Genomic DNA, 57671 nt, shown 5'->3' with positions numbered 1-57671 from the left:
AGAAAAAGAGGAAAAACAATTATATAAAGAAAACAATCCAGCGTTCAAAGCGATTAACTATACAACTATTGAAGCATTGGAATTTGCTGTTGAGCAAAAAGAATCCTATTGGTCTGACCGCGCTAAAATCACTATCAATGGACATTACAAAAGATTTAGAAAATGGTTAAAGGAAAATGATTTAGAAAAGATTGACATTAAAGCCTTGAAACGTCGCGAAATTGCGGTTTTTCTAAATTCTTTGAAGAAATATAATAAGCAAAGAGAATTAACGGACGAACCTGTAAGCGCTAAAACAAGAAACAGTTACAGAACTTCTTTGTCGCTTTTATTTAACCAATTGGTAAGTGATGACATTTTGGAATACAATCCTGTGAAAGCTATTCAGAAACTTAAAGAACGACCTAAAACGCACAAAGCTTACACCGATCAGCAAGTTAAACAGATGCGTGAGTATATGGATAAGAATGATCCGTATTTGAGAAAGTTTACGCAATTCATCGCCTACGCTTTTTTAAGAAATGTAGAAGTGTGTAGACTTAGAGTAAAAGATATTGATCTTAAAAATAGAAGATTGTATGTTCAAACCAAAACAGAAGCACAAGAAGTAGTTCCAATTATCGGTAATCTAGCCAGCGTCATTGAGCAAATGGAACTTCATAAATATGAGCCTAATGATTTTGTCTTTACCAATAAGGAACAATGTGGAGAATGGAGTACCACTGAAAAAGCAAAAACATATTATTTTTATCGTAGATATGCTGATATGAAAGAAGCTTTGAATCTCGATGAAGATCAAACCTTATACTCTTTCAAACATACAGCGGCATCTAATCTTTATAAATCTTTAGCTTCAGAAGGAAAAGCAGATGAACAAGTGCTTACTGAACTGATGAGTTTTACAAGACACAAAACTAAATCGCAGCTTCGTAAATATTTAAGAGGTATTGGCGCTTCGTTGGCAAAAGATTATTCAAGTAAATACACAATAGATTTTTAAGAGATAGTAACAAAAGAGTGCTTAATCAAATAATATGATGGTTATCATTGTTTTTAAAAGCATAGCACTCTTTTTTTATTTTCATATCAACTCATCTTAGCAATAAGCTTAATAAAACAACTTATTGCTAAGCCGATGAGTAATTTTTTAAATTATTAAATCCAACTATCCGCTAAGTGATCAGTAAATAAAACACATGTTTTACATACTCAAAATTCTTTCTATTACTTAGTCCAAATTGTACATAATCATTTTTACAAAACTGTTCAATTTTCCAAGATGATTTCCCCCGAACTCGCGTTTTGCTATTTTTTACCGTATTATTTCACTTCTGAAAACATAAGAAAAAGATTATTTTCTTGTTGATTTTTATGCCGTTTTGTAATTTTTTTGAAAAAAAATTTGAGTCAATCATTTTTTGTATTTGGATTTTATTCGTTTTGAACTGCAATTTTTTAGGAGAAACACTAAGATACTTTCTTCAAATGATATTGAATTTTTAAGTTAAAAAAGGTAATCTTTTGTTTTTGTGATAGTTAAATAGTTTACTTAAAGTAAAAAGTTAACTCTTAAATTAATCGCGATGAAAATTGCACCAAAAAAGGGTAAAAACGACACCAAACTTTACACAAACTATTACCAAAATCTTGATAAACTTTTATAAAAACTTTGCAAAAAAGTTACCAAAATTTACACAAAAAATATCATAACTTTCATAAAATAAATTAGTTACATTCTTTTTGATTTGATTTTTCTATAGTTTTTAAACGAAAAATTAGTTAGATTTACTTCAAGTCAAATGAAAAGAAATAGTAACCCTGTTGACAGTAAAAAATAGAAATACAACTGTCTCATATTTTAAGAAAATAATTTATAAACCCTTTAAAATAAAAATTCGTTAAAACACATAATTGCATTATCCAAGCAATCTACTAGATTGTCAAAAAACATTAAAATTCTTTGATACTATAAGAAGTTACCAGTTCTAATTGCTACTGCATCAAATTGCGCTACACTTGAGTAGCAGATTCAAATTTATAACACACTGACAAAGTTGCTCACGGAAGCGACCAAGACTTCTTTTGCTCAAATTTTAATAGAATGCCCATCGTTCACTAGAGGCTTATTGGTTGTGTTTTTAAGCATTGTTTTGATGAATTCTCAGTAGAAGAAGACATAACATAAAAGTAATTGAAAGCAGAAACTGTATATAACGTAATTCAAGCATTAAGCACAGATGAAAAATTGCGGCTTTACGGTATGCTTGATTTACAAAAAGTTCCTGCTAAAAAAACCAAAAGAAGAAAGAAAAAGTTAATCACAGTAGCTTCTGCTATGGATGATTTACTAGCTAATACATTTAATAAATAATGAGTATCATTCACTTTTCAAGCGCTTTTAAAGCACTTGATTGCTTTGCCAAACAACATAATGACGTAACCGATCGTCTTTCAGATCGGTTGCGTCAGCCTGTGATAGCAACAGCTAGAGAGATTATTCGTATTTATGGTGCTTTCCTTTTAAAAGAAAGTAGAAAAGCTTCTTTTGATAGTTCCAATATTCCTCCGTTAGAGACAAATAGTGTTCAGTTAGCCAAAATTGCACACGTGAGTCCTAGAACTATTAGAAGGCACATTAAACGCCTTTTAGATGCCAAGATAATTACTGAGAAAGTTTTTAAAGGCAGAAAGGCTAATTACAAGCTTCGATTCAATCCCAATATCCTGTTGATAAGTGGTGTAAAAGCTGTAAAAAACAGCAAAAAATCAAACGAACAGCAAAAAATTAAAGCGACTGATAATCAGTTTTTTAAAAATAATATACGGACAAGTTGCCCAGAATCAGACACTAGTAACAATAGTTACATAAATAATATACTAATAGCAGTTGATAACAAAATGAACATTGATCGCAGCTTGAATTCGAGGTCATCCAAAGTTGAATTTTTAACTGGCAACGAATTGGCAAGATACACAGAGAAGGAAGATGGCATAAAAATAAATGAGCTACGCTCAAAAGGCACACCAGGCGCGCGAAATTTTCAGTGCAATCAAGATGCAGAGAAGGAAGTGGTAATCCCTGAAGTAAAAACACAAGCAAAAGACATAGATTCAAGGCTTGGAGCTTCAGGGATGCCCTTTCTTAATCCGTATGTCGATGCCTTATGGGAACTTGCTCAAAAGAAATTATACACAGAAGTTTGCTTGACCGAGCATGTGGTAAAAAGAGCTAAGGAATTATTGTATTTGTGGTATGAGCCTGTGCAAAAAGAACGTTTAGACAAAGCTCACAATGTGTATGTAAAACGTATTGAGTTGGTACAAAAATATCTTTCCAAAGATTCCAAAAATCGGTTTGTGCAATTACCACATAGATATTTTGATCCAGAAAACAAACATGGTTTTACGGGAACTAAAGTTTGGTATGAAAATCATATCCGTAGCAAACAGAAAACACGATTAAAACTAATTACCAATGCGCAGATTCGTCGTTTTGTTCATAACGAACAAAAAGAAACTTTTAGACAAAAACCACGATTGTTATTATTTAAAGAGTGTGAAAAAAGAATTAAACGACTTGGAAATCCTGAATTGTTAGATCAATTTTACAAAGCAGTTTTAACAGAAAAAAATAAATTTTATTTTTCTAGTAATTGATTTCAAAGAACGAAAAAATTCAATTATTGGATTTAATTTTTTTCAAAATATGTCTTCAACTTTAATTTTTTTCAAATTTTTTCAAAAAAAAAGCATTTTTTAATTCAATTATTCAAAAGTAAAACCACTTTGATTTTTTTCGCTAAAACTAAAAGCGGTTTGATTTTCTATTTTTTAAATCATTTATTTTCAGATATTTGCGGTTCTAAAAAATCAATTTCAAAAATTAGATTTTAGATTAATTTATTTTTTTCATTAAAAAATTTAAAAAAACAATCGCAAATGAAATTTTTTGATGTTTTTAATTCATTCTGATAATTTTTAAAAATAGTCTGATTTTATTTTAAAAATAAGTTCATTTTTTTTGATCTTCTTTGAAAAATTCAAATGATAAAAAGGCAATGATTTTTAAATTCACTTAAAGTAATACTTTAAAGCTACAAAAGTATTGATAAACTCAAGAGAAGTTCAATTTATTGTAGGTGCTAGAAATTCTAGGATGATCAAAAAAAGCTTCAACTGTAATAATTGAAGCTTTTGAAGAATAATTCTAGTTTTACGATAATTTAGGTTTTCTAGGTAATTATTCTGCGTTAATTGTAGTAGTAATAGAATGCAACAGAAAAGAAAATAATTCCAACTATGACAGCAGTACAAAATCCTGCTATAAACCAACCGAAATATTTTAATCTTTGATTATTCATTAACTTATAATTTATAAATTTGTTTAGAGTAGCAAGGCGAGAAGTTTAGGCTAACCTTACATCGCCTTGCCCTAAACAGCAGAATAGACTAAAATTCTGCATATAAACACGTCTTGAACAAAGCACTTTAAAAAGGGAACGTGCTTTCTAGTAGTAGCTTAATAGTGAAAAAATGATACTGTTCTTGACGTGTTTGTTTTGTTAATTTACTTGTATTTGAATTTGCTTTATTTCCTCGTCTTTTCTTCCGCCTATGTGCCATTTGATATAGTTATAATCTCCTTGTGTAATCCGCCCAGCTTTTTTTTCTCTCTCTATTAGGACTTCTATTTCTTTCCAATATTTTTTTGGAGCATGACCAAAAATTAGAAAAGGTGCTGAATAACTGTCACATTGTAATTTTTCAATATCGGGAAAACCATATTTTTCAACTATTTGCAATAGTGATTTGGTAGTTTTAAAATCAATCTCTTTTTGTAAATTCATTAAAGAATCTTGTTCGCGTTTTGATAATGATGGTTTCTTATCAGCTATTTTTCTTGCTATTTTACCAAAAGCAAGCTGTTCTTTTTCGGGAAGATTGGCGTACTCGGAACGACTTAAATTATTAGCAGTCATTAAAGAATCTAATACTGAAAAAAACGGGTCTTCCATTTCTTGCAATCCTCTATAATATTGATCTTGAAAATATAGGTTAGATAATTCAGTACATAGTTCAGTATCTGTCATTTTTTTTACTGAATTACAGGCAATAAATAAGATAAAAAGTAGTAGTAGTTTTTTCATGGTTAAGATTTTAAAGGGAATTTGTCAAAATCCCCTCTTTGCATTTTACATAATCATTGGTTCACCCATTTTTCCAACCTTTCCATTATCAAAAAATATGGTATCTCCATTATCTAATCGACCATTATCGTTATCATCGAAATAGGTGTCTTTTCCCGAATCTGTAGAAGTTCGCCATGAAGTAGAACAACCGAAACCAATAATATTATGGGCTTCTGATAGTTTGATTTTCTTTGAGTTTAATTTTTTCATTGGTAATAAAATTTGATTTTCCTTACTCTGTTTAAGGCTTTTCAGTAACCGCCTGTAAATTGTAAAATGAGATTGCTTCTTTTTTTAAAGGATTTTTGCTCCAATCTGACCATTCGCTAGTATATGGGTTATATCCGCATTTCAAAGGTTTAGATAAATGATCGTTGGGATTTTCCAAATATGCTCTGCAATCCGTACATATATGCCTAAATTCACAATCTTTACATATTGAAATCTTGTCTTTTGAAATATTCCAAACTTTTGTAAAGTCATTCTTTGTTACAACACTTTTTAGCTTTGTAGACGCAACAGAACCAAATCCATATTGCATGGATGGACAATTTTTTATATTTCCATTTCTATCAATGGATAGTTTTTTATTCAGACAGGAATTAAAGTTTACACTTTCAGTAAAAGCCAACATATTTGCTGAAAAAAAGCTTTGATTTATTTTACCGCAACACAATTCATTTTGATAGTCTTGCTTGGTAAACATGACGTGTAATTTATGATCTCCTTTAGGTGCTATGTTTTTATTAAAAGGACTTTTAAATACACGCACAAAATGTAATCGTACGTACTTTTCTTGTGTGGATGCTATCCACAATTCAATGCCATTGAAATATGGGAGTAGTATTTCTACCGATTGTATGGATGATTCGGATTCTTTAAGGAATTTAAGAACATTGCTAATAACTTCAATTTTAGCACTTTTGAAATTCCTAATTTCTAAGTATCTGCATTGCAAGTCATTAAGTTGTTGCAATACGTTTAAAATATTGTAATTAGAATTTTCATCAATATCTAGGATGCAATTATTTATGATGGTGCTATCTGCCCATTCCATTGATAATTTTGGGAAAATATCAACTTGTTTTGAGAAAAAAATGAACTCATTGTAATAGAGGAACTGAAAGTATTCATCAATGATTTCATCAAACTCATTTCCATACTGTTTTTTTATTTCATCAATTGTTTTACCTTCGTTTTCAGCCAATAGATCATGCAAATCGTTTGGTATCACTCTGACATCATTTCTTTGCAAATCACAAATAGTACTTCTATTTGCTCCTTTTACAAGAACACAATTTACAAATAGTTTAAATGGAATGTTAGACTTCATCTAATTGGAAGATTTTTGAAATTGGTTTATGAATTTTTTCTGTTAGAATTTTGTCAGATACAATGCTTTTGATTGATATAAAATTCTCTTTGTTCAGTTTTTTGATTTCTGTTTTTTTAGTGATCGTTGCTTTATGAAAAGTTAAAGGCAACTGTTCTATTCTTAATAGCTTCATACTTCCATAAATTCCTTTGCAATTTCTCTTTCTATATGATAATTACAGTTTTTTGATAGCCAATCAAATTGCCCCATTGGGTTGACTTCCAAAAAGATGTATCGTTCATCAGTAGAATAAATAAAGTCGATTGAACCTGTATTTAATTTGATTTTATCTGTAAAACTTAATAGTTGCTTTTCAATATCTAAAGGCAAGTTGATTGGAACACATCTATTAGGTATTTGAGTATTGTAATTTCTGTAATCAACCTGTGTTTGCTCATCATGCTGAGAAAATATACCCATTGAGAAAAATCTACGCTCAAAATAAAATACTCTAATTTCAAATTCCTTTTCTATGTATTCTTGTGCATAAATCGGTGCAAATTGTTCATCTAACCCTTGAATTAATTCGTCTGTAACCTTGAATGTTCCTATAGAATTAATACTCACGTCACTTGTTTTAATATTAATAGGATATCTCAAATCTTTTGATATGATTTGACTGTGTGAATTGTAAAAACCAATCAAATCTTTTTTACTTGTTGTTATGATAGAATTTGGAATATTCAATCCACATTCTTTTGCCATCATTAGATGCTCCAGCTTGTAATTTTCTACTTCACTTGTGTAAGAACCAATGTATTTTTTAGTACTTCTCAAATAGGTTTCGATTGACTTCACTAAACTATCTTCTTCTTTTTTCAAATAGTCTGTAACTTTTCCTAAGTTATTTAAAGAATTGGGTACGTGTCTTAATCTACCGCGTCTGTGCCAAACTGCTGTAATAGTGCTTATATCTATATCATTAATTGTAAGCTTTGATGATTTATTGCTTAGTGAAAAGTGATTTAATGGATTAAAATCTTCGGTATTTAATCTCACATAGTTAATTCCATAATAGTTTAGCCAACGTACCACATTATTAGTGGAAACATCATATTTACTGCTTATTAATAGAATCATTTTTTTTTCGTCCTACGTAATTAAGTTTTAAATCTTCTGGAATGCTAAATTTCATGTGTGAAATAATCTTATCGTAAGTAGCTTCGTCAATGTTTCCTTTCTTTTTTTCTTTATCTATCAAGATTTTAATTTCTGCCCAATATTTCTTTGGAGCGTGTAAAAAGAATGGAAGTATAGATACATATTCAAGATTAGAATTGTTTTGGTCAATATATCCGTGCTTTTTAACAATTTCAATAAGCCTTTTAGTATTGACTTCATCTTTCGCAAATTGAAACTTCCATAAATTTTTTCTTTCTTCTTCACTTAGTAAGTGTTGTTGGTCAAACAAAATACTACCTCTGTATAATTGATCCTTTTCAGACATCAATTCGATTTCTTCAATTAAAGAAGAATCCAGTATTTGTTTCTTTTTTTCTTGACTAAAAAGTAGAAACGGTATAAGTAATAATAGAAATATGCTATTTTTCATAGTTTTGATAATTAAGACCTATTCATACATTCAAAAGTACAAATAGGTCATTTTGATACTTTACAATAGTTATCCTTCTTTTATCACAGGTGTTGTATGATAAAAGCGCATGGACTCGCCAGAACTCCATTTTCCATCGCCATTATCATCTACAAATAAATCACTTTCGTAAGCCATATTTTGAATAACTCCTCCGCCTGTTGCATGAATTCCATCCCAGCCACCATATATAGATGGAACTTCTACTTTCAATGTCTTTAACTTTTGAATACTTTTTGCTTTCATAATTTCTTTTAATTAACAGTTTTGGTTATTAAACTTTTGTCACAACAAATTCGTCGCCTTCGCTCCATTTATCGTCATCATCTCTATCAATATGAACGTCGGTATACTGTGGATTTTCGGGATCACCCATCGTTGTTTTGTGAAGTTTTGTTCCTCCATGTATTCGAGAAAGCTGTAGTTTCTCAATACCTTTAAATTTGTTTAATTTCATAAGTGTACAAATATTAGCTTCGCTTACTCTGTTCTTTAAGGGTTTTCAGCGTCGCCCATTAAAATTCAGCAATACAACTTATGGAAATAAGGGAATCATTCTATAACTTATAACTACAAATAAACTAAAAAATTGCGCTTTAAGTAAGGGGAATCTTCCTCTAAATTAAGAGTAATACTATGTTTTGTATTAACTCATTCATAGATTCGTCAAGAATGTAAGTAAAACAGTTCTAACATATATCTATGCGCTTAATTTTAATATCTTTGGTTAAAGAGCATAACAAATATAATAAAATTATTTAAAATATATAATTTTTATACAAAATAAATAATATATGAATATTAGTCGAATACGTATAGCCATGAAAGAACTGGATATTAGTGGATATAAAATCCAACAAATAAGCAATGGTTTACTTTCTCAAGTTTCGGCTGATAAGATCAAAAATGGTATTATTGATAACCCACGAGAGAAGTCTCGAAAAGTACTTACTGATATTTTATGTACAGAGTTTAATGTATCAAGGGAATGGTTGACTGATGGAACAGGAGAAATGGTTTTAGAATCTGATGATGCGAAAGATATTTATCTTGAAAAATTAGGTGTACGATTTGAACTTATAGAATTAGTAGATCACTTTGTAAAGCATAAGGAAGCCTATTATAATAAATCAGAATATTTAAAGTTGTTTGTTGAAAACCTCGCAGAACAAAAAATAAGACAGCGTTTAATAGAATTTGGATTGATCAAACCACAATCAGATGAGGAAGAAAACTCTGATTTAAAAGGCTAAATCAATTCCTTTAGGCAGATGGCTTAAATAATGATCATTTTCCTTTTTTTGCCGTTCAACCTCTTTACGCAATTCTTCTACTTTCTTTTCAATTTCTTCAATCGCCCTTTCAGAAGAATCTTTTCTTATGTACCCAAGTTGATGTAGTTGTTTTACTTTTTTAATATTACGATTCTTCATGGTAGGGTATTTTAAATTCCTCTATCTCTTTTGTGTATCCATCAACATATTGTTCTTTCTTTTGTTTGTCAGTTATAAAGTTGGGAGTTATGTTGATAATAAAGTACCATAACCGTTTAAAATTTTCTTTATGAATAAATATAACCGATTTCTTTTCTAATAGCCATTTCAAAAAATATCTAGCTGCGATTGTTAGTATGATAGCAATCCCAAGCATCGTAAAAATATATGCGAAATAAGGTAAATCAGATTTTGGATAAAAAATCCATACTAAATAATAAAAAGCAATTGCCATAAAAGCGAATGAACAGAATTGATATGCTCTTTTTAATGACTTATATTCTATCAATTGTAGAGATATGAAGAATAAGATTGACAAAATAAATAGTACAACAAAAACGCTAGTTTGATACAGAAAAACGTTCATATTCTTAAAATAGAAAACTTTGGCGTCTTGTTTAGCTGAGTTAAGTTCTTTGTATTTCAAATTCGATTCATCATAGAGATTAAAATAAGTTTCTAGTAAAGCCTTATTTAGTTCTTCAAAATCTTGATTAGAAATTTGTCCCTTTGAATAATTTTCATAATTGTCCCTTAGTTCTGTAAACTTATTATCACGTTCTTTTTTTACTTTCTTATGTGCCGATCTTGCATTGGCAACTTCATAATCCGTAGTCGGAAAAAATACATGAGAGAAAACTGCAATAACAGAAATTATTGCAGCTACATATAAAATAAATTTAGTCGTTTGAATCTTCGTCTTCTTCGACTCCTGGCGCTGTAACGTCGCCTTTGTCTGTTGCTTGAAATTCGCCATATTCCTGTTCTTCTACACTATTGGGTGTACAGCTATTAAAAAATGATAATCCGAATACTAATGCACTAATACATACTAATTTTTTCATGGTTGTTTGATTTAATAATTAACATTAAATCAAATGTATATGAAAACGGCAGTAGTCAGAAATTTACATCTTGCAAATACTGTAAAGTTATTGCTAAAGTAGTAATATTATACATTCAAATATAATATTGAGTAGCGAATTTTCATTCAAATTATGGAATTATGGTTTTGCCTTACTAGTAAAAAGGTATTTGCTTTTTTAGATATATTGTAAGAATAATATCATATATTATCTTTTTTAATTTTAAACGTTACTGTCTTGAAAAGAATTGTTTTTGATACCAATACATGGTTTTATTTCTTCAAATGCGATGTTTAGGTCAATGTTCTGGAATATCATTTTTAGATTCTACCACTATAAAAGTGTGCCATTACAAGAGAGAGAAACAAAATAAAGTGTTTGCCCATACAGCCAAAAAAGGGAAAGCTACCATGGGATGGTTCTTCGGCTTCAAGTTGCATATTATCATTAATGAGCGAGGTGAAATTATTGATTTTCTTATTACTCAAGGAAATGTTGACGACAGACAACCGCTAAAGGACAAGAGTTTTCACAAACGAGTATTTGGAAAAGTATTTGCTGACAGAGGGTACATTGGCAAAGATTTATTTGAGCAACTTTTTGTAGACGGAATCCATTTAGTCACCAAAATTAGAAAGAATATGAAAAATACGCTGATGCATATTTATGATAAACTAATGCTTAGAAAAAGAGCTGTAATAGAGTCTGTCAATGATATTTTGAAAAATGTATGTCAAATTGAGCATACTAGACATCGTAGCTTTGATAATTTTATCTGTAATTTAATAGCTGGACTCATCGCATATTCTTTTTACCCAACAAAACCAAATATCAATATTGACCAACTACAAAGAATAGCATAATACTTAAACCGAACTCACGTTAAATAACTCAAAAAGCAACTTCTATCCAAAGATGAAAAATACACAAAAAAGAAAATCGCCTAAAAATTACTTTTTAGACGACCTCTACTTTTTTTTAAAATTTGTTACTATTTAATCTAATAGCCCAAGAAGATTACCATCCCCAGTACCATCATTATAGAATGGATCTAGATATAAATTAAATAGAGATGCGGCATCAAGTCTCGTTAATTCACCATCTGTAGTATTAAGACCAAAGCAAGCATTCATTATTGAATTAGCTTCAGACTCATCTAATAATTCTTCAATAATAGGAGTAGAAAAGATATCAATAACAGCAGACTCAGAAGATTCTTCTTCTTGTATTCCTAACTCTACACAACTACGTCTAGTATCCCAATCTGAGTGACGTAAACCAATAGCGTGACCTAACTCATGTGTAAAAAGATGCTCTATAGCATTTGGCAAACCTAGTGTAGTGTTAGCCTCTGTACTGATTCTCAATGCCGCACCTGGAGCTCCATCTTCAGATGGGAATAAAGCTTCACCGAAATAGCCATCACCAGCATTTGGGTCAACAAAAACCAGAGTTTCAAATTCATCAGTATCATAGTTTGCTATGTTGGAATCAAACACAATATTTAGCTCAATGGTAGTATTTTGTATTGCATTCCAGTTCTCTACGGCATCTATTAATCCTTGTTGAGCTGTTTCTGAAAGACCAAAACCTCCTCCTCCAGTAAAAGCAAAAATATCTATTGTTGGATAAATATCTGTATCAACAATAAATTCAGTCCTGTATCTTTTTACTATAACTCCTTCAGAAGGTACTCGGTTTAAGAAATCTCGCCTTTCTATAATAATATCATCTATAATTACATTTTCATGTAATGTTCCATCTGGATATTCAACTTCTCTGTACTGAAAATCACTTGGGTCTAGTTGTAGCTCTAAAACTTTATTCAATACATCTTCTGGTAAATGTTTAAAGTTTTGTATTTCTTCAATCGAGGTTTCATTTTCACTACATGACACTACTGTTAAAAACATAGCTAATAAACTAACTGCAATTAATTTTACATTATTTTTCATTATTTCATATTTATTATGGTTAATATTCGTTTTTAAAAAAATGACTATCAAAAAAAGTAATTTTTACAAATAAAAAATTGTAAAAAAATCACCTTATTGAAAAAACTAAATAAACTGCTGCTTGGCAATTAGTATACTTACAAATAAACCAAAAAATAAAACCCAAGAGTCTATTTAACTTTTTGGTTTTGTTGTTTAATTTATCTAAAACGGTTATTTAAATTAACTTTGAATTTGAGTGGCTTTATCTTTTGCAGCTTTCACAATTGCTGAATCAATCTCAAATTGTATTGCTAATTGTGCTACTATAGAATATAATTCATTTGCCATACCTACTACTGAGTCTACGCTCATACTTGCCTCGCTAGGAGCTGTTTCATCAACCATTCCACCATTAATGTTTTCCATTTGCCTTTTAGATAGTACTTTCATAAGTTTTAAAGTTTTTATTAGTAAAGAAATTTAAGTGCTGAACTTTGGAACTAGTTATTGTTTATGATTAAAACTTTCATGCATAAAATTCATAGTTTGAATCTTTCGTTACTAATAGATCTAATAGTGCATCAAAGAATCCAATGACTATTTTTTTCTTACTTAATATAATGATATACAAAAGTGTTGAGTAATAGGGTAAGTCTTCAAATATGCTAAACATACAACTATCCATGGTTAACAAGTAATAGTTAAAATATGGGTAAATGTATAAATCAGCATCAAACTCTAAGATTACTGACTTTTTACTGACCTATCTATGACTTTATTCTGAATGGCAATTCTACAATATACCTATAGTAATTCGCAACTTTGACGATGATTAAATAATATAAAAAATATAACATTATGAAGAGATTACTATTATTGATTTTTATTGGTATTTGCTTTTGTCTAGGTGTTGCAGAGGCTCAAGAAAATAAGAGATTAAAAACCACGGATATATCAGAATTTCTTAAAACTAAGGGGAATCAAAAAGCAATAGGAAAGCTTAGTGATTTAAAAATCAATGAGAAAGACAGGATCATTAACAAATTACAATCTCTTGGTTTGGGTGACCAGGAAAATATGAATAGATATGTTCATAAAAATAACCAATTATTAGTTGAGGTTTATGTAAAGGATATTATTGAAACTAAGGATATACTTTCTGAATTGAAGTCTATTGGTTTTGTCTTGGAAACAAAAAATGCCAAAGTAATATTGGGTTGGTTACCAGTAGACAAAATTGAGGAACTTGGCAAAATGCCAAAAATAGCTGGAGTAATACCTATTTCACCTATAGCTACAAACAGTAGCATGCTTAAAAGCTCCACCAAGAAAAATGATCAACTTACTGAAGTGTTGATAGAAAGTGATTTTAATGATTTCACAGGTTATGGGCTAGCAAATAATCAAGCAGCTGCCGCAGTGAGATCTAATATTATTAGAGAAAATTTTAAAGTAAGTGGAAAAAATGTAAAGGTAGGTATTATATCAAATTCATTTAATCTAACTGGCAATATGGAACAAAGTATATTAGATGGAGACTTACCAGGTCCAGGCAACCCTAATGGTTTTGAGCAACCTATAACCATATTAAGAGAAGATGTCCCTGGACCGATTTTATTTAACACTGACGAAGGAAGAGGTATGGCAGAGCTGATTCATGACCTTGCACCAGACGCCGAGTTATACTTCCATACTGGATTGGGGGACTCGCAGTTGGCTTTTGCTAATGCCATTAGAGAACTAGCGAATGCTGGTTGTGATATAATTGTTGATGACCTATATGTAATTGGTGGCAGTGGTTCCGTATATCAGGAAGATGTTATAAGTGAAGCGGTAGATGAAGTGACATCGAATGGCTCAATATATTTTTCATCTGCTGGGAATTATGCAGATGGATCTAGCGAAAATGTATATAAATTTCATGAATCATCATATAACCCAGTTGCTGTAGATATTCAACAGGGTACCTTTATCTTTCATCAATTTAATGATGGTTCGGTTGTCTTGCCAATAGATGTGTCAACAGGAACAACAACACTTGATATAATTGCTGAATGGAGTTCTCCATCGGGCTCTAGATGTGAAAATTGTCCGAGTAGTAATTACGATATAAATTTTATATTTTTCGATGAAAATTTCAACATACTTAATTTTATTCAACCTGATGTTGAAGGAGATTCAAAAACTAATGGACGAATAAATTTTAATTTTCCAAATAACTCTACAGTATTTGTTGGTTTATTATCTACATTTGAATCATTTGATTTTCCAGAAAGGGTATTACTTACATATAATATAGTTGAATCAACAGCAACAATAGATTCTTTAATAGTTGAAGATCTTTTTAGAAATACACCTACAATTAGAAACCAATCAAACGCAGCTTCAACCATTACTGTTGGTGCTACCGCTTGGTTTAATACTTTTGATGGCGCTAATTATTGGAATAACAATATTGCTGGTACTATTTTAGGAGATGGAACAATTGTAGACCCTATAGCTGTACCAAATATTCCAATTCTAAGTTATACAGGTGCGCCAAGTGCAATTTTTGATTTTGCTACAGGTGATGAAAATATTACTAACACATCTATCGGTGGTATTGGACTTTATTTCGATAAAGAAGGGAATCCTTTTGCAACGGATAATTTAGGAAATATTATACCTAAGATAAACAACAAACCAGATATTATAGCCCCCGCTGGTGTTACTAATACTGTTCTAGGTAGATCCACGCAACTGCCTAATAAATTCTTCTTTGGCACATCAGCATCAGCACCAAATGCTGCTGGTATAGCAGCTCTTTTGTTTCAAGCATCTAATTACACTTTTAATGCCGAGCAAATGAGGAATGCAATGATTGCAACAACTCAAGATATGGATAACCCTTATTTAAATGGATATCAATCTGATATAAATGATCCGTTATTTAGTATAGGTTTTGATTTTGCATCAGGTAACGGATTTCTACAAGCAGATTCAGCTATTGAAGGCATCATTGAACAGGTAGGAGTTGAAAACTTAATAGTTGTCGAGGTTTGCTCTGAAAATCCATTATCTGAAAGGAGGTATATGATTAATAACCCAAACGGTTTTGGAATAGAAGTCACTATAGGAACTACTACTTCTGTTAAGCTACAGGACGGAAGTACGTTTGTTGATCAGTTAGTAACGGTTGTTCCTCCTGGAGAATCATATTTTTTGGTTAGTTTGCCACAACAGTATAATAATAGTTTTATTAGCCTTATTACTTCTGCTAATATAAGGTATAATCAACCAGCAAGTCCACTAGGAATTACCCGACTTTTATTAACTGGTTTTGGTCAAGTAGAATCCTGTAATGAAAATATTTATGGTAGGTCATTTTATCCTACAGGTAGTAAAAGTTCAATTTCGGGTCTTACGATATTCCCAAATCCATCTAAATCAGGTGTTTTTAATGTCTTGATCGAAGATGCTAAAGACAATACTAATTTTGAGGTATATGACATGACTGGTAAGTGTATCATGAAATCTAAAAGAATTGATTTTAAAGGAGGTTATAACACACTAAAAATAGATTTATCTAAGTATAATGAAGGAGTATATATACTAAAAATTAGATCTGGCAACGAGAATTTTGTCAAAAAGTTAATTCTATAAGTAATAGAAATTTCCTTAAATGCCGTCTTGATATGTGAATTTTCGAGACGGCATTTTACATCTTAATAAGAAAAGTTTGTAAATTTTGACTCTTATTTAAACCGAGTTTTTTTCGTAGTTTCCATCTGGCAGTTTTAGCACTGTTAACATTTATATTCAAAATATCACAAATTTCTTTTGTAGCAAAACCGAGTTTAATTAATGCGGCAAGTTTCATTTCAGAAGGGCTTAGTTTTTTGTTCATAGTACTTAACCTTATAAAGAACTCGTTATGGGTTTGTTCAAATATTATTTTAAACTCTTCCCAGTTTTTATTAGACCTAAGATTTCTACTAATTAAGTTTGTAATATTCTTGATTTCTTTATTATTAAGCGTTTCATATTCTCCTAATTTTATTAGCTTCTTCCGTATGTTTAATAATTGCTCATTTTTTTCAATGAGTTTCAAGTTATTGGTAGTAAGTTTTTTGTTTTTCTCTGCAATAATGACTTTTAGATTTTCAATTTTAACTTTAGATAAAAATCTCTCTTTTTTTAATCGGTAATATCTTCTGGTAATTAATGTAATAACTAGTGCTAGAAAGATAACTGCAATGACCAAAATTACAGTGGTAACTTTACTTTTTTTCTCAAAATTTAACTGACTTTTCTTAGTGTTATATAGATTCCGAATGTTTTGAATATTTACCAAATTTTGAGTACTTGGTAGTTTTCTTTCTATGGAAATTCCTAGGTTTTGATTTTCCAGCGCTTTTTCAGGAAGTTCTAATTTGTTATAAATTGTCGCCTTCTTAAAATATATATCCCGAAGCGAACTTTTTAAATCTATATCCAAAGCAAATTGTTCTGCAGTATCTAAAGAAGTTATGGCGTTTTGATATTTACCCATTAAAAGATAGATATTTCCGATATTAATTTGACATTCTATAATCTCAATTTTCTTGTCTAGTGCAATAAAAAGAGCTTTGTTTTTTTTTAAAAGTTGTAAGGATTTATCTAATTGTCTTTGGGCTAAAAAGACAAGTGCAATATTAGACTCATTGATTGCGATTTGATAATCATCTAATAAAGATTCATTAATTTCTAGAGCCTTATAGAGGCTTTTCAAACTTAAGGACAGAGAGTCGATTTTTAGATAGCACTCTCCAAGATTATTATATACAGCAGCAATTGATTGAGCATCTTCCATCTGCTTATATAACCTTAAAGCTATTTTATAGGGAGCTATGGAACTTTCATACGCATCTATCGAGGAATACAAAAGACCTATGCTATTATGTAACCTAGCAATGCCACTTATATCTTGTTCTTGTTCATAAAACTCAAGAGCTTCTATAAAGTATTTCATTGCAGTTTCCTGTTGATCAATGTACATGTAAAAAACACCAAGTACGTGCTTGTTATAAGCTATTGAAGATTCATTTTGAAGCGATTCGGCTATTATCAAAGCATTTTGTGCTAATTCCATTGCCTTTATAGGGTTACTAGGTCTAATTTCAATTGCTTTTTTTATTAAAGAATCTTGTACTTCATTTAATTGATTATGGTTACGCTGACCTTTAGCATTAATAGAGAAACTTAATAGAAGAATTATGATCACTCTTCTTAATAAAGAAAAATGATAGTATTGTGGCATTAAAATATTTTCACCTATCACTGAGTTATAATTTATGATTAATAATATAGTAAATTTAAAAAAGAGTATAGAAGATAAAATTGTAAAAAAGTTAACGTAACTAATAAACCAAACTATAGCATCTTTATCTCATCTAAATATCTGGTTAAAGATTTTTTTAGAGTTTTCTCCAGTAAGTTTTGTATAATCTCTTATAAAATGTGATTGATCAAAATAACCAGAAGAATGGGTAATGTTAGTTAGATTTTGATTTTTTATAGAATTTCTAAAACGATATATTTTCTTATGCTAGCATAGTGTTTTATCAAGTTGTATTTTAAAATATTCAATAACAGTCTTTGCTGTTGTATTTTTTTGCGAACTGCTATAAATTGAAATCTTCATTCTCAATTGCTTGAAGAGCTTTATGTAAAAAGGTATGTGTAAAGTCAATTAATCTTATATTTCTCAAATACAATGACTTAATGAAATACGAAGGTATCTTAATTGAACGAATGTTGAAAAATATAATTATTAATTTAAGAAATATTCTCTCCCAATTGGCCCATTAATTCTATAAGAGGCACTAATTGTTTTCCTTTTGCACTTAAACTGTATTCCACATTGACAGGAATTCTATCTGTCAAAACTCTTCTCTGTATAATTTTATCATCTTCTAGTTCTCGCAATTGTTCTGTCAAAACCTTATTGCTAATACTAGGGATAAATTGATTAATTTGTCCAAAACGTTTTGGGGAGTTCCTAATGATGTAAAGGATAATAAACTTCCATTTTCCGCCAACTACCGACATTATTTTTGTTACAGGGCAATTTTCAGGGTTTTTGTATGTGTATCTCATTTTGTGGTTACTTGTAGGTTACTAGAAATAAAATAATGATTTCTCTATCAATAGAAAAAAAATTACTTTGCATAACAAAGTTATAATTAAAAACTAAGTTACTTTATGAAACTATATAAATATTTTCTAATTACAATCTTATCAGGAACAATATTCTCTTGTCATTTAAAAAAGAAAAAAGAAAACGATATTAAAAATTATAAGTTATCGGTAGAAGTATTTAAAGGTAAAGAAGCTTCTGTAAACAGTTACCTTTTTAGTAATGGCAAATCATTAATGGTAATGGATGTGTTAAGAAGTACAAAGGATGCTAAAAAGTTAGCTCAATTTATTAAGACAAAAAAATTACCGCTTACCAATATCTTAATTACTCACGGTCATCCCGACCATTACATAGGAATGGATATTTTAAAAAAAGAGTTTCCTGATGCCGAAATAATAGTTCCAACTATAGAAATCAAAAAAGATATAATTGGTTTTAGCAAATGGATGGAAAGTGTTGGTTGGTTAGACGGTGAGCCGAATTTAAAACCACAGTCTAATGAAAATCCATCAGGTTTTGATTACGAAAATCAGATAAACATATTGAATTCAAATACCTTTACATTAAAAGGAGGAGGAACTTTAGAATTAAAGAGTAGCTATAAACCTACCGAAGCCGAACACTTGACAACTGTTTACTCTAAAGACTTAAATGCTCTTTTTACTTCAGACTTTTGCTATAATGGAGTACATTTATGGCTTGGACAAGGTGTCGATTCAGTCCATATTGCAAATTGGAAATCTGAACTTAAAAATTTTAAAGAAAAATATAATAATACTGAAACTATCATATATCCTGGTCATGGGAGTAGCTCAGATGCGAAATTATTTGATGTTGTTTTGAAGTATATTTCTGACTTCGAATCAACAATAAATAAATCAGAATCAAAAGATGAAGCAATTCATATAATGAAAGAATTGTATCCTTCTTGGGAACAATCAGATTTTTTACTTTTGTTTAGTGTAGATTATCATATGAGTTTAAAAGAGGTTAAATGAAAATAGTAACTCTCCCATATACATATATTAACAAAGTCTAAAAAGAGACTACTAGCCAATCGAAGAAATTATTTCCAAAGTGAATTTAAAACCAAGAAAAGTCTATCTGAAGTTAGGAAGATTATATGTAATCACATATATATAAAATGTATTAAATATGATAATAATTTGGACTTTCAATTTTGTTCATTTCGATAAAAACTGAATATATTTATTTAAAAAACTTATTTCTTAAGCACAATTTCTTTCTCAATCCCAAGTCGTTTCATTTTAGCGAAGAGTGTTTTGTCTTTCATATTTAATATTAAGGCAGCACCTTTTTTTCCACTTACTCGCCAATTGGTATAATTTAAAATCTTAATAATATAGTCACGTTGCATTGTTTCAAATGATTTGAAATCCTCCGCCGTACTTAAGTTTTCTGTTTTTGGCATCCAACTTCCTGGGTTAAGCGTTGTGCCGTTTTCAATAATTACTGCGCGTTCTATTAAATTTTCCAACTCCCTTATATTACCGGGGAAATTATAATTCATTAATACTTCTATCGTTTTTTTAGACAAACGTCTAAAAGCTTTACCAGCTTTTGCTGAATATTTTTCTAAAAAGAATTGCGCCAAAAGCGGAATATCTTCTTTTCGTGCACGAAGTGGGATGTTATGTATTGGAAATACATTCAATCTATAATAAAGGTCTTCTCTAAATGTACCTTCTTTAATCATTTCTTCGAGATTTCTATTAGTGGCAGCGATGACTCTAACATCTACTTTGATCGTTTTTGTGCCTCCTAATTCATCAAATTCACCTTCTTGCAATACACGCAACAATTTTGATTGTAAATCAATGGGCATTTCTCCTATTTCGTCCAAAAATATTGTGCCGCCATCTGCCAATGAGAATTTTCCAACTTTATTATCTATAGCACCTGTAAAGGCTCCTTTTTTATGTCCAAACAATTCACTTTCAATCAATTCTTTTGGCAAGGTTGCACAATTAATTTTGATAAGCGGTCTCTCTTTTCGTAAACTGTGGGTATGTAATGCTCTTGCTAATAGTTCTTTTCCTGTTCCTGATTCGCCATTGATGAGTACTGTTGTATCTGTTGGAGCTACTTGGTTTACCTGTTGTAAAATTTTGGCATACGCTTCACTTTTATAAATAATATTATCCGCATTTACTTTAATGCTGATTTCTTCTTGTAAATATTCGTTTTCACTTTCAAGACGTTCTTTTAAAGATTTTATTTCTTCTAATGCTTCATATAAGTTTAAGTCGCGGATTTTTCGTTCTGTAACATCACGTATTACAGCACAGTTGTAATCTTTTCCATTAAATTGAAGATGGTTGGCTGTAATATCTGCTGGGAATTTTGTTCCATCTTTACGAGTTATCAGCCATTCAAAACGGATGGAGCCTTTAGAAACAATTTCATCAAAATGATCACGCCACCAATCAGGTTTTACGCTAGCGTCTAAGTCAAAAATAGTAAATTGATCTAACTGCTTTTTTGAAAAACCTAATTGTTTAATGACAGAATTACTATAATGTAGTAAATCGCCATCTCTGTTATATAGATATATCAAATCTTCTGCATTATCAATGACGGCTTTGAATAATTGAAGCACATTCTCTTTCATCTGTTGTTCCGTAACATCTTGATAAACGCCTATGATTTTATAAATCTTGTCGCCTTTCAAAATTGGTTTAAGAACAGCTCTGATATATTGAGGCGGATCTGACTTTGTCTCTAAAATTTCATCAAAAGCTGCTGCATTTCGTATGACGCCACGCAATAAACTTTTTACCTTTTCAGCATCCTTAAAATGATGAATGATAGTAGCTGGCAGCAAATCATCTTTATCTTCTGTTTTAAATATTTTAAGTGTTTCTGTTGTTACAATAAGTGAAGCATCTTGTAAATTTAGTTTCCATCCACCAACATTGGCAATTGTTTCGGTATTTTCCATTAAGTTTTTGTAGAAACTAGATTGCGATATATCATTTACAACTGCGCAAATCAAATTTTTTCCATTATTTGAGAAAAATTGAGCAAAAATTTCTACTTCATAGAACTTCCCACTTTTATTTTTGTGAGTAGCCTTAAAATTATAAACCTTTTCTTTTTTTACAATTTCCCAATGATTTTTCCAACTTTCTGGAGTAGCGGTTGAATTGATATCAAGTATAGAAAGCTTTGTTATTTGAGCCTTTCCATAGCCTAATCGATTACAAAACTGTGTATTTGCATATACAATATTCCCTTCTTCATTCATCCACATTATTTCATAAGGCAGTACTTCAACCAACCAGTTTTTTACGAATGCTTCTTGTTTGTCCAGATTCATATCTCTTGAAATTATATTACAAAAATAGTTAAAATATTCTCATATAATAGAAATTTCTAATTAATGAGAAATTAAATTTCTGGCACACAAGTGGTAATTTCTTGATTTTCAGAAATTTAAATGAGTGGCACAAGATTAGCCTACTATATGCCAAACGAAACTACAATGAAACGTAAAGAATTTTTAAAAAAAGCAATCGCAGGAAGTTCACTTTCCATCTTAGGATTGAGTGCTTTCGCCAAAAATAAAAACCATGAAGAAGATGCTTCATCAAATACAGAAAACGTTGGTTACAATCATTTACCTAATAAAGAACATAAAACAATGAATACAGTACTTCATAAAGCAGACACAAGAGGAGATGCTAACCACGGATGGTTACAATCAAAACACAGCTTTAGTTTTGCAAATTATCACAACCCAGAAAGAATGCACTTTGGTGTTTTACGTGTATTAAACGATGATATTGTGGCTCCAGGGATGGGCTTTGGAACGCATGCACATCAAAATATGGAAATCATTTCTATTCCCATGGAAGGAGATTTGGAACATAAAGACAGCATGGGGAATACCACTGTTATTAAATCTGGGGACATTCAAGTATTAAGTGCTGGGACTGGAATTACACATTCTGAATACAATAAGAACAAAGACAAAAAGGTGAAATTTCTTCAAATATGGGTTTTTCCAAAAAAGAAAAATGTAACACCGCGTTACGATCAAATTACTTTGAATGTGAAAGATCGTAAAAATCAATTTCAGCAAGTATTATCTCCAAATCCTGAAGATCCAGGCGTATGGATTCATCAAGATGCTTGGTTCAATATGACCAATTTAGGTAAAGGGAAATCATTGAGCTATTCGCTTCAAAATCCTGAAAGAAATGGTGTGTATGCATTTGTTCTAAATGGTGATGCAACCATCAATAATCAACCATTAAACAAAAGAGATGGTTTTGGTATATGGAATACAGCAACCGTAGATATTATAGCTGATACAGATGCTGAAATCCTACTAATGGAAATTCCAATGAATTCATAAACAGTTAAATATAAACAAAATTAAGTATAACAGTCAAAGACAAAAAAATAAAAAAATGAAAACAATCAAAGTAACAATCGTAGCATTATTAGTAAGTACTTTAGCATTTGCTCAATGGGATATGTACAATCCAAACCCAAACAATGATCCAGCAAACGCTTCTAAAGAGTTATTAAATCCAACCAATCATACCTTATTAATGATTGATCATGAAAGTCAAATGGCTTTTGCAGTAGAATCACAACCTATAGAAGAATTAAGAAACAATACAGGTTTATTAGCCGCTTCAGCAACTTTATATAACGTTCCAACAATTATTACTACAGTAGCTGAGCGATCTTTTAGCGGTCCTGTTTTTCCAGAAATTAGAGAATATTTTCCTAATGAAAAAGAATACATAGATCGTACTACAATGAATTCTTGGGAAGATAAACGCGTAGTTGCCGCTGTAAAGAAAACTGGTAAAAAGAAACTTGTAATTGCAGGACTTTGGACAGAAGTATGTACGCTTTCAGCAGCATTATCAGCATTAGAAGATGGATACGATGTATATGTAGTAACAGATGCATCTGGAGGAACGTCACAAGAAGCACATGATATGGCAATTGCTAGAATGATTCAAGCTGGTGTAAAACCAATCACTTCACTACAATATTTATTAGAAATTCACAGAGATTGGGCACGCAGCGATAAATACATGGAAGTTGTGAAAATTTCAAAACGTTACGGTGGCGCTTATGGTCTTGGTATCGACTATATCAAAACAATGAACGAATGGGCAAAAGAAAACGATAATAAGCACTAAACATACTACGCATGCAATAACTAACAAAAGTGCTCATAGAAAAATGGGCACTTTTTAAAAACTTTCCAAATGAAAAAGTTAATATATATTATTTTCTTAACTCTCGCTTTGATAGCATGTGAAGATGTCAAAAAGAAAAATACAGCATCTGCTGATCTCATTATAACCAATGCAAAAGTAGCAGTAATGGATGGAAAAAGAACAATTACCGAAGCCATTGCTGTTAAGGATGGAAAAATATTGAAAACAGGAACTAATGAAGAAATTCTTGTCTTTGCATCAGATAATACAAAAACAATTAATGCCGAAGGAAAAACAATCATTCCTGGGCTAAATGACTCACATTTACACTTAACAAGAGGCGGAAGATTTTTCAATGCAGAATTACGTTGGGATGGTGTAAAAAGCTTAAAACGTGCATTGCAAATGCTAAAAGAACAAGCAGCACGGACGCCTAAAGGACAATGGGTAAGAGTCATTGGTGGATGGAGTCCTTTTCAATTTGAAGAAAAACGTTTTCCAACACCTGAAGAAATTAACGAAGCAACAGGAAATGTACCAACGTATGTACTTTTTCTATACAGCAGAGCATGGCTCAACAAAGCAGGTTTAGCAGCTTTAAATATTAACGAAACTACAAAAGCTCCAGATGGAAGTAGTTTTGAAAAAGGCGCAGATGGTAAGCTTACAGGAGTTTTACTCGCAGAGCCAAACCCTACCATACTATATGCGCGCATTGGTGCATTGCCACCGTTAACAGAAGCTGAAATGGTGAACAGCACGAAGCAATTCTACAGAGAGTTAAACAGTTTCGGAATTACAAGCGGAATTGACGCTGGCGGCGGCGGACACAAATTTCCAAAGGATTACGCTGGAACAAAAGTTTTAGCCGATAAAGGAGAAATGCCCATACGATTATCGTACTATTTATTTCCACAAAACAAAGGAAATGAATACGAAGAATTTCAAAACTGGATTGCTAACAATAAGGTTGGTCACAATGGAGAAATTCACTTAGATCATGGATATGAACTTGAAGGTGGTGGAGAGTTCCTTGCGTGGAGCGCAGGAGATTTCGAAAACTTTTTAGCACCACAACCACTACTTGAAAACAGGCCAACGTGGAGAGAAGATCTTAAAAAAGTCATCCGATTACATGTTGATAGTGGTTGGCCATTTAGAATTCATGCTACATACGGCGAAACCATCGCGAATATGTTAGACGTCATTGAAGAAGTAAACAATGAAACCAATGGAAAACTAGCTTCCAAGCGTTGGCTATTTGATCATGCAGAAACCGTAAAAGAAAAAGAATTGCAACGCATCAAAGCACTTAATGGCGGAATTGCAATACAAGCGAGAATGGCGTATGCAGGAGAATTTTTCGTAGAACGTTACGGTGCAGACAAAGCAAAACAGGCACCGCCAGTTCGTAAAATGATAGATGCCGGATTGCCAGTTGGTGCAGGAACCGACGGAACACGTGTGGCAAGTTACAATCCTTGGCCAGCCTTATATTGGTTAATTACAGGAAAAACTGTTGGTGACTTTCAATTGGCTGAAACAACAAACCAACTCTCAAGAGAAGAAGCCTTGCATTTATACACAAAAGGTAGCGCATGGATTTCTAACGAAGAAACCGTAAAAGGCACCTTAGAAAATGGCATGTTTGCTGACTTCGCCATACTATCAGACGATTATTTCACCGTACCAGTAGCTAAAATAAACGATATAAAATCTGTCTTAACTGTTGTAGATGGGAATGTAGTTTATGGCGCTCAAGAATATAAAGCTTTGAATCCTTCTTTACCAGAAGTGATTCCAGATTGGTCACCTGTAAAATACTATGGTGGTTATCAAAACCAATAAATCAAACTAAAAACAAACTAAAAACAAATCAAAAATTAATTTTAAATATTACACAAAAATGGAAACACAAGTAAAAACAGCATGGAACATTGATGCAGCACATTCAGAAATCAGTTTTAAAGTAAAACACATGATGATTTCAACAGTTACAGGACATTTTGAAAATTTCAATGCAATTGTAGAAACAGACAATTCACAATTTATTAATGCAGATTTCAGCTTTACGGCACAGATTGACTCTATTAATACCAAAAACAAAGATCGAGATGGGCATTTAAAGTCTGAAGATTTTTTCAATGCAACAACATATCCAGAAATGACATTCAAGTCTATATCGTATGATGGAAATAGCATGATTGGCGATTTAACAATTAAAGACGTAACTAAAGAAATCGAACTAGCTGTAGATTTCAATGGTATTGCTGTTGATCCTTACGGACAAACAAAAGCAGGCTTTGAAATAACTGGGAAAATCAATAGAAAAGATTTTGGTCTTACATGGAGTGCAGTCACAGAAGCAGGAAGTATTGTGGTTAGTGACACCATCCGATTAGTTATTGATTTGCAATTTATAAAACAGTAACTATTTATACGTAGTCAAAAAAATCCTTTATACATTCTTAAAATCTGATAAAGTTTTGATTTACAAGCAAATGATATTAATTCAAAAATTGTAAACCTATGCGTTGTTTGTATATCATTGTATGTGTATATATCGCTTTCGCGGAATCGGTCTCTGGGCAAGTTGAAGTGTCAACACCACCAATAGTAAACTTTACACTATTGCGCCAATATGATGCAATTCATATAGAAGAGCCTCAAAATACATATCAAAACCTAAAAAAACTATCGTTGGGAAGCAATACAACACTTAGTTTTGGAGGAAGTTATAGATTTCAGACAGAAGCGTTCATTCATGAACAATTTGAAAAAAAATCGGAACAAAATGATTTTTGGTTTCTCAATCGTGCCATGTTGCATGCACACTTAAAAATTGGCAATACTTTTGAATTATTTTCAGAACTCAATTCCAGTTTAATTACAAGCAAAGAAGCAATTGTTCCTGTAGATAAAGATGAATTAAGCGTCAATCAATTATTTGCTCGCTATCAATTTCACAAAAACTGGAATCTACTTATTGGAAGGCAAAATATGCGTTTGGGAAGCGGTAGATTGATAGACATTCGCGAAGGACCAAATGTGCGTTTATCATTTGATATGGTGCAACTACAATTCAAAAACAAAACTACGGGAATCACAGGGTTTTATGCCGTTCCAGTGCAACAAAAAGCAGGTGTTTTTGACAATGATTTTTTAGAAACAAATGAAACATTGTCAGCCTTGTATTGGACACAAAATTGGACACAAACGACCAATACAGATGTGTATATTCTTTACAAAGAAGAAGCACAAAAAACATGGAATCTAGGAACGGCAGATGACAATAGAATTTCCCTAGGGATGCGTCATTTTGGAACCTGGAAAGGTTTCAATTATAACAACGAATTTGTCTATCAATTAGGAACTTTTGGAGATCAAAATATTACTGCTTGGACGATTTCTTTTAATGTAGAAAAAGAATTTACAATAGGAGAAAAACCTATTACGCTAGGTATAAAAACAGAAGCTATTAGTGGCGATTCTGACGCAAGTGATGCAACCTTGCAAACATTTGATGCTTTATATCCAAGAGGCGCGTATTTTGGAAGAGTAGCACGTTTTGGTCCTTCAAACTTAATAGACATTCATCCGTATGCCAACCTTACACTAGGGAAACTGACACTTGAAGCTGATTACGTCACTTTTTGGCGATTTGCAACGAATGATGGAATTTACAATCCAGCCTTAATTTTAGACTATCCTTCTGAAAATAACCAACGCTTTATTGGACATCAATTTGGTACAATTGCCAATCTTGAGGTTTCTCCTTTTATTAGTGTTGAATTGGAATCAAATATTATTTTACCCAGTTCATTTTTACAAGAAAGTAATCTAGATGCTACATTATATCATTTTGTATTTACAACAGAAATACGATTTTAAAAAAATAGTAAATTTCAATTATATTATGGAAATAGAAATTAAAGAACAACTAAACAAAGGGTTTGCAATTGTAACCGAAAACGGAGAAAAAGCTGGAGTAATGACGTATTCCATTCCGCAAGGCGATTTTATCATTATTGATCATACCGAAGTTGACCCAAATTATAAAGGAAAAGGTGTTGGCAAAAAACTATTATATGCTATTGTGGAAAAGATGCGTGCCGCTAATCTAAAAATTCTTCCGTTATGTCCGTTTGCAAATGCAATGTTTAAAAAATTGGATGATATTAAAGATGTTTTGAAAAAATAAAATAATCATGAAATAAACCAACATTGAGGCTTTTAGTGATGGTCTATTGATGATGATCATTTCAAGGATTTTTCAATTACAATCTGCAAGAATAGTATTGAGTTCTGTTTCGCTATTTACAGTTACGATTAGTTGATTTTCAATTATTTCAAAGGGATATACAAAATCATAAAAAATGTTAGAATCGTCCAAAGCATTATTGAGTTCTTCATCGGTATTTACTTCTATAGTTGCTTGTTGGGGAGCTACGAGTTGAATAGGATAATTAAATGTGATACAATCTGTAATAGGAGTCGTTATATTGTTATTGATACACGAGCTCAATAAGGAGCCAAAGTCTTCACTGGTATGGATAATAATCTCAGTTGAAGTTTCTAATTGTGTCACTGTTAATGGAAACGAAAATTCATATTCATATTCAGTATACAAAGTAAGGTGCAGTGCTTCTTCAGAGTCTACAGTAATTATTTCATTATTCGAATTACTGAGCGTAACAGGAAAATTAAATTCAAAACAAGTATCAATAACAGATGGATGATATGAATACGAGCAGTTTTGAAGCGCATCATTTTCTGAAAACCCTTCGCATTGAGCTTCACAACTATTAAGAAATGATTCTATAAAGAATGTCCCAATTTCGTTTTCAATTTCGACACAAATTGGCACGTATGTTTGATCGCAGTTACAAGTGTTTTGCGAACCAAAATTAATGGTGTCTAAAAATTGAGCAAATGCTGTTTCATTTTGAATGGAAAGCAGTTCAATTTTTTTTGATTGAACATCAAGATATTTTACACTAAAAGGAAACGAAATGGAATTGATAAACAGGTTTGGTGTCGTACTAGTTGTAATGGTCATTAAATCAGAGAAATCTTGAACAGTCACAATTACATTGTTGTTAAAAGCAAGTTCAATAGGATATTGAAATGTATATCCAAAATCAAATAATATATGCAAATTAGGATTTAAAGAAACGTCAATAGTTCCGTCAGCATTAAGTAGTGGTTTCAAAACATCTACTGTTTCTGTTATGCTTGGACTTAGCGATGTTTCAATTGGTGTAACCAACACGTCATCGTTTGTACAAGACAAAAAAAGAAATGAAATTGAGAAAAATTGTAAGACTATATTTTTTAAAAAACGCATACTATTTAAGGATGTAAAATGATATAACTCTACTTTTATTCTTCCCTATGACAATTGAGATTGAAAAAACCCTACGTTGAAACTTTTTTTATTTTTAAGTAGTTTTGAATCGTTTACGATATTCAAATTTATGGAAAACGAATCAGAAAAGATATGTAATGATACAACTTTTGAAAAGTTATATCAAACATACGCAAAAGACTTAAGACGCTTTATATTTTTGAAGACGTATGAAATTCAAGCTGCTGAAGATATTTTACAAGATACTTTTTTGAAATTATGGGAGAATTGTAAAAATGTTAATTATTTTAAGGTGAAAAGTTATCTCTACACCGTTGCCACCAATATCTTTATAAACAAACAAAAAAAGAGGAAGGTTTTTGAAAAGCATCAATCTCGATTCAAAAAAAATACCACCAATGAATCTCCTGAATTTATTATGATAGAAAAAGAATTTTTGGTCAAAATTGAGAATGCCATAGCTGGATTGTCAGAAAAACAAAAAGAAGTATTTTTATTGAGTAGAATTGAAAAAAAAAAGTATAAAGAAATTGCAGTCATACTAAACATAAGCGTTAAAGCTGTTGAGAAGCGTATACATTTAGCAATGAAGTCAATACGAAAAGAAATAGGTGATATTAAATAAAAGTAGGGATTTATGATTGGATGGTGTCTTATTAATAAATGACGTATTATGAACGGTACAAAAGAAAATGAAAGAGACGAATATTATTTGGCAAAATGGCTAGATAAAAGTATGTCTGATGAAGAGTTTAAAGAAAAAGTTTCACCAGAAGCTTATGCTTCTTATGTGAAAATTAGAGATGGTATTTCTGTGTATGAATTATTAAATACACCTATTGATAATAGTTTTTTAAAAATAAAAGCTCAAATTAATCAAAAGAAAGTGAAGAAATTACCACTATTACGATATGTTGCTATCGCAGCTTCCATTATTCTATGTTTTTCTTTATATATCATATTTCAAAATGATACAATTGTCATAAATGCGGCCATTGCACAGCAAGAAAATGTGGTGTTGCTCGATGGTTCTCAGGTAATTGTAAATGCGAATTCTACATTGATATACGAGGAAAAAGATTGGAAACATAATAGAGAATTGTCACTTGAAGGAGAAGCGTATTTTGAGGTAAAAAACGGAAGTCAATTTACCGTAAAAACAACTAATGGAACTGTTAATGTTTTAGGAACAAAATTTAATGTAAAAACACGACAAGATTTCCTAGAAGTGACCTGCTATGAGGGAAAAGTAAAAGTAAGTTATGGAAATGAATCTAAAATTCTAACAGCTCTACAAAGTATTCAAAAAATAGATGGAAATTTATTAAAAGTCCAACAACTACCACATGACATATTAGCCCCAGCTTGGTTTCAAAATGAGAGTAGGTATAACAGTGTCCCCTTAAGATACGTATTGTTGGATCTAGAAAGTCAATACAATATTACTATTGATAAAATTAATATAGATGATACTTTAATTTTTACTGGCAGTTTTACACATACAAATAAAAGACTGGCATTACAGAGCGTTTTTCAAGCATTTAATATAAAATATTCTGAAAAAAATAAAGGTAAAATAGAACTTTATATGCATTGATGAGATTAATTATTAGTTGCTTCTTTTTTTTATTACCATTTATAACTTTTTCACAAGAAAAGGTGAGTGCTAATGTGAAATTCAATCAGCAGCCTTTTAAAGAAGCAATAGTTATTATAGAAAAAAAATATAAAGTGCGTTTTTCCTATTCGGAAAATCTAATAGATTCTTCTATAAAAATTTCTTTAGATTCAAGAGAGCGTACATTAGAAGAAGTTTTAATAGAAATTGAATCACAAACAAACCTTTTATTCGAGCGCATCAACGTTCGTTATATCATTATTAAAACTAAAGATACCCAAGAGAACTTAAATAACATTCAACAATTAGACAAGGTGTTAATAACAAGTTACTTATCAAGAGGCATTTCCAAAAATAAAGATGGTAGTTTTCAAATAAATCCAAATAAATTGCAAACATTACCAGGTGTAGTAGAACCAGATGTTTTGGAAAGTTTGCAGCAATTTCCTGGTGTTGTAAGCCTTAATGAAACCGCTTCTGGCATGAATATTAGAGGAGGAAATTTTGATCAAAATCAAATTCTCTGGGACGGAATCAATATTTATCATAAAGGGCATCTTTTTGGAATGATTTCTCAATTCAACCCTCATATTACCGAACGTGTTTCGTTGATTGCAAAAGGAACAGATCCTAAGTATGGTGAACGTGTTTCTAGTATCATTGAAATGAAATCGAATACTTCTATCCAAAACGAATTTGAAGCTGCTGCTGGAATTAATGGTATTAACTGGGACGCAATGTTAAAAATTCCAATCATTAAAGATACATTAAGCTTTCAAACGTCATTTAGGAGGAGTTTATTTGATTTGCATCAATCGTTTACCTACAAACAATTGAGTAATAAGGTTTTTCAAAATACACGAATTAGTACTGTAACCAATGCAGACAATCAATTCAGTTTTTCAGATGCGACTTTAAAAATTAATTACAAACCCAATAACAAAAATACACTTCACTTTAGCGCAATTACAATCAATAATTCTTTAAATTATATTTTACATGAAGATGATTCTAATGTTAGTTTTACAGATAGACTCACTTCTTCTAATTATGGGGTTTCGTTAACTTGGAACAAAATTTATACTGAAAATATTCAACAGGAAACTACAGCACATTATTCAAACTATGCATTTGATTACAACTTTATCACATCGGAGAATGAAGTGCAAGTTTCTGATTTTATAAAGCGGAACACTATACTTGATTCAGGTATGACAACTGAATTTCAATTTGAATTATCACCAAATAGAAAAATTACTTTTGGTTATCAATATGCACTAAAGGATGCTAAATATGCTTTTCTAAATACTTCCGATTTGTCTTTTATATTAGATTCAGATGCTTCCGAACGTTCTACTCATGCTCTTTTTGGAAAATTTAATTATCGAAAAATAGATTCATGGAATATATCTCTAGGACTTAGAGGTAGCTACTTTCCTGAATTACATACTGTAAAACTTGCACCAAGAATTGTGATTCTAAAACCAATTATGAAAAATTTGAATATACAGCTTACAGGTGAACTAAAGAATCAAATAATTAGCGAAGTAAATGAAACTGTTTTCAGCAATTTTTCACTTGAAAATACGATTTGGCGTTTGTCTAACACCGAAAATGTTCCTATTATTTCTAGCGCTCAGGTATCTTTAGGTTTTTTATATGCTAAAAACGGATTGACCTTTGATGTAGATTCTTATTATAAATCTATTGATAATATTACAGCATTATCACTTGGTTTTTTAAACCCAAATATGCCAAACTTTAATATTGGAAATCAATACATAAAAGGTGTGGAAGTTTTTTTAAAGAAGAAATTAAATCAATTAGAAGCTTGGTTAAGTTATGCTTACAGTGATTCCAAGAGCAAATATGAGAATCTTAATAACAATCAATACTTTAGGTCAAGTACAGAAATTAATCATGCATTATCAGGTTCTCTATTATTAAAATCTAAATCAAATAAATTTATGCATGCAATTGGTTGGCAATGGAGAACTGGAAAACCATTCACAAAATCGAGTTTGGATGATCAAGGAAATATTCAATTTATAGATGGTATCAATACAGGAAGATTGGCAAATTATCAACGGTTAGACTTTTCTTCAACGTATACTTTTAATTTCGAAAAAAATAAAAAACTCAAAGGGAAATTAGGTATTTCTATTCGAAATATTTTAAATACAAACATTTTAATTAGCAAAGAATTTACAGGAAATAACGATTTATCAACACCAATTAGGGAAATTGATAGATTTTCTTTGGGTTTTACACCTAATTTAATGTTTAGAATTAGTTGGTAGACCAAACTATAAAAAAAACACCTTACAGCAAAGATGCTTTGAGGTGTTTTTAATTAGCAAAATAAATAGAGTGAAAGTATGGAAAACCAATTGTTATTCAACCAACTACTGACTTTCGGATTTTTCTCTTTCATGAAAAGCATTGAATGATTTTTACATATTCCAATATAGTGTCAAGTTTAGTAAACACTGCATGTAAATCATTCATAATAATATAGATATATAATCATCACAACATACTATCTATTTTACATTTTTCTAGTTGTCGCAATTGTCAATAAGTGCTTGTAATTCAGCAGTGTTATAAATCGTTATTGCCCCAGTATCAGTAATGATATCAAAAGGATATAAAATACTATCGTATGTTACATTTGGATCGTTTAAAGCAGCATTTAAATCATTATCATTGTTGATTTGTATTTGATTGATATAAACTGGGTAATTAAATGTTACACAATCCGTTACTCTTGACTGCTGGTTTTGCCCACCGCTTTGTGTTCCATCATCACCAGTTTGTGTTCCATCATCACCGCTTTGTGTTCCATCGTCACCAGTTTGTGTTCCATCGTCACCGCTTTGTGTTCCATCGTCACCGCTTTGTGTTCCATCGTCACCACTTTGTGTTCCATCGTCACTACTTTGTGTTCCGTCATCACCGCTTTGATCATTACTGTCTGTAAAGCCACAGTCATCAATTAAGTTTGAAAATTCAACTTCAGTTGTGATATCAATGACAACAACAGAGTTTGTAGCAAAATCAAATGTTTCAACTTGAAAAGGAAACTCTATGCCATCAATGTATAATGAACTTGAAGAGTTTAAAGCTATAGCTACCAAATCATCAAAGTTTGTAATTGCTACAATAGTATTATCATTGAATGATATATTTAGCGGATAAACGAATTCGAAACAAGAACTCAATACATTTTGGCTTATAGTACCATCATCATTTAGATTTTCGCGAAGTAATTCTATAGTCTGCGTAATGGTCGCACTCGCTTGCGTTTCCACTTGTGTTTCATCAGGAATTGTAGCTGCGTCATCGCTAGTACATGCACCGAAGATTAACAATACCACTGCTAATTTTAGGATGGTCAATTTTGTTTTCATAACATTTAAAAATTTATAGATTTATATTTTGACTTTTACCCTAAGACAACAACTCTATAAAAACCCCTACCTTTTTTTTAAAATTAAAATTTAGTAGGTTTACAGTCGAGTAAAGTCAAATTGAGAAAATGATTTACTTCATTTGAAAGTAAAAGTAAGTGAAGAGAAGAAAGAGTTAATTTCGGGCGATTTTAATCTTACTTTCTTCCATTAATGTTGTAGAATTACGCTTTAAATAGTCAAATAATTTGTCAAGCGCATCAAATTCAGAGCTACCATTTTGGATGCTTTTTACGACAATAGTATTCAAGAATTCTAATTGTGCTTCACTCAGTATAAGCCCTATTATAGATGCTCTATTTTGTATTCGAATCTTAAAATCAGACATAATTTTTTATAATTCAAAAGAATAATAGTAGTAAAGTTAACGCAAATACCTCGTCAATTTTAGACACATGTGTACAATTGGATGTAGTTTATTTTTTTATATAAAATAATTGCTAAAAAAGATAATCAAAAACACTCATACGATGGATAAAAATGTACTTCAATGGATTCAAATAGGATATACAATTTTTTCTCAGAAAGGTCCCAACGGAATTAAAGTTCAGACGATTTCTAAATTGATGGGAAAAAGTAAATCTTCATTTTATCACTTTTTTTCTGATAAAGAAATTTATATAGAAGCATTATTAAACTATCATCTTGAAAGAGCTTCAATTGTTATTGAAAAAGAAAGACAGTGCAAAAATGTAAACCCAGAAATGCTTCATGTGCTTATAGAGTTTAAAGAAGATTTATTATTTAGTAGACAGTTAAGAATTCACAGAGAAGTTAGCATCTATAAAGATTGTTTTGAAAAAATAAATGAAATGTCAGCAGAAGTCATTATTGGCATTTGGTCAGAAATGCTAGACTTAAAAGACAACTCTGCTTCGGCAATGTTAGTATTGAATTTAAGTTTAGAAAATTTTTACCTTCAAATTACAGAAAAAACCTTAACATTTGAATGGCTCGATACATATACAAAAGAGCTTAAAGCGATGGTTAAGAGTATTCAAAATGGCTATAAACCATAGTCCATTGTACACTAGTGTCTATAATATTGTTCAGTTTAGTTGTAGTTTTAAATCATAAATAAAACAACACAACTGACACGTTTACATGAAATTATTTAGAATACTAGTCATTGTCATTGCCATGGCTGTTTATACATATACAATATACACTGGACTGCATAACGGCTGGAATTTATTTTCAGTTTTCTTTGAAGATATCTTAAATGTTACGTGGCGAGGACAGTTTAATATTGACTTTCTAAGTTATTTACTACTGACAGCATTATGGACTTCTTGGCGCCAAAAATTTTCAAGTTTGGGGATTGTATTGGGAATGCTTGCTTTTGTTGGCGGCATCATGTTTTTGGCGCCATACATTTTACACCTAATTTATAAGAATGATGCGAATGTTCACAGAATTTTATTAGGTAAAAATATAACGAACGAGTCGTTAAAATAACTGTATGAAAAAAATCCTTAAAAGTAGTGCAAAGATACGATTTCAAGACTGCGATCCATTCAATCATCTTAACAACTCCAAGTATTTAGATTATTTTATGAATGCTCGTGAAGATCAAGTGCTTCAATATTATCATCTTGATGTATATAAAAACTTTATAGTTTCTAAAAATAATTGGGTAGTTGCTAGCAACCAAATAGCTTATCTAAAGCCAGTATTTTTAATGGAAGATATTGTTATTGAATCTCAGATATTTAATTGTACTGAAAGCACTTTACATGTTGAAATGACGATGTGGAATGCTGGTCAAAGTCAATTAAAAGCAATCTACTGGGTTAAATTTGTGTATTTCGACATTAAAAATTTAAAAAGAACAAATCACTCAAAGGAATTAATGGAATTGTTTTTAAAAGTTGAAACATCAATTGAACAACACAACTTTGAAGACAGAGTGCAATTTCTAAAAAATAACACCATCTCTAATGCACTGTAAATAGAAAAAGGTCAGTTTTTTAAATGATATACTAATGACGACAAAATTTCATAAAAAATATTTAAAATTTACCGCCATAGTTGTAGGCTCTTTTGGGCCTATATTTTTCTTAGGAACCATGCTTGCAACTTCCGAACCCGCACGATGGTCACTAGATCTTCTGAGTTGGCCATTAGACGGGCAACAAGAGTATGGCGCAGCAACAACACGATTTCTTTCTGCGCTAACAGGCGGTTTTCTTTTTGGTTGGGGAGTTTGTATTTGGTGCTTGCAAAAGTGGGTATATGATAGTGCGCCTGAGGGAGTTCGGAAATCAGTACTCGTCGGTTTGCTTGCTTGGTTTGTATTGGATAGTACAGGCTCTATAACTTCTGGAAATGCTTCAAACGCTTTATGTAACATTTTAGTTTTGTTATTGGCTGTAGGACCACTTTGGAAGCCCGCAACAATAAAATGAAGAAATGATAAAAATGATTTACCGTACTAATTACTTTAAATTCAAAATATTCTTGTTTTGCACACATTTACAGTTAGTTAAAAAAATAGGTTTTATGTTTTTTAGTAACGACTGTTAAAAAATATGTACGTATGTAACAATATAAACTCTTGACAATAATGAAAATTATTTCTATTCCTCCGAAAAATGATTTGCTTAAAAACTACATTGACTGTATTCATATACTTCAAAAAGAACATCATGAAAAAGATGTAGATATTATTGTCTTTCCTCATGTTAATACGGGTATTAGTTTCTCGAAAACTGCTAAACTGATAAAAGTAAATGCTAACTATTTTAAACTTAAGCACGATCCTAATAATACAGTACTAGTTTATTTTAATCATAATCTCAACACACCAAAGCGCTTGAGTTATGAAGGATTCTATTACGAAATTACCATTTCATTCAAACCTCTTGGAATATATGCATTTTTAAATAACGAAGTGCCCGTTGGAAACAGCGTTGATTGTTTTACACCGTTTATACCATTTCCCGATTTTGAAGAAACTGCAATAAAGATGCTAAGTTTGAATGACAAAACTACACTGGTTGAACAGTTAGAATCTTATATGCTTTCAAAACTGAATACTTTTGAACATGCCTTTTTAAAAGAAGCGGTGGAAGAAATTCAGGATCCAACATTTACAGTCAAAGAATTTACAAAAAAAAACAATCTTACAGTGAAGTCATTTATTTTTCATTTTAAAAAATATTTAGGACGAACACCAACACAGCATAAAAAAATATTGCGATTTAGGCACTCTATAGATAAAAAGTATGCAATGAATAGAAATAAAAACTTCACACAAGTTGCTTTAGATGCTGGCTATTTTGACCAATCACACTTTATAAAAGACTACAAAAACTTAATAGGAGAAATTCCAAAAGAGTTTTTCAAGAATATTAATGATTTTTTAGATACAGGTGTTGTACATGCTCAAGGCTAGGTAATTTTTTTACAATTTTTTTATTTTTTTATTTTTTTTCTTTGTCCCTAGACAAAGAATTTTTTTACATAACTAATTAATTATTAGATGTTTGTAACAAATTTTATTTCTTTAATACTTATGATTTAAATGATAAAATTTTAAATTAAATGTTATGAGAAAAATTATGAATTACAGTTTTTTAATCGCGATTTGTCTATCACTTTTTGCATTCAATTCCATAAAAAGTCCAGAAAAAGATATTGTAGGTGTTTGGAGTATTGACGAATCATTAATTCCGAAAACCGTAGAAAAAATACTTGCTAGAGTCGAAAAATCAAATCCTGAACAAGCCGCAGCATTAAAACAACAAAAAGAGCTCATAGCAGCAGGTGTAAGCGCAACTACTTTAGAGTTCAAAGAAAATAAAGAGTACATACTTACGACGGGTTTTGATAATATTCCAAGAATTGGAAGTTGGGATATCAGTATCAAAGATTCCACTTTAATTAGAACCGATTCTAAAGGAGAAATCTCAAAAGGTAGGCTTATAGAAATTAACGATTTAAGATTCAGAATTATTAAATCGAAAACAAACGACACTATCACTTATAATAAAATCAAATGAAAAAGATATTCACTTTAGTTAGTTTCTTTATTACACTTCATATAGGAGCACAAGAAACACTTTCTAGTATAAAAATTATATTAAAAGATAGTTCAAACAATGTTATCAGTATCAAAAAACATTCAAACTGGAATGCTGTTTTTTCTGACTCAAGCCTTGCTGGTAAAGAATTTGATGCTGTAATCATTGATTCACTTGGAAGAACCATCAAACCAATTTTACAGAATAAAATTATTCGAAGTATTTCAAAAGATGCTCATAATGAAAAGGTGCTGTATGCAGGAATAAAAGGAGCAAACTCTGGAGATGCCAAAGTGATGAAAAGTGAGGATTTTGGAAATTCTTGGGTATTCTTGAATGGAGGCAACCCTTTGTCTGAAAAAGCAGAAGATGTTCAAGAAATTGTAGCTTCTCCATATACAAATAAGTTAATCTTTGCGGGCACATGGAAACATGGGCTTTACAAAAGTACTGATGCAGGAAAAACGTTTGAAAAAGTTGTCAACTTTCCTAGTTCTGATGTCCGTAGCATTATTTTTCACCCAAAAAATGATCAAGAAATTCTGGTGGCAACAATTCCTCATGGTATTGTAAAATCATCAGATGGAGGAAATTCTTGGGAAATACAAAATTACCAAGAAGATCCTTTTAAGATAGTATGGAAAATGGAACAATCTCCGTACGACGCACATGAAATTTACGCTCTTTGTATTCGACAAGGATTGCACAAAACTACCGATTTTGGTTCTACATGGAAAAAAGTAGCAGAAGGTGAAAATGCAGTGTTTTACGGATTGGGTTGGCTCAACAAAAATGTTTTGTATTGCTCAACAATTGATGGACAATCAGGAAATATATTTATGTCCAATGACGGCGGTGATACTTTTACCGAAATAGAAAACCCTGAAAAAGATATTATAAGTGATTTTCTCAAGATAGATAAAACACTTTATGCAAGTGGGCAAAAAAATCTATACATAATCAAAAATAATAAAGTCAAAAACACAAATTATTTACTCCCATTTCCAACAATTTCCCATCTTTTAGAGGTAAAAGGAAAACTATTAATTGCTACTTGGGGCAATGGCATTCGTATTCTATAATCAAACAAAAAACATTAAAATTTATACTTAAAATGAAAAAGCTATTATCAATTGTTTTAATGCTGACTATATTTCAAGTTTCCTATTCTCAAAAATCTGTAGAATATTATGTTACACATAACGAGTCAAAAATATTTGTCAAAGAAATAGGAAAAGGACCCACACTGATTTTACTCCATGGTGGACCAGCAGACAATCATTTAAGTTTTATGCCTTATGCAGAAGAATTGTCAAAAAACTTCAGAGTCATCATGTACGATCAAAATGATGCAGGAAAATCGACATCAGCAACCCAAAAACCGCATACAGCAGCTAGAGAAATAGAAACATTAGAGTTTTTACGAACACATTTAAAACTAGAAAAACTGTCGCTTGTTGGACATTCATGGGGAACCATTCTTTCATTGATGTATGCAGAAAAATATCCGCAGCATATCCACAAAATATCCTTGATATCATCTGTTGGCACATCATTTCAATACTATATACAATTTGCTCAAAATCTTCAAAAAAAGTTTACACAAGAAGATATTAAAAAGATGCAAGCCTTAAGTTCGAAACCTAATGTAAAACCATCTGAATTATTAGACATCTATTTGCCTTATTACTTTTTTGACAATGCAAACATCAAAAAACTAACGAAGACAGATATCAATTTTAGTGTCAATAGAGAAATCTTGACGGACATTTCACAGAAGTTTAATTTAAGAGGAAAGGAGCCCATATTTAAGTTTCCAATTTTAGTGTTACAAGGTGTCTCAGACTTATTGACTCCCGAAGACATAAAAAAAGCTTTTTTAAACTTTCCGGATGTAGAAATAACTGCAATATCAAAGGCAGGACATTTTCCATATGTTGAAAATCCGAATGAAGTAACTCAAAAATTAACAACGTTTTTTAACTAAATACTTATGACAAAAATAAATCCCCTTTTTAACAGAATCCTCTACGGACTTTTTCTATTACTAACAGCATATTTTGTATTTATAGAAAAAGAATATATGACAGCAGCATCCAACCTTTGTATTGCCTTTATTTTTGATCCATTTGATGCCACCCAAGCCTTTAATGAAAGACCGTTTTGGCAAAAAATATGGTTGTACATCCATGTAGGAATTGCCGCCGCAATTCTGGGATATGGAATTGGAATATTTGATAAATAAAATACGAAACATGAATCATTAATTTAAACAGAATTGCTATGAAAAAGAACATATTTACAATAACCTTATTACTCTTAATAGCTTTAAATGCAATAGCACAAAACAACTATATCGTAAAAGATTTAAATGGTCCTTCAGGAATTATACAATATGAAAATAATTTATATATAGCAGAATGGAATGGTGGAAAAATATCAAAACTCGATTTAACCATCAAAGATGCACCTGTTGAAGAATACATATCTAATTTGATTACACCTAGTGATATGGTACTCTACAAAAATTACATCTATTTTGCTGAAGGAAAAGCAAATCGAATCTCAAGAATTGATATTTCAAAAATAAATCCAATTCGAGAAGATGTAACCACTGATATCATTTCACCAAGTTCTTTAGCCTTGCATAATGATGAATTATATGTTAGAGAAGAACAAGCAAAGAGAATTGTGAAAATTAATCTTACGAAGGAAAGACCTAAAGTTTTTGAGGTAGTCAGAAATTTAAAAAGCTTTTATGGTGGTATGATTTTTATAGATAATACGCTATACATATCAGAAACTCAATCACAAAAAATTGTCACATTGAATGTTTCCGACAACTCTAAGACATTAAAAGATGTATATACTGGTCTTAATGGACCTATTGGTATGGAAACATTTGGACATTATCTATACATTGCAAATGCATATGAAGGTTCTGTATTAAAAATAAACTTAAAAAATCAAGAAGAAGCAAAAGTAAAAGTTGCTACAGGTTTAAATTTTCCGTTGGAGTTATATGTCTATAATAGCGAATTATTTATTGTGGAACACACACCCGTTCCAGGTGGAAAAATATCAAAAATAAACTTGCTAAAAGCCTAATTAATTATTTCCAAAAAATTATTCATTACAAGTATTAATATCAAGAAAAGGAATAAAATTACAATCAAAGTTTTATAAAGCTTTGAAAATGGAATTTTGTTCCTTTTTAAAAAATAAGCTTTATGATTATTACAAAAAAACATAAATACCTAGCTGTTTTAGTATGCATTTTTAGTATTACAACGGCCATCAGCCAGACTTGGCAAAAATTAGAAACTGAATACTATCCAGGGAAACAAGACGACATTACATTTGTTGATGAAGATACTGGTTGGTATGTTAATGGGTATGGAAACATATACCATACGGAAGATGCGGGAAAAACTTGGCACAAACAATTAACACAAAAAGGTTCTTTCTTTAGAACCATTGCTTTTATAGATAAAAATATAGGATTTGCTGGAACTGTTGGTACAGATTATTTTCCTAATGTAACCGATACAATACCCTTGTATGGGACAAAAGATGGAGGAAAAACATGGAAACCTATAGCCTATAAAGGTCCTTATGTAAAAGGATTATGTGCTATTGACATAGTGAAAGAACAATATATCAATCACGGAAAAATTGACTATAAAACCTACCTATTTGCGGTAGGGCGTGTGGGAAGTCCAGCAAACATTATGATTTCAGAAGATGCTGGAGAAACATGGGAATCACGTTCGATGAATGCTAATTGTAAAATGCTGTTTGATATAAAAATGCTCAACAAAAACACAGGATTTGCTTGTGCGGCGACAAGTGCAGACATCGCTAAATCAAATGCATTAATTCTAAAAACAATTGATGGAGGGAAAACATGGAAAAAAGTATATCAATCTAACAGACTTTATGAAACTACTTGGAAAGCTTCATTTCCTTCAGAAAAAGTGGGTTATGTTACAATTCAATCCTACAATCCAGATCCAGCTGTGGCACAACAGCGTATTGCTAAGACAGTTGATGGAGGCAAAACTTGGGAAGAAATAAATTTGGTAGAAGACAACAGAGGAAGAGAATTTGGTATTGGTTTTATCACTGAAAAGCATGGATTTGTTGGTACAGTAAATTCAGGATATGAAACAAAAGATGGTGGACACACATGGCAGAAAATTGACTTAGGAATGGCGTGTAATAAAATTAAAATTTACAGAAATCATAAAGGTGAAGTCTATGGGTATGCTATTGGTGTCAGCGTATTCAAATTCTGAGATCGCTAACTAAAAAACATCTTCTTTATCATTATTAAAAAAAATGGAGGAAGTAATAGATACAAAAGCTGTTTCCTCCATTTTTATACTTTAATAAAGTATAAAAACAGGCAACTAAAGAAGCTTATTTTCAGTTAGGTACTATTTTTTTTAAGATAACTGTGTTTTAAAATAATATTAGAGGAATTCCAAAAAAATAATGGAGGAAAATAAAAAAAAGACATTCCCTTGGCTAACAGAAGGCTATAAAATGGTTGCTTTAGTTGGATTTCATAATTTGACTGTAGAAAAATTAGCAAAGACCGTTGGAAAAAGTAAATCGTCATTTTATCATCACTTTGTTGATCTTGAAATTTTCATCAATAGGCTTTGTGAATACCACATTGAAAGAGTTAAAATAATTGCTGTTGAAGAAAGTAAATGTAAAAATATCAATCCAGAATTGATAGAATATCTCGTAACTATAAAAATTGATTTGTTATTTCACAAGCAATTAAAAATACATAGTGAGAATCCTCTATTTAAAAAATGTATACAAAAAACGACAAGTATTATTGAAGATGTTTTTGTAGAGGTATGGAATAAAGAGATGGAATTCAACACTTCATTAATACTAGCAAAAAAGACACTAGGATTCTCTTTGGATAATTTCTTTTTACAAATAAATCCAAATACTATTCATAAGAAATGGTTAAGAGATTATTTGACAAACTTAAAATCGATGTTTAATAGCTTAAGTAAATAAAAATAGTGGTTAAATTAACTTTCTTTATTTGTGACCACTTCTCAATTTCTTTTAGTTTCTATAGAGTAAAAGGTAGTATCGTAGTACTTTATCTTCTACATTATTTATAGAACAAAACAAATATCTAGAATTGGTATTATATAAATGATCCAAAGGATTACCTTCTAAAATCTTATGCTGGTTTTACCTTCAATAATTTTTACATTTTTTGATTTATCAAATAATAAAATGGTGCTAAATATATGTTAAATATAGTTTCAGTTTTGTTCGTTACCGTCTAAAAAAAAAGCTTTTTTCTTCTTTACTTTGATTGTAACCAAAAAATAATTTAACATGAAAACAACAAACTTTTTTTCTATTTTCTTTGGACTTCTAATTATTAGTTTTTTTTTTAGTTGTAACAAAGAAGAAAGTCAAACTACCGAAGAAGATTCTATCACAGAAAACAAATTCACTACTTCTATTTGGACTCAGGAATATTTAGACGAAATGGGATGGGATTCCCCAGAAAACTATAGTGACAATGAAATACCAATAGCAAGCGAAAAGCAAGTTTGCCCTACACCATGCTATGATACTAACTACACCTATACTTGTGACGTTATGGCAGTAGATGGTTATATAAGCAGGTTTTACGATTCAAGGTATGGGGCACATTTTTTGTTAGCTCAAATCAATACTAATGGAATGGTTTCTGATATTCACTTAGAACATACATGGAGGGCACCTTTAAAAAATTATCCGAATGCGATAAGGGTATTTTTTTATAGCTATCAGTATAGTAATAATTATGGAGCTAAATTACTTACAACCAATCCTTGCGAATTGGGAGATTTAATCAATAGGAGTTGGAAATGTTGGGGTATGCAACAAAGTTGTGCAAGTAACCCATGGTTTCAATGGGGTATTGCAGGATATTTATGTGGCACTCCTACCTATTATAATGGAGTCAATTATAATATTCCCATTTATCGTAAAAGAAATGTATCTACCGGGAAATACTTATATACACAAAATCCTAATGAAGCTAATGGTTCTTATGTATTAGAAGGGCTCATTGGTTATGCTGGATGATCTCAATAATAAATACTTTTAAGATTGTTATAAATATCTGATAAATATTTATTATTATGGAAATACCTTCTAGATTTTTACTTTTTGGTAATTTTCATCAAATAGAAAATATATTGTTAGCAGAAATTTTAAGAAACTCTTAAAGTGAAAATCGGTCGCCATCAATTTGGTGACCGATTTAGATTTTAGTTTTATAAAAGGCTAAACTATTATTCATAACCAAATCGTTGGTATTAATTTAAAAAACAATAAGCAAATTGAATTATATCTATACATTAATCATAATCTTAACCATAAATTTGAGTTTGAATGCTCAATCATTTGTGGAAAATGAATCTCTGACCAATAATAATATATTGTCGGTTGATTCTTCAAAATTTCACGGACGTTGGCATCAAGTTGAAGTTATATTAACACTTGATGATTCGATTGGTTTCGCACCAAATGTAAAAGAAACAATAAAAAAATCAATTGAAACTCAACGGAAAGTAAAAGAGCAAATACAAAATGGTGAACTCGCTATTATTACTCAATTTAATCATGATGGCACCTTTAGTCACGAAATAGTTTATTCAAATCCAAAAATTCGCTTCCCAGCTTGGAGAGAAACTGGTACATGGTCTTGGGATGAAAATATGAATACTATGTCACGTAAGGCAGAAAATATGGAGTTTACGTCTTTAGAATTGGCTACCGTAAAAAAAATTAATAATGACGAATTGGTTCTTCAAGTAAAATTTATGAATGGAGAAGCTAAGGGAATAGTAGAAACTGTTTATCTAAGAAGGTTTTCTGAGACTAAAGTAGGTAAAAACTAATTCAAAAAAAGGATTAATTATAATATTCAATTTACGATCTTTCGGTTACGGCGGGAAATCATAGTTGATTTTCTATGGTGAGCCTTACACAATACCGCCAGACGTAATTAAAAATAAAAATATCTATAGTTGGGTAATCATCTGTATCAACAATAAATTACATTCTGTTGTGATGATCCATCTGGATAATTAACTTCTTTATACTCAAAATCACTTGGGTCAAGTTGTAATTCTAGAACTTTATTCAATACATTTTTAATACAATCTTTTTTTGTTTGGTTCACAAAAAATAGTCTGATTAAGAATTTATCCATATTTTTGAAAAGTATTAATCAATAAAATAAGAATACACAAACGAATACGATTGCACTGTCCGTAATCAACTCTTCAAATATTAAACAACTAAAAGTCAGTCAGATATAATTTTAGAGTTTTCAAAGGAAAAGCGTATAGCACGACCGTTTACGGGAACGCCCTCATAAATTTTTAATGAAATATTTTAAAATTATTTTTCTTTTTATACATAATTCTACTCTTTTAATTTACCTATCTTTGAGAAGAATAGAAAACTACCTTCCATTGATTTTAAATAATTCTATCGCTAGATGGCTCAGACTGAGCGTGTGCAAATTTCATATTTGCTTTTTCATATTATGTTTTTTTACAATTATATCTAATGCTCAAAAGGATAGTGTTGAAGTTGAAAAACTGTATAAAACTGGCTTTGAAAAGTTAAGAATAAAACCGCAAAAATCTATTGCTAATTTTGAAAATGCTATTGCTATTATTGACAGTAGCGATTTGCTAAAAGCTGAAAATAAAAACTATTTTTTGCTTAAGAAGGCTTTAATGTTAGATCAACTAGGGCATTATTATAGAGTAGATACGGAGTTTGTTTCAAGTTTAAAGGTTTTACAAGAAAGTCTAAAGATTAAAGAAAGTATAGGAGAAACATATACATTGTCAACTACCTATCGATCTCTGGGAAGACTGTATCTTCATAAAAAGGATACTGTTAAAGGATACCAATTTTATAATAAGGCTTTTGATGCTTCTAAAAAATATAAAAATGCAAAGGAGCATGTAAATGATTTAAGTGCTTTAAGTGCTTATTATTTATCCCATAATCAACATGAGAAAGGGAAAGTATATGCTGAAAAAGCCTTGAAATATGCAGATTCTATAGGCTATTCAAAAGGTAAATCCTCTGCAATTTTTAGATTCTCAAGATACGCACGTATAAAAAAAGACTACCAAACTGCTATCTCATATTCAAAAGAGAATAGCAAAATTTGTAAGGAAAATAATGACAATATAAGTTTAGAAAAGGTTTATAAAAACCTAGGGTATGCATATCGAAAATTAAAACAACCTGAAAAAGCAGTTCTTTATTATAAAAAATCACTTGATTTGTTAATTGAAATAGGGCTTGAAGGTCATATAGCAAACCGATGTTTATCGCTCAGTAATGCTTATACTGATCTTGGAAACCATGAACGTGCTTTTGCTTACTATCGCGGATATAAACGTCAGCAGATAAAAGACATGAATATAAAAAGTGTCAAAGAATTTGCCGAATTGGAAGCTAAGTATGCTTATGAACAGCAAAAGGTTATTGATAGTATTCGGTTTACAGAAATACAAAAAATTAAAGAATCACAAATCTTAGAAGAAGCTTCCACAAAATTTTGGAAAGTCACTACAATCATCGCTACTATATTTGGGATTATTATCGCAATCATTATTTTCTTATTACGAAAAAGGAGAGAACAGGTCAAACTTGGTGAGCTTAAAAATAAAATGTTACAGAATGAAATTGACTATAAACAAAAGGACATTTCAGATTTTGCATTGAATATCTCTCGAAACCATAAATGGCGAGAAGAACTATTAAAACATATCAAAAAAATAAAGAAATCTAGCTCTGTAAAAGAAGATGCTAATTTTAAAGCGTTAGAGAAAGCAATTTTAGATAGAGAGATTGTGGACAATTCTGCAATCGATTTTCAAAATAAAGTAGATGTTTTAAATACTGCTTTTTATGAGAAACTACATGAAAAATATCCAACTTTGACCAAAACAGAAGTCAAACTTTGTTCATTAATTCGACTGAATATTGATAACAATGAAATTGCAATTCTTCAAAATGTAGCATTGGAATCGGTGTATCGTAGCCGATCGAGACTCAGAAAAAAGCTAAATCTCTCTCCTGAAGAAGATTTAAATGCACTTCTTAGAAAATTATAAATATATTTTTATAAGTATCTGAAAATAAGTTTTTTATAATATTTATTTTTTCAATTGTACATGAGTTGTACATGAGGTTTTTATCCTTGTGCATGATTTGTGCATACGATTTTATCTTCTTCTCAAGCGTTTATAAATAGTTTTGGATATCAAAATTCTAAATGCAATTAAATGTCTATATGGCGATTCATCAATAACCTCTTTATGAAAGATCGGGTAAAGATCATTCAAGAGAAAAATGAACACCTAAAAGATCGATTGAACGCATTAGATCAATTAAAAAAAGAACTAGTAAAAGATCAATCTAAAAACTAACACTACCGCTTTCCATGAAAACTTTTTTTCCATACAGTCTTCTGTATCTATCCTGTATATTTTTTAGTAATGTGAGTATTGCTAATGATTCTGAAACTATACAAAGTAAAAATCCTGTAAAAATAGATGAGCAAGGAAATCTAATATATACAGATACTATTGGTGTCGACGATGATATAAGTATTGTCATAGAAGGGGCAAACTATCGTCTTAGCAACGCAGCTATAACATTGGCAGCAGGAAATAAAATTAAACAAGATGGAAACGCTGTATTAGTGCCAATGCATTTAATTACGGGAAAAATTCTAATAAACACAGAAAACGGAGACGACACATTTACGGTCAATCTTTCCAATGGAAATATTAAGATTCCAATCATTTATAATGGAGGAAATCAAAATACTTCTACAGGAGATGATATGATACTTTTAGGTAACGAAAATCAAAATTACGATACCGTTACACATACATTTATCAATGCTCATGACGGATTCATTAATGTTACAGGAAATAGTACGATACATTATAAAGGTCTTGAACCAATAACCGATAATTTAAATGCCAGTGATAGAGTGTTCACATTTACTGGAAATCAAGGAAGTGTTGAGACAATTACGTTAGAACCTGGCGCTACTTCTTCTACAAATCGTATTAATTCCAGTCTGGCAGAAATGGTCGATTTTACCAATCCAACGAACTCTTTAACGATCAACTTAACAGGTTTCGGCGATGATATTTTAGAAGTTAGAGGATTATCAATAAGTTCTAATGCTGATTTGATTGTGAATAGTGATGGTGTTGATGAAATTCGTTTTCCAAACAATTCAATTGACTTAGGGAATGGTAATCTCAATCTAACCAGCCATAACATTCATTTCTCAAAAGATGTTACCGCAAGATCCATTACAACCACAAGTACAAATACAACTACTATAGAATCAGCCGCGTTAAGGGCAGTTGGAGGAAGTGTGACTATGAATGCAGGAACAGTGGTGCCGGCAATTGATGGAATAAATACGGATGTTGGCGGATTGTATATGAATGCTGCTCAAATTCAAACTTCAGGAACGCAAGATATCAACATTATAGCAACCACATACGCAGCTAGAAATATAATCAATCAGGCTTCATTAAATGGTTTCAATATGGAAGGTAGTAGTATTATTACTGAATTTGGCGATGTTACCATTACGGGAAGTGGTGTTGATAATGGATTGGCAAATTTTAATGGTGTTCGTATGGGAAATTCTACAAATATTCAAAGCCTTGCCGGACAGATTACCATCAATGGAACGGGAAGAAATACAGGAAATACTTCTAATATTGGTGTTTCCATGATATCGGGAAATATTAGAACCAATACCGCTGGAAATGTAGATATTACTGGTACAGGATATTTAGGAATTGATATAAAAGGCGCTATTCAGGCTATAGGTTCTGGAAGTATACTGCTGCAAGGAACAAGTAATGTAGCTACAGCTTCAGCAATAAACATATCATCAACAAATGCAAGTCTGTCAGCCAATAATGGTATACATCTAACAGCGAATACTGGATATATAAATACACCAAATGGAGTTGCTACACAATCACAATTTAATACAAATAACACCATCATTAACGGTGTTTTAGCACCTGGACAATCTTTAGGTCAAGTGATAATGAACAGTAATCTGGTTATGGATTCCAGTGATGTTTTGGAAATAGGAGTGGATAATTTTACCAATTTTGGGACTGAATATGATCAGTTAAAAGTAAATGGTGCTGTAAACTTAACGAATGCAACGTTCAATTTGACAGATCAAAGTGGAGATTTTCCTCAAGAAGTAGTTGCATTAACAATTATTGATAATGACGGAACCGATCCAATCGTTGGAACATTTAACGGATTGCCGCAAGGAGCTACTATAAATGGTAACAATGGAAAAAATTGGAGCATATTCTACAATCAAGGAGATGGTAATGATGTCGTATTGAGTTCAGGATTGGCAAACCCAAATGTATTTGTAGATGAAGGAAATATGGTATTTACAGGAATAGCGGCTGAAAATGATGATTTAACTATCGTGATTGACGGAGCTAATTATCGTTTGAATGACGCAAGCAAGCCATTGATAGCAGGACAAGGAGCAATACAAGACGGAAATGATGTATTGGTTTCAATTGCTTCTGTTACTGGAGCAATCAATATCAATACAGGAAACGGAAATGATAAGCTAAATATCGATTTGAATGGAGGTCTTTTTACGACAGCTATCAATTTTGATGGCGGAAATGATACAGATGGAATCGCAGTAACATCAAATACAACACTAGATACGATCACACATACAGTAGATAACAGTGGAGCAGGAACGATAGCAATTACGGGAAACAATACGATTTCGTATACAGCATCAACAGAAACAGTCGAAGACAATCTAACTATTGACGATCGAATTTTTACAGTAAACTCCAATAATGATATAGTATTTGAACCTACTGGTAGTTTAGGGAATCAAGTAACACTAAATGGACTTGTAACAATAGCGTATACAAATCCCAATAGTACGTTAACTATAAACGGATCTGGTACAGGTCAAGGATTCTTAGCAATCAACGGATTTGCTGCTGGATTTACAGCAGATTTGACAATTAATAGATCGCAAGATATTGTGAGATTTGGTTTTAATACTACGAATCCGATTGATCTAGGAGCTGGAAATCTTACAGTAGTATCAAAAGTCGTTTTGGTAAGAACAAATATATCGACAGCAGGTTTAATTTCATTAGTAAGTCTAGACAGTTTATATGTAGAAGGAGGAAATATTATAGCTACTGGAGGACAAAATATTAGTCTTATTGGAGGAACACAACCTACTAATGGTACCACTTTTACAGGCTTGGAAATTTTTCAATCCACAGTACAAACTACAGGAGCAGGAACCATTACGCTTGTTGGAACAGCTTCTATTAGTAATCCCTTCGCTGTCCAAAGTGGAATGACACTATTTGAAGCAAATTTCTTAACAGATACAGGAGATATTGGTATAATGGGATTTGGAGCTGGGATAGCCAATCATTCTAATATTGGAATAAACATATTCAATACGACAAACATCCAAAGTAACTCTGGAAACATCAATATTGTTGGTACAGCAGGGAGTAGCCTAGGAAATGCCAATAAAGGAATTTTTATGTTTGATGGTACCAATATTCAAACAATGGGAGCTGGAACAATCACGATTGAAGGAACAGGAGGTGCAGGATTAAACTCGAATTACGGTGTTGAAATTCAGATGAATACTACGATCAATGCTGAAAATGGAGATATTTCAATCACAGGAACAGCTATAGATACTGATGGGATTGATCAAATTGGAATACTAATGAACGGAGCAATAAATACTTCCGGCACAGGAAATATTTCCCTTACGGGAACTGGCGCAACAGCCAATAATCCAGCAATAGATATAATTGCTGAGAATGCCCAAATTCAATCAGGAGGAATAATCACAATGACTGGGAATACAGGTGAAATTAATACTTCTAATGGAATAGCTTCGCAAGCACAATTAAGTGGAATCAATACGATCATTAATGGGGAATTAGCACCGGGACAATCTCCTGGGCAACTCATCATCAATGGAAATTTAACCATGGCATCAGATGATACTTTAGAAATAGAAGTAAACGATTTTAATAATGTAGGAACTGATTATGATCAAGTACAAGTAATTGGATCGGTAAATTTAAATAATGCAAACTTCAATTTTGTAGATCAAAGTGGAGATTTCCCCCAAGACGTAATTGCATTGACCATTATTGATAATGATGGAACCGATCCAATCGTTGGAACATTTAATGGATTGTCTGAAGGAGCCACAATAACAGGAAACAATGGGAAAAACTGGAATATATTTTATAACCGAGGTGATGGTAATGATGTAGTTTTGAGATCAGAAGTAGCCCCAAATGTATTTGTAGATGCAGGAAACATGGTATTTACAGGAATAGCGGCTGAAAATAATGATATAACCATTGTGATTGACGGTGCTAATTATCGTTTGAGTGATGCAAACAATCCTGTTATGGCAGGACAAGGAGCAGTACAAGATGGTGATGATGTGTTGGTTTCAATTGCTTCTGTGGCAGGAGCGATCAATATCAATACAGGAAATGGAAATGATCAGTTGAATATTAATATGAATGGAGGTCTTTTTACAAAAGATATCAATTTTGATGGTGGAGATGATACAGATGGAATCGCAATATCATCAAATGCAACACTAGATACCATCACACATACAGTAAATAGCAATGGAGCAGGAACGGTAGCAATTACAGGGAACAATGTCATTACATACACAGCATCAACAGAAACAATTGAAGATAATATAACTGCTGACGAACGAGCTTTTACACTAAATTCCAGTAATAGTATACAATTTGAACCTACAGGCAGTCTAGGAAATCAGGTAACAGTAGATGGACTTGTAACAATAGGATATGTAAATCCTAATAATACCCTAGTTATAAACGGATCAGGTGCAGGCGAAGGATTTGTATTCATCAACGGATTTGCTACTGGATTTACTGCAGATTTGACCATTAATAGATTGCAAGACATTGTAAGGTTTGGATTTAATACAACGAATCCGATTGATCTAGGAACGGGAGATCTTATCGCAGTAGCGAGAGTTGTTTTAGTGAGAACAGACGTATCTACAGCAGGTTCAATTTCACTAACAAGTCTAAACACTTTATATGTAGATCAAGGAGATATTATATCTTCTGGAGGACAAAATATTACGCTTAACGGAGGAACACAACCTATTAATTCCAACTTTGCAGGCATAGAAATTTTTAATGCTACAATTCAAACTATAGGAGCCGGAACTATTACGATTGCTGGTACGGCTTTTCTTGATAGCCCCTTTACTTTTACAAGTGGAATGACATTATTTGGAACAGATATCTTAACAGATACAGGAGATATTAACTTAATAGGAATAGGAGCTACTATAGGGAGTAATTCTAATAGAGGAATTAATATGTCCATTGGAACAAACATTCAAAGTAATTCTGGAAACATCAATATTGTTGGTACAGCTGGGAATAGTATAGGAGATGATAATAAAGGAATTTTAATGTTTGACGGTACCTATATTGAAACAATGGGAACTGGAACCATCACAATTCAAGGAACAGGTGGCGAAGGAGTAAATTCAAATTACGGTGTTGAAATTCAAATGAACACTACGATTAGCGCTGAAAATGGAGATGTAGCAATCACTGGAACAGCTACAGATACTGATGGATCTGATCAAATTGGAATCATTCTAGATGGAACAATAAACACCACAGGTACAGGAAATATTTCCCTTACAGGAACAAGTCCAACTGCCAATGATCCGTCAATAGATATAATTTCTTCAAATGCGCAAATTCAATCTGGAGGAGTCATTACAATGACAGGGAATACAGGTGAAATCAATACACCAAATGGAGTAGCCTTACAAGCACAATTGACAGGTACGAATACAATTATTAATGGAAAATTAGCACCAGGACAATCACCAGGACATTTAATTATAGACGGAAATCTTACAATGACATCCGATGATACATTGGAAATTGAGGTAAGTGGTTTTGACAATCCGGGAACTGAGTACGATCAAGTACAAGTAAATGGAGCGGTAAATCTAAATGGCGTGGCACTGAATTTAGTAGATAGTTCAGGTAGTTTTTCGAGTCCAGAAAATCTAATCATAATTAATAATGATGCAGATGATCCGATTGTTGGAACATTCAATGGATTGCCTAACGGATCTGCCATTGCTGGAAATGCAAAAACTTGGTATATTTATTACAATCTAGCTGGCACCAATGATGTTTTATTAAGTACAACGCCACCAAATATACGCATAGATGGTTCAGGGAATCTTGTCTTTTTAGATCCTTATTCTTTAAATGATAATCTCACAATTATTGTGGAAGGAGTAAATTATCGTATGAGCGACGCTGTAAAGCCTATAATTGCAGGACCAGGAGTAATTCAAGATAATAATGATGTGTTAATCCCTATAGATGCAGTGACCGGAGTCATAGATATTAATACTCAGTTTGGTGATGATCATTTAAGCATAAACCTAAATGGAGGTAATTTTACAGATGAAATTCACTATGATGGAGGAACTGAAAATAATGGATTAGCGCTATCGGGAGCAAATACCTATGCTAACATGGTACATACGTTAACAGGGACTCACAGAGGAGCAATTGATATTCCTGGAAATAGTACGATAACGTATGAAGAATTAACTCAGACACTTACGGATAATTTAGAAACCAATGATAAAAATTTCCATTTAGATTTGGATGATTATATCGTACTAAGAAGTGGAGGAACTTTAGCGAATCAAATGGATGTCTTTGAATCTACTACAATAGATTACAAAAATCCACTAAATTCTTTAACAATAAGCAATATAGGTTCGGGAGATAATACAATGGTTATGCAAGGTTTTGCTACTGGATTTGATGCAGATTTAACGATCAATGCAACAGAAGATGACGATGTTCGATTTGATACCAATGCAACAAATATTACGAATGGTAATATAAACATAAACTCAGGGAAACTTACTGTAGATAGTACAGGAAGTATCATTACTACTGGATCAATTACTACGTTTACCAAAAGTACAACTACCATAGCAGGAATCATTCAGTCAAACGGCGGAAATATATCTATGATTGCAGGAACAGAAGCACTTCCAGGGAGTAATTCGGGAGGAATATATATGCAAAACGGACGTGTAGAAGCTATAGGTTCTGGTACTATTCTTATGGATGGAACCATATATGTAAATGCTTTTACAGATACTCCAATAAATGGTTTCTGGATGCGAGATGATAGTCGTGTAACAACAGATACAGGAAATATTACGGTTACTGGAAACGGTATAGATAATGGAAATGCTGATTACCGAGGTATAAATTTGGGAGAATCTTCCAGAATAGAAAGCAATACAGGAAATATTTCTTTGCAAGGAACGAGTTCAAATGCAAATACGCAAGCTATACGATTAGTGTCTACAAATATACAGGTGCAAACTGGTGGAGATGTGAATATTACTGCAAATACAGGAGCTATCAATACAAGCAATGGAGTTCCAGTAATGTCAACAATTAGTGCTGCTAATACAACCTTTAATGGAATTCTGAGTCCAGGAGAATCTTCAGGGCAAGTAAAAATTGATGGAAACTTTATCATGGGATCTGATGATACGTTAAAAATACAAGTAGGTGGCTTTGATACTGCAGGAACCGATTATGATCAGGTACAAGTAAATGGTGCAGTAATCATATCAAATACTACATTAGAATTGGATGATGAAACGAATTTTTCACCTGAAAACGCAAACACACTGATCATAATAGATAATGATGGCACAGATCCAGTTAATGGAACATTCAATGGTTTGCCAAATGGAGCTTCAATTTCTAGTAATGGAAGTATTTGGTATATATACTATGATCAAGGAGATGGAAATGATGTCATATTAAGTTCTGAGCTTCTTGGAGCTGTCACTGTACGTCCAAGCGTATTTTTACAAGGAGCTGCATTAAATCCTAATGTAGGAGAAGAAATGCTCATGCGTGACGATTTACGTGTAGCAGGAATCATTCCTACAACATCTCCATATGCTGATACTGCGACAGTCGATGCTGCTGTATTTAATACAACTGGAGTCGATGCCATTGTAGATTGGGTATGGGTAGAAGTAAGAAGTGAAGCAAATATTGATCTAGTCGTAGCTGGAAAATCAGCATTACTACAACGAGATGGAGATATTACAGATCTGGATGGAACTTCACCAGTAGCTTTTAATATAGCCTCAGGTAATTACTATATTGTAATAAGACACCGCAATCACTTAGGTGTTATGAGCAATGCGGCAATTGCATTACGCAGTTCAGTAACATTTATAGATTTTACCAATCCTGCCGCCAGTACTTTTGGATCTAATGCACAAACAAATTTTGGGATACCGAGCGGAGCAAATGCAATGTGGGCAGGAAATGTAAATGGAGATGCGATCATACAATACTCAGGAACGAATCCAGATACACCTGCTATATTATCAGTGATATTAAACGATCCTGGAAACTTTTTAAATTTCCCAACCTATGCTGTAGTAGGATATAATGTAAATGATGTCAACATGAATGGAAATGCGCAATACAGCGGAGTAGCTCCAGATACTCCATTTATCTTACAAAATGTATTAGCACATCCAGGAAACTTTTTAAACTTTAGTACGTATCAAATACAAGAACAATTACCGTCATCACTAAATTGATTTTCAGAATAGAATTTATAAAATAAAAAATGCCTACTACATCAGAAATTGATTAAGCCTAATCATACATAATTTAGTAAGGTTAAAAAGGGGTAATTCGATAATCTTGGCGACTAATTACCCAAAAGGCCATCTCAATTTGAGGTGGCCTTTATAATTAGTTTAGAAAATAAAATTACTGCAGATCTAAAACTAGAAGACATGCTACATAAAAAAAGCTCCTCATCATACGATAAGGAGCTTTTTTATTTTATATGATTCTTTAATTATGCAATCGAAGCTAAAATAGCATTGAAAGTTTCGCTAGGACGCATTGCTTTTGAAGTCAATTCGTCACTTGGCATATAATATCCGTCAATATCCATTGCAGTACCTTGTGCATCATTTAATTCAGTAACGATTTTCTCTTCGTTTTCTGCCAATTGAGCAGCAATAGGAGTGAAGCGTGCTTTTAACTCAGCATCTGTATCTTGTGCAGCCAATGCTTGTGCCCAATATAAAGATAGGTAGAAGTGACTTCCTCTATTATCTAACTCGTTTACTTTACGTGAAGGTGATTTTTTATTCTCTAAGAATTTATCTGTTGCATCATCTAAAGTTTCAGACAAAACAATCGCTTTACTGTTGTCATAATTTGAACCTAAATGCTCTAATGAAACTGCTAAGGCTAAAAATTCTCCTAAAGAATCCCAACGTAAGTGACCTTCTTTGTTGAACTGCTGAACGTGTTTTGGAGCAGATCCACCAGCACCAGTTTCAAACAATCCACCGCCATTCATTAATGGAACAATAGATAACATTTTTGCACTTGTTCCTAATTCTAAAATCGGGAATAAATCTGTTAAGTAATCACGCAATACATTTCCTGTTACGGAAATAGTATTTTCTCCTTTTTTAATACGCTCAAGCGTGAATTGTGTTGCTTTTGCTAATGGAAGAATATGAATTTCTAATCCGTCTGTATTGTGATCTTTTAAGTAAACAGTTACTTTTTTGATTAATTCTGCATCATGTGCTCTTTCTGAATCTAACCAGAAAACTGCTGGCCAACCTGTAGCTGTAGCTCTGCTTACGGCAAGTTTAACCCAGTCGCGAATTGGTGCATCTTTTACTTGACACATTCTCCAAATATCTCCAGCTTCAACAGTATGTTCTGTTAATACATTTCCTTCTGCATCAACGACACGAACAGTTCCGTCAGTAGTAAGTTCAAAAGTTTTATCATGCGAACCGTATTCTTCTGCTTTTTGAGCCATCAATCCAACATTAGGAACAGTTCCCATAGTAGTAGGATCAAAAGCACCGTGTTCTATACAAAAATCAACAGTTGCTTGGTATAGTGCAGCGTAACTGCTATCTGGAATTACAGCTTTGGTATCTTGTGTCTTTCCGTCTGCGTCCCACATTTGACCTGAGTTACGAATCATTGCTGGCATAGAAGCATCAATAATAACGTCACTTGGTACATGTAAGTTGGTAATACCTTTATCAGAATCTACCATAGCGATATCTGGACCATTTTCCATG

50 protein-coding genes and 1 pseudogene (2 of these 51 only partly in view) are annotated in these 57671 nt (G+C 31.7%); 32 read left to right on the top strand and 19 right to left on the bottom strand.

Features of this window, described 5'->3' with window-relative positions; all coding sequences use genetic code 11:
* The 3 genes from Q0845_RS15450 to Q0845_RS15440 all read left to right on the top strand — a co-directional run.
* Positions 1-1000: the 3' portion of a tyrosine-type recombinase/integrase gene (locus tag Q0845_RS15450; RefSeq protein WP_298514984.1), read on the top strand. Its footprint begins 314 nt before the window's first position; only the last 1000 of its 1314 coding nucleotides appear in the window; its start codon lies beyond the left edge, outside the window; it ends in the stop codon at positions 998-1000.
* A 1191-nt stretch (positions 1001-2191) separates the two neighbouring features.
* On the top strand, positions 2192-2371 hold the full coding sequence (locus Q0845_RS15445; RefSeq protein WP_298514982.1) for a hypothetical protein: 180 nt from the start codon (positions 2192-2194) through the stop codon (positions 2369-2371).
* The gene (locus Q0845_RS15440) at positions 2371-3657 is read left to right on the top strand and encodes a hypothetical protein (protein ID WP_298514980.1); all 1287 of its coding nucleotides are present in this window, start codon (positions 2371-2373) and stop codon (positions 3655-3657) included. Before Q0845_RS15445 ends, Q0845_RS15440 begins: the two co-directional genes overlap by 1 nt.
* A 905-nt stretch (positions 3658-4562) precedes the next feature.
* Here Q0845_RS15440 and Q0845_RS15435 read toward each other — a convergent pair.
* The 7 genes from Q0845_RS15435 to Q0845_RS15405 form a co-directional block, all read right to left on the bottom strand.
* Complete coding sequence (locus Q0845_RS15435) at positions 4563-5147, bottom strand: hypothetical protein (RefSeq protein WP_298514978.1); 585 nt, start codon at positions 5145-5147, stop codon at positions 4563-4565.
* A gap of 45 nt (positions 5148-5192) precedes the next feature.
* Positions 5193-5399, bottom strand: a complete 207-nt coding sequence (locus tag Q0845_RS15430; protein ID WP_298514975.1) for a hypothetical protein — start codon at positions 5397-5399, stop codon at positions 5193-5195.
* A gap of 31 nt (positions 5400-5430) precedes the next feature.
* Positions 5431-6522 carry a grasp-with-spasm system SPASM domain peptide maturase gene (gwsS, locus tag Q0845_RS15425; RefSeq protein ID WP_298514971.1) on the bottom strand — a complete coding sequence of 364 codons (1092 nt, stop codon included), beginning with the start codon at positions 6520-6522 and terminating at the stop codon, positions 5431-5433.
* 171 nt (positions 6523-6693) lie between these two features.
* Positions 6694-7644 (bottom strand): grasp-with-spasm system ATP-grasp peptide maturase, encoded by a 951-nt coding sequence (gwsG, locus tag Q0845_RS15420; protein WP_298514969.1) that lies wholly within the window; start codon positions 7642-7644, stop codon positions 6694-6696.
* Positions 7622-8116, bottom strand: coding sequence for a hypothetical protein (locus Q0845_RS15415; RefSeq protein ID WP_298514967.1), 495 nt, complete (start codon positions 8114-8116; stop codon positions 7622-7624). Before Q0845_RS15415 ends, gwsG begins: the two co-directional genes overlap by 23 nt.
* A gap of 69 nt (positions 8117-8185) precedes the next feature.
* Positions 8186-8401: a hypothetical protein gene (locus Q0845_RS15410; RefSeq protein WP_298514964.1), complete on the bottom strand. Its 216-nt coding sequence runs from the start codon at positions 8399-8401 to the stop codon at positions 8186-8188.
* 28 nt (positions 8402-8429) lie between these two features.
* A complete protein-coding gene (locus tag Q0845_RS15405) occupies positions 8430-8612 on the bottom strand; it encodes a hypothetical protein (protein ID WP_298514962.1) in 183 nt (60 codons plus the stop codon).
* A gap of 364 nt (positions 8613-8976) precedes the next feature.
* Between Q0845_RS15405 and Q0845_RS15400 the strand changes: the two genes are divergently transcribed.
* Positions 8977-9408, top strand: a complete 432-nt coding sequence (locus Q0845_RS15400) for a hypothetical protein (protein ID WP_298514960.1) — start codon at positions 8977-8979, stop codon at positions 9406-9408.
* On the opposite strand, the gene Q0845_RS15395 is transcribed toward Q0845_RS15400, so the two are convergent.
* Genes Q0845_RS15395 through Q0845_RS15385 form a run of 3 tightly spaced genes read right to left on the bottom strand, consistent with a single transcriptional unit; the run spans position 9397 to position 10493 of the window.
* The gene (locus Q0845_RS15395) at positions 9397-9588 is read right to left on the bottom strand and encodes a hypothetical protein (RefSeq protein ID WP_298514958.1); all 192 of its coding nucleotides are present in this window, start codon (positions 9586-9588) and stop codon (positions 9397-9399) included. The genes Q0845_RS15400 and Q0845_RS15395 overlap by 12 nt on opposite strands.
* Positions 9575-10405: a hypothetical protein gene (locus tag Q0845_RS15390; RefSeq protein ID WP_298514956.1), complete on the bottom strand. Its 831-nt coding sequence runs from the start codon at positions 10403-10405 to the stop codon at positions 9575-9577. Before Q0845_RS15390 ends, Q0845_RS15395 begins: the two co-directional genes overlap by 14 nt.
* A complete protein-coding gene (locus Q0845_RS15385; RefSeq protein ID WP_298514953.1) occupies positions 10329-10493 on the bottom strand; it encodes a hypothetical protein in 165 nt (54 codons plus the stop codon). The genes Q0845_RS15390 and Q0845_RS15385 overlap by 77 nt, the downstream gene beginning before the upstream one ends.
* A 287-nt stretch (positions 10494-10780) precedes the next feature.
* On the opposite strand from Q0845_RS15385, the pseudogene Q0845_RS15380 reads away from it, so the two are divergent.
* Positions 10781-11377 (top strand): annotated as a pseudogene (locus Q0845_RS15380) (IS982 family transposase); the annotation flags it as partial.
* Positions 11378-11509: 132 nt separating this feature from the next.
* Here Q0845_RS15380 and Q0845_RS15375 read toward each other — a convergent pair.
* Both Q0845_RS15375 and Q0845_RS15370 read right to left on the bottom strand, forming a co-directional pair.
* Positions 11510-12469, bottom strand: a complete 960-nt coding sequence (locus Q0845_RS15375; protein ID WP_298514950.1) for a M57 family metalloprotease — start codon at positions 12467-12469, stop codon at positions 11510-11512.
* Between the two features lie 222 nt (positions 12470-12691).
* Positions 12692-12901, bottom strand: coding sequence for a hypothetical protein (locus tag Q0845_RS15370; protein ID WP_298514948.1), 210 nt, complete (start codon positions 12899-12901; stop codon positions 12692-12694).
* Between the two features lie 408 nt (positions 12902-13309).
* On the opposite strand from Q0845_RS15370, the gene Q0845_RS15365 reads away from it, so the two are divergent.
* On the top strand, positions 13310-16093 hold the full coding sequence (locus Q0845_RS15365; protein ID WP_298514946.1) for a S8 family serine peptidase: 2784 nt from the start codon (positions 13310-13312) through the stop codon (positions 16091-16093).
* A 55-nt stretch (positions 16094-16148) separates the two neighbouring features.
* Here the strand turns inward: Q0845_RS15365 and Q0845_RS15360 are convergent, their stop codons facing one another.
* Both Q0845_RS15360 and Q0845_RS15355 read right to left on the bottom strand, forming a co-directional pair.
* Complete coding sequence (locus Q0845_RS15360; protein WP_298514944.1) at positions 16149-17750, bottom strand: tetratricopeptide repeat protein; 1602 nt, start codon at positions 17748-17750, stop codon at positions 16149-16151.
* Between the two features lie 497 nt (positions 17751-18247).
* On the bottom strand, positions 18248-18568 hold the full coding sequence (locus tag Q0845_RS15355; protein WP_298514941.1) for a helix-turn-helix domain-containing protein: 321 nt from the start codon (positions 18566-18568) through the stop codon (positions 18248-18250).
* A 105-nt stretch (positions 18569-18673) separates the two neighbouring features.
* Here Q0845_RS15355 and Q0845_RS15350 point away from each other — a divergent pair, with 105 nt between their 5' ends.
* A complete protein-coding gene (locus Q0845_RS15350) occupies positions 18674-19609 on the top strand; it encodes an MBL fold metallo-hydrolase (protein ID WP_298514940.1) in 936 nt (311 codons plus the stop codon).
* A gap of 224 nt (positions 19610-19833) precedes the next feature.
* Here Q0845_RS15350 and Q0845_RS15345 read toward each other — a convergent pair whose 3' ends face one another.
* Positions 19834-21951 (bottom strand): sigma 54-interacting transcriptional regulator, encoded by a 2118-nt coding sequence (locus tag Q0845_RS15345; RefSeq protein WP_298514936.1) that lies wholly within the window; start codon positions 21949-21951, stop codon positions 19834-19836.
* A 324-nt stretch (positions 21952-22275) separates the two neighbouring features.
* Between Q0845_RS15345 and Q0845_RS15340 the strand changes: the two genes are divergently transcribed.
* The 6 genes from Q0845_RS15340 (at position 22276) to Q0845_RS15315 (ending at position 28019) form a co-directional block, all read left to right on the top strand.
* Positions 22276-22992 (top strand): pirin family protein, encoded by a 717-nt coding sequence (locus Q0845_RS15340; protein ID WP_298514993.1) that lies wholly within the window; start codon positions 22276-22278, stop codon positions 22990-22992.
* 55 nt (positions 22993-23047) lie between these two features.
* Positions 23048-23797 carry a hydrolase gene (locus tag Q0845_RS15335; RefSeq protein WP_298514933.1) on the top strand — a complete coding sequence of 250 codons (750 nt, stop codon included), beginning with the start codon at positions 23048-23050 and terminating at the stop codon, positions 23795-23797.
* A gap of 69 nt (positions 23798-23866) precedes the next feature.
* A complete protein-coding gene (locus tag Q0845_RS15330; RefSeq protein WP_298514930.1) occupies positions 23867-25666 on the top strand; it encodes an amidohydrolase in 1800 nt (599 codons plus the stop codon).
* Between the two features lie 58 nt (positions 25667-25724).
* Positions 25725-26249: a YceI family protein gene (locus Q0845_RS15325; protein ID WP_298514928.1), complete on the top strand. Its 525-nt coding sequence runs from the start codon at positions 25725-25727 to the stop codon at positions 26247-26249.
* A gap of 98 nt (positions 26250-26347) precedes the next feature.
* Positions 26348-27709, top strand: coding sequence for an alginate export family protein (locus Q0845_RS15320; protein ID WP_298514925.1), 1362 nt, complete (start codon positions 26348-26350; stop codon positions 27707-27709).
* A gap of 25 nt (positions 27710-27734) precedes the next feature.
* Positions 27735-28019: a GNAT family N-acetyltransferase gene (locus Q0845_RS15315; protein WP_367180673.1), complete on the top strand. Its 285-nt coding sequence runs from the start codon at positions 27735-27737 to the stop codon at positions 28017-28019.
* Between the two features lie 72 nt (positions 28020-28091).
* On the opposite strand, the gene Q0845_RS15310 is transcribed toward Q0845_RS15315, so the two are convergent.
* Positions 28092-29030: a hypothetical protein gene (locus tag Q0845_RS15310; RefSeq protein ID WP_298514920.1), complete on the bottom strand. Its 939-nt coding sequence runs from the start codon at positions 29028-29030 to the stop codon at positions 28092-28094.
* A gap of 265 nt (positions 29031-29295) precedes the next feature.
* Between Q0845_RS15310 and Q0845_RS15305 the strand changes: the two genes are divergently transcribed.
* Genes Q0845_RS15305 through Q0845_RS15295 form a run of 3 tightly spaced genes read left to right on the top strand, consistent with a single transcriptional unit; the run spans position 29296 to position 33104 of the window.
* Positions 29296-29811 carry a sigma-70 family RNA polymerase sigma factor gene (locus Q0845_RS15305; RefSeq protein WP_298514917.1) on the top strand — a complete coding sequence of 172 codons (516 nt, stop codon included), beginning with the start codon at positions 29296-29298 and terminating at the stop codon, positions 29809-29811.
* 48 nt (positions 29812-29859) lie between these two features.
* Positions 29860-30783 (top strand): FecR family protein, encoded by a 924-nt coding sequence (locus Q0845_RS15300; RefSeq protein WP_298514914.1) that lies wholly within the window; start codon positions 29860-29862, stop codon positions 30781-30783.
* A complete protein-coding gene (locus Q0845_RS15295; RefSeq protein WP_298514911.1) occupies positions 30783-33104 on the top strand; it encodes a TonB-dependent receptor in 2322 nt (773 codons plus the stop codon). The genes Q0845_RS15300 and Q0845_RS15295 overlap by 1 nt, the downstream gene beginning before the upstream one ends.
* Positions 33105-33362: 258 nt before the next feature.
* Here the strand turns inward: Q0845_RS15295 and Q0845_RS15290 are convergent, their stop codons facing one another.
* Both Q0845_RS15290 and Q0845_RS15285 read right to left on the bottom strand, forming a co-directional pair.
* Positions 33363-34214 (bottom strand): hypothetical protein, encoded by an 852-nt coding sequence (locus tag Q0845_RS15290; protein WP_298514908.1) that lies wholly within the window; start codon positions 34212-34214, stop codon positions 33363-33365.
* 175 nt (positions 34215-34389) lie between these two features.
* A complete protein-coding gene (locus Q0845_RS15285; protein WP_298514905.1) occupies positions 34390-34602 on the bottom strand; it encodes a hypothetical protein in 213 nt (70 codons plus the stop codon).
* A 142-nt stretch (positions 34603-34744) separates the two neighbouring features.
* Between Q0845_RS15285 and Q0845_RS15280 the strand changes: the two genes are divergently transcribed.
* From Q0845_RS15280 to Q0845_RS15205, 16 genes are all read left to right on the top strand, one after another.
* Complete coding sequence (locus Q0845_RS15280) at positions 34745-35293, top strand: TetR/AcrR family transcriptional regulator (protein WP_298514902.1); 549 nt, start codon at positions 34745-34747, stop codon at positions 35291-35293.
* Positions 35294-35378: 85 nt separating this feature from the next.
* Complete coding sequence (locus Q0845_RS15275) at positions 35379-35732, top strand: hypothetical protein (RefSeq protein ID WP_298514899.1); 354 nt, start codon at positions 35379-35381, stop codon at positions 35730-35732.
* 4 nt (positions 35733-35736) lie between these two features.
* Complete coding sequence (locus tag Q0845_RS15270) at positions 35737-36225, top strand: thioesterase family protein (RefSeq protein WP_298514897.1); 489 nt, start codon at positions 35737-35739, stop codon at positions 36223-36225.
* A 34-nt stretch (positions 36226-36259) separates the two neighbouring features.
* On the top strand, positions 36260-36682 hold the full coding sequence (locus tag Q0845_RS15265) for a hypothetical protein (protein ID WP_298514894.1): 423 nt from the start codon (positions 36260-36262) through the stop codon (positions 36680-36682).
* 158 nt (positions 36683-36840) lie between these two features.
* Positions 36841-37671 carry an AraC family transcriptional regulator gene (locus Q0845_RS15260; RefSeq protein WP_298514891.1) on the top strand — a complete coding sequence of 277 codons (831 nt, stop codon included), beginning with the start codon at positions 36841-36843 and terminating at the stop codon, positions 37669-37671.
* Positions 37672-37825: 154 nt separating this feature from the next.
* Positions 37826-38278 carry a hypothetical protein gene (locus Q0845_RS15255; protein ID WP_298514888.1) on the top strand — a complete coding sequence of 151 codons (453 nt, stop codon included), beginning with the start codon at positions 37826-37828 and terminating at the stop codon, positions 38276-38278.
* Complete coding sequence (locus tag Q0845_RS15250) at positions 38275-39381, top strand: sialidase family protein (protein ID WP_298514885.1); 1107 nt, start codon at positions 38275-38277, stop codon at positions 39379-39381. Before Q0845_RS15255 ends, Q0845_RS15250 begins: the two co-directional genes overlap by 4 nt.
* A 32-nt stretch (positions 39382-39413) precedes the next feature.
* Entirely contained in the window at positions 39414-40286 is an 873-nt protein-coding gene (locus tag Q0845_RS15245; protein ID WP_298514882.1) for an alpha/beta hydrolase, read from the top strand.
* A 6-nt stretch (positions 40287-40292) separates the two neighbouring features.
* A complete protein-coding gene (locus tag Q0845_RS15240) occupies positions 40293-40544 on the top strand; it encodes a hypothetical protein (protein ID WP_298514879.1) in 252 nt (83 codons plus the stop codon).
* 38 nt (positions 40545-40582) lie between these two features.
* Positions 40583-41407 carry a hypothetical protein gene (locus Q0845_RS15235; protein WP_298514877.1) on the top strand — a complete coding sequence of 275 codons (825 nt, stop codon included), beginning with the start codon at positions 40583-40585 and terminating at the stop codon, positions 41405-41407.
* A gap of 122 nt (positions 41408-41529) precedes the next feature.
* Positions 41530-42597 (top strand): hypothetical protein, encoded by a 1068-nt coding sequence (locus Q0845_RS15230; protein ID WP_298514875.1) that lies wholly within the window; start codon positions 41530-41532, stop codon positions 42595-42597.
* A 199-nt stretch (positions 42598-42796) separates the two neighbouring features.
* A complete protein-coding gene (locus Q0845_RS15225; protein ID WP_298514873.1) occupies positions 42797-43342 on the top strand; it encodes a TetR/AcrR family transcriptional regulator in 546 nt (181 codons plus the stop codon).
* 333 nt (positions 43343-43675) lie between these two features.
* On the top strand, positions 43676-44416 hold the full coding sequence (locus Q0845_RS15220; RefSeq protein ID WP_298514870.1) for a hypothetical protein: 741 nt from the start codon (positions 43676-43678) through the stop codon (positions 44414-44416).
* A 305-nt stretch (positions 44417-44721) separates the two neighbouring features.
* Positions 44722-45234, top strand: a complete 513-nt coding sequence (locus Q0845_RS15215; protein ID WP_298514868.1) for a hypothetical protein — start codon at positions 44722-44724, stop codon at positions 45232-45234.
* Positions 45235-45786: 552 nt separating this feature from the next.
* On the top strand, positions 45787-47481 hold the full coding sequence (locus Q0845_RS15210) for a tetratricopeptide repeat protein (RefSeq protein ID WP_298514866.1): 1695 nt from the start codon (positions 45787-45789) through the stop codon (positions 47479-47481).
* Positions 47482-47810: 329 nt separating this feature from the next.
* Complete coding sequence (locus Q0845_RS15205) at positions 47811-56144, top strand: hypothetical protein (RefSeq protein ID WP_298514864.1); 8334 nt, start codon at positions 47811-47813, stop codon at positions 56142-56144.
* Positions 56145-56410: 266 nt separating this feature from the next.
* Here the strand turns inward: Q0845_RS15205 and Q0845_RS15200 are convergent, their stop codons facing one another.
* Positions 56411-57671, bottom strand: partial view of an NADP-dependent isocitrate dehydrogenase gene (locus Q0845_RS15200; RefSeq protein WP_298514860.1) — the 3' portion only. It continues 968 nt past the right edge of the window; 1261 of the gene's 2229 nt are visible here — the last part of the coding sequence; its start codon lies beyond the right edge, outside the window; its stop codon occupies positions 56411-56413.

Origin of the sequence: uncultured Kordia sp., from assembly GCF_947489565.1 — a bacterium.
Lineage (GTDB): Bacteria > Bacteroidota > Bacteroidia > Flavobacteriales > Flavobacteriaceae > Kordia.
This window is presented reverse-complemented; position numbering and strand designations above follow the sequence as displayed.

Bases quoted from the DNA above. Each gene is read 5' to 3' on its own strand.
- Q0845_RS15440 (WP_298514980.1), top strand. From the start codon at position 2,371: ATGAGTATCATTCACTTTTCAAGCGCTTTTAAAGCACTTGATTGCTTT.
- Q0845_RS15435 (WP_298514978.1), bottom strand. From the start codon at position 5,147: ATGAAAAAACTACTACTACTTTTTATCTTATTTATTGCCTGTAATTCA.
- Q0845_RS15430 (WP_298514975.1), bottom strand. From the start codon at position 5,399: ATGAAAAAATTAAACTCAAAGAAAATCAAACTATCAGAAGCCCATAAT.
- gwsS (WP_298514971.1), bottom strand. From the start codon at position 6,522: ATGAAGTCTAACATTCCATTTAAACTATTTGTAAATTGTGTTCTTGTA.
- gwsG (WP_298514969.1), bottom strand. From the start codon at position 7,644: ATGATTCTATTAATAAGCAGTAAATATGATGTTTCCACTAATAATGTG.
- Q0845_RS15415 (WP_298514967.1), bottom strand. From the start codon at position 8,116: ATGAAAAATAGCATATTTCTATTATTACTTATACCGTTTCTACTTTTT.
- Q0845_RS15410 (WP_298514964.1), bottom strand. From the start codon at position 8,401: ATGAAAGCAAAAAGTATTCAAAAGTTAAAGACATTGAAAGTAGAAGTT.
- Q0845_RS15405 (WP_298514962.1), bottom strand. From the start codon at position 8,612: ATGAAATTAAACAAATTTAAAGGTATTGAGAAACTACAGCTTTCTCGA.
- Q0845_RS15400 (WP_298514960.1), top strand. From the start codon at position 8,977: ATGAAAGAACTGGATATTAGTGGATATAAAATCCAACAAATAAGCAAT.
- Q0845_RS15395 (WP_298514958.1), bottom strand. From the start codon at position 9,588: ATGAAGAATCGTAATATTAAAAAAGTAAAACAACTACATCAACTTGGG.
- Q0845_RS15390 (WP_298514956.1), bottom strand. From the start codon at position 10,405: ATGGCGAATTTCAAGCAACAGACAAAGGCGACGTTACAGCGCCAGGAG.
- Q0845_RS15385 (WP_298514953.1), bottom strand. From the start codon at position 10,493: ATGAAAAAATTAGTATGTATTAGTGCATTAGTATTCGGATTATCATTT.
- Q0845_RS15375 (WP_298514950.1), bottom strand. From the start codon at position 12,469: ATGAAAAATAATGTAAAATTAATTGCAGTTAGTTTATTAGCTATGTTT.
- Q0845_RS15370 (WP_298514948.1), bottom strand. From the start codon at position 12,901: ATGAAAGTACTATCTAAAAGGCAAATGGAAAACATTAATGGTGGAATG.
- Q0845_RS15365 (WP_298514946.1), top strand. From the start codon at position 13,310: ATGAAGAGATTACTATTATTGATTTTTATTGGTATTTGCTTTTGTCTA.
- Q0845_RS15355 (WP_298514941.1), bottom strand. From the start codon at position 18,568: ATGAGATACACATACAAAAACCCTGAAAATTGCCCTGTAACAAAAATA.
- Q0845_RS15350 (WP_298514940.1), top strand. From the start codon at position 18,674: ATGAAACTATATAAATATTTTCTAATTACAATCTTATCAGGAACAATA.
- Q0845_RS15345 (WP_298514936.1), bottom strand. From the start codon at position 21,951: ATGAATCTGGACAAACAAGAAGCATTCGTAAAAAACTGGTTGGTTGAA.
- Q0845_RS15340 (WP_298514993.1), top strand. From the start codon at position 22,276: ATGAATACAGTACTTCATAAAGCAGACACAAGAGGAGATGCTAACCAC.
- Q0845_RS15335 (WP_298514933.1), top strand. From the start codon at position 23,048: ATGAAAACAATCAAAGTAACAATCGTAGCATTATTAGTAAGTACTTTA.
- Q0845_RS15330 (WP_298514930.1), top strand. From the start codon at position 23,867: ATGAAAAAGTTAATATATATTATTTTCTTAACTCTCGCTTTGATAGCA.
- Q0845_RS15325 (WP_298514928.1), top strand. From the start codon at position 25,725: ATGGAAACACAAGTAAAAACAGCATGGAACATTGATGCAGCACATTCA.
- Q0845_RS15320 (WP_298514925.1), top strand. From the start codon at position 26,348: ATGCGTTGTTTGTATATCATTGTATGTGTATATATCGCTTTCGCGGAA.
- Q0845_RS15315 (WP_367180673.1), top strand. From the start codon at position 27,735: ATGGAAATAGAAATTAAAGAACAACTAAACAAAGGGTTTGCAATTGTA.
- Q0845_RS15305 (WP_298514917.1), top strand. From the start codon at position 29,296: ATGGAAAACGAATCAGAAAAGATATGTAATGATACAACTTTTGAAAAG.
- Q0845_RS15300 (WP_298514914.1), top strand. From the start codon at position 29,860: ATGAACGGTACAAAAGAAAATGAAAGAGACGAATATTATTTGGCAAAA.
- Q0845_RS15295 (WP_298514911.1), top strand. From the start codon at position 30,783: ATGAGATTAATTATTAGTTGCTTCTTTTTTTTATTACCATTTATAACT.
- Q0845_RS15290 (WP_298514908.1), bottom strand. From the start codon at position 34,214: ATGAAAACAAAATTGACCATCCTAAAATTAGCAGTGGTATTGTTAATC.
- Q0845_RS15285 (WP_298514905.1), bottom strand. From the start codon at position 34,602: ATGTCTGATTTTAAGATTCGAATACAAAATAGAGCATCTATAATAGGG.
- Q0845_RS15280 (WP_298514902.1), top strand. From the start codon at position 34,745: ATGGATAAAAATGTACTTCAATGGATTCAAATAGGATATACAATTTTT.
- Q0845_RS15275 (WP_298514899.1), top strand. From the start codon at position 35,379: ATGAAATTATTTAGAATACTAGTCATTGTCATTGCCATGGCTGTTTAT.
- Q0845_RS15270 (WP_298514897.1), top strand. From the start codon at position 35,737: ATGAAAAAAATCCTTAAAAGTAGTGCAAAGATACGATTTCAAGACTGC.
- Q0845_RS15265 (WP_298514894.1), top strand. From the start codon at position 36,260: ATGACGACAAAATTTCATAAAAAATATTTAAAATTTACCGCCATAGTT.
- Q0845_RS15260 (WP_298514891.1), top strand. From the start codon at position 36,841: ATGAAAATTATTTCTATTCCTCCGAAAAATGATTTGCTTAAAAACTAC.
- Q0845_RS15255 (WP_298514888.1), top strand. From the start codon at position 37,826: ATGAGAAAAATTATGAATTACAGTTTTTTAATCGCGATTTGTCTATCA.
- Q0845_RS15250 (WP_298514885.1), top strand. From the start codon at position 38,275: ATGAAAAAGATATTCACTTTAGTTAGTTTCTTTATTACACTTCATATA.
- Q0845_RS15245 (WP_298514882.1), top strand. From the start codon at position 39,414: ATGAAAAAGCTATTATCAATTGTTTTAATGCTGACTATATTTCAAGTT.
- Q0845_RS15240 (WP_298514879.1), top strand. From the start codon at position 40,293: ATGACAAAAATAAATCCCCTTTTTAACAGAATCCTCTACGGACTTTTT.
- Q0845_RS15235 (WP_298514877.1), top strand. From the start codon at position 40,583: ATGAAAAAGAACATATTTACAATAACCTTATTACTCTTAATAGCTTTA.
- Q0845_RS15230 (WP_298514875.1), top strand. From the start codon at position 41,530: ATGATTATTACAAAAAAACATAAATACCTAGCTGTTTTAGTATGCATT.
- Q0845_RS15225 (WP_298514873.1), top strand. From the start codon at position 42,797: ATGGAGGAAAATAAAAAAAAGACATTCCCTTGGCTAACAGAAGGCTAT.
- Q0845_RS15220 (WP_298514870.1), top strand. From the start codon at position 43,676: ATGAAAACAACAAACTTTTTTTCTATTTTCTTTGGACTTCTAATTATT.
- Q0845_RS15205 (WP_298514864.1), top strand. From the start codon at position 47,811: ATGAAAACTTTTTTTCCATACAGTCTTCTGTATCTATCCTGTATATTT.